This window comes from Mesorhizobium sp. B2-8-3, from assembly GCF_006440815.1.
In the GTDB taxonomy this organism is placed as follows: Bacteria; Pseudomonadota; Alphaproteobacteria; order Rhizobiales; family Rhizobiaceae; genus Mesorhizobium.
The window spans coordinates 115344-172524 of record NZ_VFTW01000009.1 but is presented as its reverse complement, the minus strand read 5'-3'; the positions used below and the strand labels follow the sequence as shown (position 1 = coordinate 172524).

General features: G+C 64.9%; 49 protein-coding genes and 1 pseudogene (2 of these 50 only partly in view). 23 read left to right on the top strand and 27 right to left on the bottom strand.

Annotation, left to right across the window (positions count from 1 at the left end; genetic code table 11):
• The 8 genes from FJ418_RS16295 to FJ418_RS16260 form a co-directional block, all read right to left on the bottom strand.
• Nucleotides 1-471, bottom strand: the 5' portion of a protein-coding gene (locus FJ418_RS16295; RefSeq protein WP_140651256.1) for an SDR family oxidoreductase. The gene continues 336 nt to the left of window position 1, outside the view; 471 of the gene's 807 nt are visible here — the first part of the coding sequence; the start codon lies at nt 469-471; its stop codon lies beyond the left edge, outside the window.
• A gap of 11 nt (nt 472-482) precedes the next feature.
• Entirely contained in the window at nt 483-1340 is an 858-nt protein-coding gene (locus FJ418_RS16290) for a sugar phosphate isomerase/epimerase family protein (protein WP_210239863.1), read from the bottom strand.
• A gap of 10 nt (nt 1341-1350) precedes the next feature.
• On the bottom strand, nt 1351-2148 hold the full coding sequence (locus FJ418_RS16285) for an SDR family oxidoreductase (protein ID WP_181166957.1): 798 nt from the start codon (nt 2146-2148) through the stop codon (nt 1351-1353).
• Between the two features lie 73 nt (nt 2149-2221).
• Entirely contained in the window at nt 2222-3199 is a 978-nt protein-coding gene (locus FJ418_RS16280; RefSeq protein ID WP_140706662.1) for a sugar ABC transporter substrate-binding protein, read from the bottom strand.
• 89 nt (nt 3200-3288) lie between these two features.
• Complete coding sequence (locus tag FJ418_RS16275; protein ID WP_140867233.1) at nt 3289-4272, bottom strand: ABC transporter permease; 984 nt, start codon at nt 4270-4272, stop codon at nt 3289-3291.
• Between the two features lie 4 nt (nt 4273-4276).
• Nucleotides 4277-5242, bottom strand: coding sequence for an ABC transporter permease (locus FJ418_RS16270; RefSeq protein WP_226892199.1), 966 nt, complete (start codon nt 5240-5242; stop codon nt 4277-4279).
• 35 nt (nt 5243-5277) lie between these two features.
• Complete coding sequence (locus FJ418_RS16265; protein ID WP_140867230.1) at nt 5278-6780, bottom strand: sugar ABC transporter ATP-binding protein; 1503 nt, start codon at nt 6778-6780, stop codon at nt 5278-5280.
• 220 nt (nt 6781-7000) lie between these two features.
• Nucleotides 7001-8497 carry an aldehyde dehydrogenase family protein gene (locus FJ418_RS16260; RefSeq protein ID WP_140867227.1) on the bottom strand — a complete coding sequence of 499 codons (1497 nt, stop codon included), beginning with the start codon at nt 8495-8497 and terminating at the stop codon, nt 7001-7003.
• Nucleotides 8498-8819: 322 nt separating this feature from the next.
• On the opposite strand from FJ418_RS16260, the gene fghA reads away from it, so the two are divergent.
• The 3 genes from fghA (at nt 8820) to FJ418_RS16245 (ending at nt 11605) form a co-directional block, all read left to right on the top strand.
• Entirely contained in the window at nt 8820-9653 is an 834-nt protein-coding gene (gene fghA / locus FJ418_RS16255; protein ID WP_140867224.1) for an S-formylglutathione hydrolase, read from the top strand.
• 166 nt (nt 9654-9819) lie between these two features.
• Nucleotides 9820-10272 (top strand): DUF2231 domain-containing protein, encoded by a 453-nt coding sequence (locus FJ418_RS16250; RefSeq protein WP_140867221.1) that lies wholly within the window; start codon nt 9820-9822, stop codon nt 10270-10272.
• A gap of 40 nt (nt 10273-10312) precedes the next feature.
• Nucleotides 10313-11605, top strand: coding sequence for a sorbosone dehydrogenase family protein (locus tag FJ418_RS16245; RefSeq protein WP_181166960.1), 1293 nt, complete (start codon nt 10313-10315; stop codon nt 11603-11605).
• Nucleotides 11606-11614: 9 nt separating this feature from the next.
• Here the strand turns inward: FJ418_RS16245 and FJ418_RS16240 are convergent, their stop codons facing one another.
• On the bottom strand, nt 11615-12484 hold the full coding sequence (locus FJ418_RS16240; RefSeq protein WP_140867215.1) for a LysR substrate-binding domain-containing protein: 870 nt from the start codon (nt 12482-12484) through the stop codon (nt 11615-11617).
• 150 nt (nt 12485-12634) lie between these two features.
• Between FJ418_RS16240 and FJ418_RS16235 the strand changes: the two genes are divergently transcribed.
• The 10 genes from FJ418_RS16235 to FJ418_RS16190 all read left to right on the top strand — a co-directional run bounded on the left by FJ418_RS16235 (nt 12635) and on the right by FJ418_RS16190 (nt 24407).
• The gene (locus FJ418_RS16235) at nt 12635-13837 is read left to right on the top strand and encodes a 2-aminoethylphosphonate--pyruvate transaminase (protein ID WP_140867212.1); all 1203 of its coding nucleotides are present in this window, start codon (nt 12635-12637) and stop codon (nt 13835-13837) included.
• A 20-nt stretch (nt 13838-13857) separates the two neighbouring features.
• Nucleotides 13858-15114 (top strand): phosphonoacetate hydrolase, encoded by a 1257-nt coding sequence (phnA, locus tag FJ418_RS16230; RefSeq protein ID WP_140867209.1) that lies wholly within the window; start codon nt 13858-13860, stop codon nt 15112-15114.
• A 243-nt stretch (nt 15115-15357) separates the two neighbouring features.
• Nucleotides 15358-16812, top strand: a complete 1455-nt coding sequence (phnY, locus tag FJ418_RS16225; RefSeq protein WP_140867206.1) for a phosphonoacetaldehyde dehydrogenase — start codon at nt 15358-15360, stop codon at nt 16810-16812.
• 5 nt (nt 16813-16817) lie between these two features.
• The gene (locus tag FJ418_RS16220; RefSeq protein WP_140867203.1) at nt 16818-17936 is read left to right on the top strand and encodes a TIGR03364 family FAD-dependent oxidoreductase; all 1119 of its coding nucleotides are present in this window, start codon (nt 16818-16820) and stop codon (nt 17934-17936) included.
• Nucleotides 17933-19279, top strand: coding sequence for an aspartate aminotransferase family protein (locus tag FJ418_RS16215; RefSeq protein ID WP_140867200.1), 1347 nt, complete (start codon nt 17933-17935; stop codon nt 19277-19279). Before FJ418_RS16220 ends, FJ418_RS16215 begins: the two co-directional genes overlap by 4 nt.
• 5 nt (nt 19280-19284) lie before the next feature.
• Nucleotides 19285-20295 (top strand): NAD(P)-dependent oxidoreductase, encoded by a 1011-nt coding sequence (locus tag FJ418_RS16210; protein ID WP_140867197.1) that lies wholly within the window; start codon nt 19285-19287, stop codon nt 20293-20295.
• A gap of 256 nt (nt 20296-20551) precedes the next feature.
• Nucleotides 20552-21583, top strand: coding sequence for a 2-aminoethylphosphonate ABC transporter substrate-binding protein (locus tag FJ418_RS16205; protein WP_140828660.1), 1032 nt, complete (start codon nt 20552-20554; stop codon nt 21581-21583).
• A gap of 31 nt (nt 21584-21614) precedes the next feature.
• Complete coding sequence (locus tag FJ418_RS16200) at nt 21615-22760, top strand: ATP-binding cassette domain-containing protein (protein ID WP_140867194.1); 1146 nt, start codon at nt 21615-21617, stop codon at nt 22758-22760.
• Nucleotides 22753-23610 (top strand): 2-aminoethylphosphonate ABC transporter permease subunit, encoded by an 858-nt coding sequence (locus tag FJ418_RS16195; RefSeq protein ID WP_140867191.1) that lies wholly within the window; start codon nt 22753-22755, stop codon nt 23608-23610. The genes FJ418_RS16200 and FJ418_RS16195 overlap by 8 nt, the downstream gene beginning before the upstream one ends.
• Before the next feature lie 2 nt (nt 23611-23612).
• A complete protein-coding gene (locus FJ418_RS16190) occupies nt 23613-24407 on the top strand; it encodes an ABC transporter permease subunit (protein ID WP_140867189.1) in 795 nt (264 codons plus the stop codon).
• 83 nt (nt 24408-24490) lie between these two features.
• Here the strand turns inward: FJ418_RS16190 and FJ418_RS16185 are convergent, their stop codons facing one another.
• Entirely contained in the window at nt 24491-25696 is a 1206-nt protein-coding gene (locus FJ418_RS16185) for an ROK family transcriptional regulator (protein ID WP_140867185.1), read from the bottom strand.
• Between the two features lie 312 nt (nt 25697-26008).
• Here FJ418_RS16185 and FJ418_RS16180 point away from each other — a divergent pair, with 312 nt between their 5' ends.
• The 4 genes from FJ418_RS16180 to otsB all read left to right on the top strand — a co-directional run bounded on the left by FJ418_RS16180 (nt 26009) and on the right by otsB (nt 32091).
• Nucleotides 26009-27067, top strand: coding sequence for a glycosyltransferase family 4 protein (locus FJ418_RS16180; protein ID WP_140867182.1), 1059 nt, complete (start codon nt 26009-26011; stop codon nt 27065-27067).
• Nucleotides 27068-27208: 141 nt separating this feature from the next.
• Nucleotides 27209-29371, top strand: a complete 2163-nt coding sequence (locus FJ418_RS16175) for an amylo-alpha-1,6-glucosidase (protein WP_140640140.1) — start codon at nt 27209-27211, stop codon at nt 29369-29371.
• A 150-nt stretch (nt 29372-29521) separates the two neighbouring features.
• A complete protein-coding gene (locus tag FJ418_RS16170; protein ID WP_140867178.1) occupies nt 29522-31312 on the top strand; it encodes a trehalose-6-phosphate synthase in 1791 nt (596 codons plus the stop codon).
• The gene (gene otsB / locus FJ418_RS16165) at nt 31309-32091 is read left to right on the top strand and encodes a trehalose-phosphatase (RefSeq protein WP_140867176.1); all 783 of its coding nucleotides are present in this window, start codon (nt 31309-31311) and stop codon (nt 32089-32091) included. The genes FJ418_RS16170 and otsB overlap by 4 nt, the downstream gene beginning before the upstream one ends.
• A gap of 12 nt (nt 32092-32103) precedes the next feature.
• On the opposite strand, the gene FJ418_RS16160 is transcribed toward otsB, so the two are convergent.
• The 9 genes from FJ418_RS16160 to FJ418_RS16120 form a co-directional block, all read right to left on the bottom strand.
• Complete coding sequence (locus FJ418_RS16160) at nt 32104-32841, bottom strand: ATP-binding cassette domain-containing protein (RefSeq protein WP_140867173.1); 738 nt, start codon at nt 32839-32841, stop codon at nt 32104-32106.
• Between the two features lie 9 nt (nt 32842-32850).
• The gene (locus tag FJ418_RS16155) at nt 32851-34050 is read right to left on the bottom strand and encodes an alanine racemase (protein ID WP_140867170.1); all 1200 of its coding nucleotides are present in this window, start codon (nt 34048-34050) and stop codon (nt 32851-32853) included.
• Between the two features lie 13 nt (nt 34051-34063).
• Nucleotides 34064-35035, bottom strand: coding sequence for an ABC transporter permease (locus tag FJ418_RS16150; RefSeq protein ID WP_140656577.1), 972 nt, complete (start codon nt 35033-35035; stop codon nt 34064-34066).
• A gap of 43 nt (nt 35036-35078) precedes the next feature.
• Nucleotides 35079-36119 carry a substrate-binding domain-containing protein gene (locus tag FJ418_RS16145; RefSeq protein ID WP_226892200.1) on the bottom strand — a complete coding sequence of 347 codons (1041 nt, stop codon included), beginning with the start codon at nt 36117-36119 and terminating at the stop codon, nt 35079-35081.
• Between the two features lie 85 nt (nt 36120-36204).
• Nucleotides 36205-37266 carry a substrate-binding domain-containing protein gene (locus FJ418_RS16140; RefSeq protein WP_140867167.1) on the bottom strand — a complete coding sequence of 354 codons (1062 nt, stop codon included), beginning with the start codon at nt 37264-37266 and terminating at the stop codon, nt 36205-36207.
• Nucleotides 37267-37301: 35 nt separating this feature from the next.
• Nucleotides 37302-38555 carry a M20/M25/M40 family metallo-hydrolase gene (locus FJ418_RS16135; protein ID WP_140867164.1) on the bottom strand — a complete coding sequence of 418 codons (1254 nt, stop codon included), beginning with the start codon at nt 38553-38555 and terminating at the stop codon, nt 37302-37304.
• Nucleotides 38552-39766 carry an ROK family transcriptional regulator gene (locus FJ418_RS16130; RefSeq protein ID WP_140867162.1) on the bottom strand — a complete coding sequence of 405 codons (1215 nt, stop codon included), beginning with the start codon at nt 39764-39766 and terminating at the stop codon, nt 38552-38554. Before FJ418_RS16130 ends, FJ418_RS16135 begins: the two co-directional genes overlap by 4 nt.
• Nucleotides 39767-39963: 197 nt before the next feature.
• Nucleotides 39964-43122 carry an efflux RND transporter permease subunit gene (locus tag FJ418_RS16125; protein WP_140867159.1) on the bottom strand — a complete coding sequence of 1053 codons (3159 nt, stop codon included), beginning with the start codon at nt 43120-43122 and terminating at the stop codon, nt 39964-39966.
• Nucleotides 43122-44282 (bottom strand): efflux RND transporter periplasmic adaptor subunit, encoded by a 1161-nt coding sequence (locus tag FJ418_RS16120; protein ID WP_246683063.1) that lies wholly within the window; start codon nt 44280-44282, stop codon nt 43122-43124. Before FJ418_RS16120 ends, FJ418_RS16125 begins: the two co-directional genes overlap by 1 nt.
• Nucleotides 44283-44637: 355 nt before the next feature.
• On the opposite strand from FJ418_RS16120, the pseudogene FJ418_RS16115 reads away from it, so the two are divergent.
• Nucleotides 44638-44787 (top strand): annotated as a pseudogene (locus FJ418_RS16115) (GntR family transcriptional regulator); the annotation flags it as partial.
• Nucleotides 44788-44802: 15 nt separating this feature from the next.
• Here the strand turns inward: FJ418_RS16115 and FJ418_RS16110 are convergent.
• On the bottom strand, nt 44803-45834 hold the full coding sequence (locus FJ418_RS16110) for a hydroxyacid dehydrogenase (RefSeq protein WP_140867154.1): 1032 nt from the start codon (nt 45832-45834) through the stop codon (nt 44803-44805).
• A 144-nt stretch (nt 45835-45978) separates the two neighbouring features.
• On the opposite strand from FJ418_RS16110, the gene FJ418_RS16105 reads away from it, so the two are divergent.
• The 5 genes from FJ418_RS16105 (at nt 45979) to FJ418_RS16085 (ending at nt 50845) form a co-directional block, all read left to right on the top strand.
• Nucleotides 45979-47055 carry a LacI family DNA-binding transcriptional regulator gene (locus FJ418_RS16105; RefSeq protein ID WP_140656637.1) on the top strand — a complete coding sequence of 359 codons (1077 nt, stop codon included), beginning with the start codon at nt 45979-45981 and terminating at the stop codon, nt 47053-47055.
• A 60-nt stretch (nt 47056-47115) separates the two neighbouring features.
• Nucleotides 47116-48105, top strand: coding sequence for a substrate-binding domain-containing protein (locus FJ418_RS16100; protein ID WP_140867151.1), 990 nt, complete (start codon nt 47116-47118; stop codon nt 48103-48105).
• A 124-nt stretch (nt 48106-48229) separates the two neighbouring features.
• Nucleotides 48230-49216, top strand: a complete 987-nt coding sequence (locus FJ418_RS16095) for an ABC transporter permease (protein WP_140867149.1) — start codon at nt 48230-48232, stop codon at nt 49214-49216.
• Complete coding sequence (locus tag FJ418_RS16090) at nt 49213-49989, top strand: ATP-binding cassette domain-containing protein (protein ID WP_140867146.1); 777 nt, start codon at nt 49213-49215, stop codon at nt 49987-49989. The genes FJ418_RS16095 and FJ418_RS16090 overlap by 4 nt, the downstream gene beginning before the upstream one ends.
• Nucleotides 49973-50845: a sugar phosphate isomerase/epimerase family protein gene (locus FJ418_RS16085; protein WP_246677266.1), complete on the top strand. Its 873-nt coding sequence runs from the start codon at nt 49973-49975 to the stop codon at nt 50843-50845. The genes FJ418_RS16090 and FJ418_RS16085 overlap by 17 nt, the downstream gene beginning before the upstream one ends.
• Nucleotides 50846-51012: 167 nt before the next feature.
• On the opposite strand, the gene FJ418_RS16080 is transcribed toward FJ418_RS16085, so the two are convergent.
• The 7 genes in view from FJ418_RS16080 to FJ418_RS16050 are tightly spaced (at most 39 nt apart) and all read right to left on the bottom strand, a layout consistent with a single transcriptional unit that may run on beyond the window.
• Entirely contained in the window at nt 51013-52458 is a 1446-nt protein-coding gene (locus FJ418_RS16080) for an aldehyde dehydrogenase (RefSeq protein WP_140867144.1), read from the bottom strand.
• A 39-nt stretch (nt 52459-52497) separates the two neighbouring features.
• Nucleotides 52498-53283, bottom strand: coding sequence for a coniferyl-alcohol dehydrogenase (locus FJ418_RS16075; RefSeq protein WP_140856222.1), 786 nt, complete (start codon nt 53281-53283; stop codon nt 52498-52500).
• A 2-nt stretch (nt 53284-53285) separates the two neighbouring features.
• Nucleotides 53286-54347 carry a branched-chain amino acid ABC transporter permease gene (locus tag FJ418_RS16070; RefSeq protein ID WP_140855840.1) on the bottom strand — a complete coding sequence of 354 codons (1062 nt, stop codon included), beginning with the start codon at nt 54345-54347 and terminating at the stop codon, nt 53286-53288.
• Nucleotides 54344-55240 carry a branched-chain amino acid ABC transporter permease gene (locus FJ418_RS16065; protein ID WP_140855839.1) on the bottom strand — a complete coding sequence of 299 codons (897 nt, stop codon included), beginning with the start codon at nt 55238-55240 and terminating at the stop codon, nt 54344-54346. Before FJ418_RS16065 ends, FJ418_RS16070 begins: the two co-directional genes overlap by 4 nt.
• A complete protein-coding gene (locus FJ418_RS16060) occupies nt 55237-55965 on the bottom strand; it encodes an ABC transporter ATP-binding protein (RefSeq protein WP_140783631.1) in 729 nt (242 codons plus the stop codon). Before FJ418_RS16060 ends, FJ418_RS16065 begins: the two co-directional genes overlap by 4 nt.
• Nucleotides 55962-56693 carry an ABC transporter ATP-binding protein gene (locus FJ418_RS16055; RefSeq protein ID WP_140856220.1) on the bottom strand — a complete coding sequence of 244 codons (732 nt, stop codon included), beginning with the start codon at nt 56691-56693 and terminating at the stop codon, nt 55962-55964. The genes FJ418_RS16060 and FJ418_RS16055 overlap by 4 nt, the downstream gene beginning before the upstream one ends.
• Nucleotides 56694-56721: 28 nt before the next feature.
• Nucleotides 56722-57181: the 3' portion of an ABC transporter substrate-binding protein gene (locus tag FJ418_RS16050; RefSeq protein ID WP_140855837.1), read on the bottom strand. 857 nt of this gene lie beyond the right edge of the window; only the last 460 of its 1317 coding nucleotides appear in the window; the start codon falls outside the window, past its right edge — the gene reads right to left on this strand; the stop codon is at nt 56722-56724.

Genomic DNA, 57181 nt, shown 5'->3' with positions numbered 1-57181 from the left:
GTAGTCGATCGGAACGCCTTCCGGTTGGCGCGCAAGGTCCGAGCCGTTGTTGACGATCGCGCCGTGTCCCTGCTTGCGCATGACCGGCAGGACGACGCGCGTCGTGCGGACATAGCTCATGAAGTTGAGCGAGAAGGTCTTGTCCCACTCGGCGTCGGTCAGTTGGTCGAAGGTCCGCACCGCGCCGGCGCCGACATTGTTGACGAGGACGTCGACAGTGCCGCCGAAATGGGCGATGGCGGCCGTCACCTTTTTCTCGATATCATCTGCCGAGGAAAGGTCGGCCTTGAACGTCGCGGCCGTGCCGCCGGCAGCCGTGACCGCGGCCGACGTCTCGGCGAGGGCCGCTTCGTCGATGTCGAAAAGCGCCACGCGGCTTGCCTCGCGGCCGAACGCTATCGCCGTTTCGCGGCCGATGCCCTTCGCCGCCCCGGTGATCAGCACCACCTTGCCCTTGAGATTGGTTTCCATTTTGATCCTCCCTATCTTGCGGCGAATTGCGCCATGGTTGTTTCGAACGAGCGTCGCGCCGCCTCTTCGAGCGGCAGCACGCGATGCCTCTTTGAAATCACTTCGACCGAGTAGAAGCCGTCGAAGCCGGTCTTGCGGATCGCGTCGATGAAGGCGGGGGGATTGAGCACGCCCTCGCCACAGAGCCGGCGTTCGTAGATCGTGTCTTCCCAAAGCGTGCCGACGACCTTCTCATCCGCGTCGTCGAGCTCGACCGAGACGACATATTGTTTCGGCACGGCGGCGACGGCTTCGTAAGGGATGCCGCCGCGGCCGACATGCCAGATGTCGAGCAACAGGCCGCCGTTGGCCTTCGCCGCGCCTTCGACGATGGCGCGCGCGGTTTCCAGGGTGCGCACGTTGGAGAACGGCATCACCTCCAGCGCGATCCTGGTTCCGTAACGGGCGGCGTCGTCGCAGATCGCGGCGAAGCTGTCCGTGACCTGCCCAAGGTCGATCGTGTCGGCATCGAATTCCGGCGCGATCTTGACGTCGCGGGCGCCGAGCGCCTCCGCCGCCTCGAAGAGCTCGCGCCGAACCTTGTCCGATGCGGCGCGCAGGGCGCCGGACGCGAACCAGTGGGTGATGAACTCCAGCTCGACATGCGGCATGCCATTGGCGTCGAGGATGCGGCGCATCTCCTTCAGGCCGATCTTCTCGCGCGTCGCCTGCAGATCAGCATGGATCAGGCCGACGCCCTTGTATCCGGCCCTGGCCGCCGCCTCGACACGCCGGGCGAACGGAAAGGGGCTGATCTCGTTCGGCGCGAACGGATAGACGTCGCCGGAGATGGTCCAGTAGGCGGCGACGAGTTCAATGGGTTTGCTCATCATGTTCTCCTCAGACCGAGGCGCCTTCCGACCCGGTGCGGAAATCGAAGCTGGTCGTCAGGCCGCCGTCGGCGATGATCTCGGCGCCATTGAGCGCAGTGGAGGCGTCGGAAAGCAGGAAGAGGCCGGCGCGGGCGACCTCGGCCGGATCGAGGATGCGGCCGGCCGGCTGGCGGTTGGCGCGCGCGGCGAGGAAGCGGTCCGGATCGTTGGCGGATTTCATGTGCCGCTCGAAGAGGCCGGCGAGCATCGGCCCGGGGCTCAGCACGTTCGCGCGTATTCCCTGGCGCGCATGGTCCATCGCAACTGTGCGGGTAAGCTGGCGGACCGCGCCCTTCGAGGCGGCGTAGACGGCAAGCTGCTGCTCGGCGAAGGTCGCGTCGATGCTGGCGACCGCCACGATCGGGCCGCCGCCGCGCGCGGTCATCAACGGCAGCATGGCGCGAAAGGCGAGCGCCGTGCCGATGAAATTGACCGACATGGTCCTTTCCATCGCCGCTTTGTCGAATTCGAGGATGGTGCCGACAGTCAGCATGGCCGCCGACGTCACGAGGCCAAGCGTTCCAGGATTTTCCCTGGCGATCATGTCCGTGATGCCGGCCCAGGTCGCCTCGTCGGTAACGTCGCCCCGGACATGCGAATAGCGTTCGCTTGCAAGGCTCTCGGGCGCCGGCGCGAGATCGACGCCGATCGTGCGCACGCCGCTTTCGGTCAGCAGCCGGGCAATGTTAGTACCAAGACCAGAAGCCGTTCCGGAGACCACGACAAGGTCCGGCAAGGCGTTGCTAAAGACTGGCTCCGTGGCCATGGGGTATTCCTCTTTTCTGACGTCGGGAAGGGTGAGGCACGGCGGCGGGCCGCCGTGCCTCGGATGCGGATAATCAGCGGCCGAGCGCGGCGTTGCAGTCGGCGACGTTGGCCTTGGTGATGATCTCGTGCGGCAGGAAGATCTGCTTCTCCACCTTCTTGCCGTCGAGGAGATCGGCGACAGCCTGCGCGGCATATTTGCCGTCGTCGATCGGCGACTGCAGGACGGTGGCGTATTGCGTACCGTCCTTGATCTGGTTGACGCCCTCGATCGAGCAGTTGGAGCCGACCAGGACCAGGCTTGCCGGATCGATGCCGGCGCGCTTGGCGGCGACGATCACGCCTGACATCATGTTGTCGGCCTGCGCATAGACGCCCTTCACGCTTGAGCCGAGTTGGGTGAAGAGGGCGGCGGCGGCATCCGTCGCCTTGGTCTGGTCCCAGTTGCCGTTCTGCTTGCCGGCCACCTGAATGCCGCTTGCCTTCTTGCCCAGGACATCCTCGAAGCCCTGCGAGCGCTGGATCTGAGGCGGTGTTCCGGGAACGCCCTCGACGATGAAGACCTTGCCGTCGCTGCCGAGCTTCTTGTCGGAGAAACCCTTGATCATGGCTTCGCCGGCGGACTCGCCGTTGCCGATGTCCGACGGGCCGGTGAAGACGTCCCAGAATTGCGAATATTTCTCGTCCGGCCGCGAGTTGGTGATCACCAGCGGGATGCCGGCCTGCTTGATCTTGCGTAGCGACGGCACGATGGCGCTCGCATCCGCGGGCCAAAGCACGATCGCGTCCGGCTTCTGGGCGATTGCCTGGTCGACCTGCGAGGCCTGCTCGGCGGCGTCGTAGTTGTTGATCTTGACCTCGAGATCGATGCCCGCGGCGGCCGCGACCTCCTTGAAGGCGCGCTGGTGGAGCGCGCAATATTCGCATTCCTCGGTGACCGTCAGCAGGATCACCTTCGCGCCCTTGGCCGCGGCGAAGGCCATTCCCGGCGCCATCAGCCCTCCGACGACCGTGGTCGCCAGCAAAAGTTTGGTGAGTTTTGCGAAGTTCATTTTGGTTACTCCTCCCGTTTCAAGGTTGCACGTTCCCCCGCACCGCCGATCGGCTCGGCGGCGTTGCAAGGATACGTCGGTTGTTTCCGCTAGGCGGAATGCACAGCCCGCGACATTGCGAGCCGTTCGCTCATCCATGCGCCCAACTGACCGTCGAGCAGCACGATCCCCATCAGCACGAGGCCGTTGGCGAAGAGAATCCCCGTCGCCCCCATGCCGATCAGACTCAGTCCATTGTTCATCACCGTCAGGATCAGCGATCCGAGCAGGACATGCGCGGGTGTGCCGGAGCCGCCGCTGAGGGCGACGCCGCCGACGATCGCGGCCGAGACGGCCTGCAGCATCAGCGTGCTGCCGGTGGTCGCCGCGGCGCTGGCGAGGCTCATCGACAGCAGGCTTCCCGCGAGCGCGGCCGTGGCGGCGGAAAGCACGAAGACGATCACCAGCGAGCGGCCGACCCTGGCGCCGCTCGCCGCCGCGACCTGGGGCTTGCTGCCGACGACGCGGATGTCGCGTCCCATCAGCGTGTAGTGCATGAACAGGCCGACGAGCAGGAAAGCGGCAAGCGTCACGACGCTGCGCCAGGAAAGGACGGTCAGCAGCGGATCGTCCAGGGCCATGCCGAGGTCGAAATTGTCGGTACTGATGACCTTGCCGCCGGCGAGCCAGAAGGCGAAGCCGGAGAGCGCCATCATCGAGCCGACCGAGACGACGAGCGACGACACCTTGAAGCGGCTGATCACGAAGGCATTGACCAAGCCGACAAGCACGGCGAACGCCAGCGCGGCGAACATGCCATGGACGAGATTGCCGGCGCCGATGACGAGCGTGATCAGGCCGCCCACGGCGACCATCGAGCCGACGCTCAGATCGAACTCGCCGGCAATCATCGTCAACGACAGGCCGAGCGCGACCATGCCGAGCAGCGCGAAGGACTGCATGAGGGCATAGAGATTGCGGCCGCTGATAAAAGCCGGATTCCAGATCGCGAAGGCGGCGACGAGAGCGGCGAGAAGGACAAGGCGCAGCAGCGTCGCGCCGGAGATCATCTTCGACTTGCGGATCGCGGCCATGGTCTTACCTCCTGAAGCCGAGCGCCAGCGCGCCGAGGATCACCGAGCCGATCACCACCAGGCCCTTGACGATGAGCTGGATCTCCAGCGACAGGCCCTTGAGCAAAAGGATGTTGGAGATCATTGCCAGGAACACGGCGCCGATCGCCGCGTCGAGGATCCGGCCCTGGCCGCCCTTGATCGCCACGCCACCGACCAGCACGGCGGCGATCGCGTCGAAGTCCAGCCCCGCGCCGAGCTTGAGGTTGCCCTGCGCCGCCTGCGAGCCATAGAGCGCGCCGGCAAAGGCCGCAGCCATGGCGGCGAACATATAGGCAAGCACAAGCGTGCGGCCGACGCGCAGGCCTGTGAAGCTGGCCGCCTTCGGGTTCAGCCCGATCAGGCGAAGCTCCCGGCCGAAGCGGGTCCGCTCGACGATGAAGCTCAGCACGATCGCCGCCAACAGGAAGAGCAGGATCTGATTGGGCAGGCCGAGGGTCCGTCCGACCCCGAGCCAGCTCGCGTCTCCCTGGCCCACGACCGTCAGGCCGCCGGAATAGAACGAGCCGGCGCCGGTGATGATCGAAGCCATCGCTATCGTGGTGATGATCGGATTGGTGCGGAACAGGCCGACGGCGATACCCTGGGCCAACCCGAACAGCCCGCCGATCAGGACCACCAGGATCACGCTCGCGAACAGGCCGAAATGCAGGAAGGATGCAAAAAGAATGGTGGAGACGGCGGCCGTCGCGCCCATCGACAACATGAAGAGATTGCCGGAAAGCGTGATAAGCGCCATGCCGACCGCGGCGATGCCGACCGCGGACGTGGAGTACATGATCGCCGACACATTGGCGCCCGAGGAAAAGCCGGGAATGGTGAATGTTGCCCACAGGGCGAACAGCACCGTGGCTGCCCACACCGCGGTGGACTGGATGCGCTCCGGCCGCATCAGGCTGGCGCCGAGCGCCGCCGCGTCGAATCCGACCAAGGCCCTGCCTCCGCTGCTTATATTGCCGTTGATGCTCATGCCGCCCTCCCGATGTCCGGACCGCGAACGACATCGCCCAGGATGGAATCCATGGTCGTCTCCTCGACCGGCAGGTCACGAACGATCTCGCCGCGGAAGACTGTGATCACGCGCTGCGACAGCTCCCGGATCTCTTCCAGGTCCGTCGAAAAGAACAGGACGACCAACCCCTCGCGGGCGAGCGCCTGGATTTCGCGGTAGATCTCGGTGCGGGCGCCGACATCGACACCGCGTGTCGGCTCGTTGAGCACCAGGATCCTGGGCGAGAGCGCGACCGACTTGGCGATAGCCACTTTCTGCTGGTTGCCGCCCGAAAGCGTCGACGCCGCAGCCGGCAGCCGGCGGACGTCGATCTGGAACCGGCGGGCAAGCTCGCTCGCCTGCCTGCGCGCATCGGCAAGCGTCAGGACGCCGAAGCGGTTGAGGCGGTCAAGGATCGCCGCTGTGAGGTTGACCTCGATGGGGGCTCCGAGGAAGAGGCTCTTGCCGGCGCGGTCCTCCGAGACATATGCGATACCGGCACGGCTCGCCGCCGCAATCGAAGTGACCTCGACCGAAGAGCCGTCGACCCTGATCGTGCCGGCATAACGCCGCTCCAGGCCTGCCAGCGTTTCGACCAGCGCATTGGCGCCGGAGCCCAGCTGACCGATGACGCCGACGATCTCGCCGGCGCGGAAGGCAAGATCGACGGGGCGGTATTTTCCCGCGACGCCAAGTCCCGCAAGCTCGATCACCGTCGCCGCCTCGGGCCCGGCCCGGTCGCGCGTTGCATGCCCCGAGGTTACCTCGCGACCGATCATCTCGGCGACGAGCTCGTCATTGGTCCATTGCGCGGTCGGTTTCGTCAGGATGCGCTGTCCGTTCCGGAACACGGTCGTGCGATCGGTGAGGGCGAAGATCTCCGGCAGGCGATGGCTGATATAGACGACGGCCGTTCCCTTGGCGCGCAGCCAGCGCACCGTGGCGAAGACCCGCTGGATCTCGGCGTCGGAAAGGCTCGCGGTCGGTTCGTCGAGGATGAGCACGCGCGCTCCGCGCATCACGGCGCGGCAGATTTCGAGGAGCTGCTGCTCGGCAATCGACAGGTTTCCGGCCTCGAGGTTGAGCGGCACATCCGACAGCCCGAGCTGATCCAGGGTCTCGCGTGCACGCGCCCTGTAGCGGGCGCGGATATAAAGCTGGGAGATATCGGGGTCGCCCAGAAGCACATTGTCCAGCACGGACAGATGCGGAATGATCGACAGTTCCTGATAGACGACGGAAACAAGTTTCGGATTGGTGAGCTCACCGGGCCGCAGCAAATGCCCGCCGACGCGGACCTCGCCTTCGTCCGCAGGCATGAGGCCGGCGATGATACGCACCAACGTGCTCTTGCCGGCGCCGTTCTCGCCGCAAAGAGCATGGATCTCGCCGGCGTGAAGATCGAAGTCGATGCCCTTCAGCGCATGGACCCCGCCGAACGACTTGCGCAAGTTCGTGACCGTGAGAACGGCTTGCATAGCTCGTGAAACCTCCCAACACCGCGCCTCCGAGCGGTGCCAAAAGGCTTAAACGACAAGTTCGCCGGGGGTCGCGGGTAAATGGTCCACATTGGACTTTCTGTCCTGCCGGCGCATCGTTACCGCGCGGGCTATGTGCAGCACTCCTTCTCGGAGCACCGATGAATCTGATCCGCGCCGATCTGCGCGAGCTGGCGAGCAGGTCTACGGAGCGTCTTCTTTAGTCGGTCTGGATCCAGACCGCCTTGGTCTCCAGATACTCGTGCAGATGCTCGACGCCGCCCTCGCGCCCGTAGCCGGACATCTTCATGCCGCCGAACGGCACGGCCGGGTCGATGGCGTGATACATGTTGACCCAGACCGAGCCGGCCTTGACGCGGCGCGCGAGCTTGTGCGCGGTGCCGAGATTGGTGGTGAATATGCCGGCCGCGAGACCGTAAGGCGTCGCATTGGCGCGCGCGACGACCTCATCCAGCGTGTCGAAGGGCATGGCCGAGATGACCGGCCCGAAGATCTCTTCCCGCGCGATGGTCATCTTGTCCGACACCGCGCCGAAGACGGTCGGCGCGATGAAGTTGCCGCCGTCATAGAGCTCGCCCGTCAGCCTTGAGCCGCCGGCGACCAGCCTGGCGCCTTCGTCGTTGCCGGCCTTGATGTAGCCTTCCACCTTGCCGGCCTGCCTCGCATTGATCAGCGGCCCGATCTCGGTTTCCGCCTCGATGCCGTGGCCGATGCGCAGCCTGCCGGCGAACTCGGCGACCCGGCGCACGAATTCGTCATGGATCTCGCGCGCCACGAACAGGCGCGAGCCGGCAATGCAGATCTGGCCGGAATGCACGAACACCGCCATCGCCGCGACCGGCACGGCCTTGTCGATATCGGCGTCGCGGCAGACGATGATCGGCGACTTGCCGCCAAGCTCCAGCGAGACCCGCTTGAGGTTGGCGACGCCGGCGCGGGCGATGGCCTGGCCGGTCAGCGTCGAGCCGGTGAAGACGATCTTGTTGACGTCGGGATGTTCGGCAAGCCGCGCGCCGGCCTCGGCGCCGGTTCCGGTGACGATGTTGACGACACCGTCGGGCACGCCGGCTTCCTGCATCAGCTTCGCGATCAGAAGCGGCGTCAGCGATGCATCCTCCGACGGCTTCAGCACGATGGTGCAGCCGGTGGCCAGGGCCGGCGCGATCTTCCAGATCGAGGCGGCGGTCGGGGCATTCCAGGGGATGATCGCGCCGACGACGCCGACCGGTTCGCGCCGGGTGAAGGTGACGATCTCGCCGGGGATCGAATTGTCGATCGCTTCGCCATGCAGGGCGGTCGCCATGCCGCCATAGAAGCGCAGCATGCCGATGACCCGGCGCCGGTTGGCCAGCGTGCGGGTGATCGGCAACCCCATGTCGAGTGTGTCGGAGACGCTGAGCTCTTCCCAGTGCTTCTCGAACAGGTCGGCGATCCGCAAAAGCACGCATTGCCGCTCGTAAGGCGAGAATTTCGACCAGGGGCCTTCGAAGGCCGCGCGCGCCGCGGCCACCGCCGCGTCGATGTCGGCGGCCGACCCGCGCGGCACGGTTGCCAGCACTTCGCCCGTCGCCGGGTTCAGCGCCTGCATCTCCTCACCGGATTGCGCCGCGACCCATTTGCCGCCAATGAACATCGGCCGGAATTCGCCATGGTAGAGCGTGGTGGCCTTCGCCCTCGGGTCGAAGTTCAGGGTCATCGTCTCCTCCTCACGAATTCCGACGCGACTATTACTCCGGCTGCCGGCGACCTCAAACAAGGAAAGCTAAAAGGGCGTTCAGATAATCGGACAACGCGCGCATTCTCCGTCGGCAATGCATCGACAATGGAGAGCTTTGCGGCGAAGCCGATCTGGCCCCAGTCGGTATTGGGCGGCTGCCGGTGGCACAGGCCTGTGTCGGTCCGGCAGGCTAACCGGCGCCGGCCTCTTCCATCGCCCGACAGTTTTGCAAGGTGCAAGGTTGCGCCAGGCCGGGCCGGCGGTTATGCCGGTCGATATTTCCAGACGAAAGGCAGAACCGATGAAGGTCGTTTCCACCTCCAAATCGCATGGCGGCATCCAGGGCGTCTATTCCCACGCTTCCGAGGTCTGCGCCTGCGACATGACCTTCGCCGTCTTCGTGCCGCCCCAGGCCAAGGACGGGCCGCTCCCGGTCCTGTGGTACCTGTCGGGCCTCACCTGCACGCATGCCAACGTCATGGACAAGGGCGAGTACCGGCGGATGGCATCCGAGCTTGGGCTCGTCATCGTGTGTCCCGACACCAGCCCGCGTGGACCTGATGTTCCCGACGAGAAGGACAATTGGCAGTTCGGCTGCGGCGCCGGCTTCTACCTCGATGCGACGCGGGAACCTTATGCGAAAAACTATCGCATGTATTCCTACATCACCGAGGAACTGCCGGCGCTGATTGCCGCCAACTTCCCGGTCGACATGGCACGCCAGGCCATCTTCGGCCATTCGATGGGCGGACATGGCGCGCTGACGATCGCGCTCAAGAATCCGCAACGCTACCGGAGCTGCTCGGCTTTCGCGCCGATCGTGCAACCGTCGACGGCCGGCTGGTCGCGGCCGGCCTTCGAAAAATATCTCGGGCCGGGCGAGAAGAGCTGGCGCGCCTATGATGCCACGCTGCTGATCGAGGACGGCAAGCGCTATCCTGAGTTTCTCGTCGACCAGGGCACGACCGACGGCTTTCTTGAGGATGGTCTTCGGCCATGGCTGCTCGACGAGGCGTGCAAGAAGGCAGGGATCGACCTCACCCTGCGCATGCAGGACGGCTACGACCATTCCTACAATTTCATCTCGACTTTCATGGACGATCACCTGAAGTGGCATGCCGCGCGGCTTGCGTGATTGTCATCCGTAAAATGCGCGCCCGGCCGCCCTGGAACGGTCTATTCCGCGTCAGCCATGGCTGACAATCGGGCATTCACCTTCTGGTGAGCGCGAGAATTTCCGGCGGAACATTCGTCTTTTCGCGCTGTTACATCCAAGCAGCAGCGCGGAAAGGAGCTTCCGCATGGACAACCCGCAATCCACGGCAAGCATAGTTGGCCATCCCATCCATCCCATGCTCGTCACCATCCCGATCGCCTTTTTCGTCGGGACGTTGCTCACCGATATCGTCTATTGGCAGACAGCCGAAATGACCTGGGCCAATTTTTCGGCCTGGCTTGTAACCGTGGGTGTCATCGTCGGTATTCTGGCCGCCATCGCGGGGCTTACCGACTTTCTTGGCGACCGCAAGATACGCGCTCAGCCGACGGCATGGCTGCATATGGCCGGCAATCTCGTCGCGCTTGTTTTGTCCTTCTTCAACATGCTCATCCACACCCGCGATGCCTGGACGTCCGTCGTGCCAACCGGGCTGATCCTGTCGGCGCTGGTGGTGATCATCCTGATCTTCACCGGCTGGCTCGGCTGGGGGCTGGTCTATCGCCATCATGTAGGAGTGGCCGATGAGACGGTCTGACAGCGCGATCAAATGGACGACCGCGGCGCTTTGCTGCGCAATGGCCGCGGGCGTTGCCGGCTGCAGCGACGACAACACCGACCCGAACACGCAGATCGGCCCGAATCCGAAACTGCCGGAGATAAACCAGTACCTGTTCCCGCCGATGCATCTGGCCTCGGTGGTCGGGTGGAAAAACGACGAAAAGCCGACCGTCGCGCAGGGCCTGCAGATCGAGGCGATGGCTAAGGGACTTCAGCATCCGCGCTCGCTTTACGTGCTGCCAAATGGCGACATATTGGTGGTGGAATCGACGGCGCCGACCGAAGCATCGGTCAAGCGGCCCAAGGACATCGTCATGGGCTGGGTCGAGAACTGGGTCACTTCCGGCGGCGACACCGGGCCGAGCAACCGCATCACACTGTTGCGCGACACCAATGGCGACGGCAAGCCGGACTACCAGGGCGTGTTCCTCGACCATCTCAACTCGCCCTTCGGCGTGGCGCTGGTCGGCAACGACCTTTATGTCGCCAATACGGACGCGATCGTGCGCTATCCCTATCAGCCGGGCGACACAAAGATCACGGCGCCGGGCAAGGTGCTAACGCAACTGCCGGGCGGGCCGATCGATCACCACTGGACGAAGAGCCTGGTGGCGAGTCCCGACGGTGCGCTGCTCTATGTCGGCGTCGGCTCGAACTCCAACATTACCGAGAACGGCATCCAGGCCGAGAAGGACCGCGCCGCGATCTGGGAGGTCGACCGCGCCACCGGCCGCTGGCGCATTTTCGCCAGCGGGTTGCGCAACCCCAACGGGCTGTCGTTCGAACCTGAAAGCAAGGCGCTTTGGACGGTGGTCAACGAGCGCGACGAACTCGGGCCCAACCTCGTGCCGGATTATATGACGTCGGTGAAGGACGGCGCCTTTTATGGCTGGCCATACAGCTATTACGGCCAGCACGTCGATCCGCGCGTGATGCCGCAGCGGCCGGACATGGTGGCGAAGGCCATCCCACCGGACTACGCGCTGAGCTCGCATGTCGCGCCGCTCGGGCTTGCCTTCTACACCGCAAGCAACCTGCCGCAATCCTATCGCGGCGGTGCCTTTGTCGGCGAGCATGGCAGTTGGGACCGCTCCCGCTTCAACGGCTACAAGGTCGTCTTCGTGCCGTTCAGCGGCGGGCATCCTAACGGCATGGCGCAGGACGTCGTCACCGGCTTCCTCAACGACAAGGGCGAGGCGAGGGGCCGCCCGGTCGGCGTTGCCGTCGACAAATCCGGCGCCCTGCTGATTGCCGACGATGTCGGCAACACGGTGTGGCGGGTCACCGCCGCGGCGCCCGGATCCACGTAGGAACCAGGCTCAATCCCCCGACATCGAGCGGGCCATGTCGAGGAAGGCGCGCACGAGCTTGCCGCCGCTGCGCTCGCGCAGGCAGATCAGCGCTTCGTCCATCAGCGTCTCCGGCGCGTCGATTGTGATCGGCACCAGCCGCGAGTCGTGGCCGAACTCGGCCGCCGAGACGAAACCGACGCCGGCTCCGGAGGCGACGATCTCGCGCACGGCCTCACGGCCTTCCGCTTCGATGGCGGGCTTCAGCTCGACATTCGAAGCCGCTGCGAGATCTTCCAGCTTCTTGCGCGTTTTCGAACCGCGCTCGCGCATCACGAGCGGTTCCCGCGCGAGTTGTCCGAGCGTCAGCGATTTCCTGTCCGACAACGGGTGTTCGGCGGAGACGAAGGCGGTGATCGGCGTCGAGTTGAGTTTGAGCATCTCGAAATCGCGTCCCGCCGGCATTTCGCCGAGAACGCCGATATCGGCTTCATAGCTGTAAAGGCTGCTGATCACGGTTTCCGTGTTACCGGAGCGCACGGACACCTGGACGCCGGGGTAGCGGGCGCGAAAGGCGCCAAGGATATGCAGCAGATGGTGCGCCGCGTCGGCAACGATGCGCAACGTGCCGGAGCGCAACGCGCGCGATTCGGTCAAAAGTTCGAGCGCCTGCTGCTCGGTCTCGAACATGCGGTGGGTGATCTCGAGCAGCCTCTGGCCCTGAGTGGTCAGCGTGACCTGCTTCTTGTTCCGGTTGAACAGGAGCACGTCATATTCTTCCTCCAGCTTGCGCACCTGGTCGGAAATCGCCGGCTGGGTCAGGAAAAGCGCCTCCGCCGCACGCGAGAAGCCGCCGGAAATGGCCACCTGATGAAATGCTCTGAGCTGGACATAACGCATCCGCGTGGTTCCCGTACTGGCGCCTGAGCGTCAGGCTGTTATCATCAATCAGATCGATACATCAATACAAAATAACGATTTTACAAATATGTCCTACCCGCCGAGAATGACTGTCATATTCCGATGACAGGATCGAAGTGGGAGGGCAGCATGCTCGCTGAGATGAAACTTGCGGCGGCCAAGCCGCTGGATGGGCCGGCACTCGGCGAACCTTATCTGCTGACGCCCGGCCCGCTCACCACGGCTTACGCGGTCAAGCAGGCGATGCTGCGCGACTGGGGCTCCTGGGACGGCGATTTCCGCGCCATGACCGCCGAGCTTCGCCGCCGCCTGCTGGCGCTCACCGGCGACAGCCGTGACGAGTTCGATTGTGTGCCGATGCAGGGCAGCGGATCGTTCTGCGTCGAAGCCATGCTCGGTTCGTTCGTTCCCAGGGATGGCAAGGTGCTGGTTTTGGCCAACGGCGCCTACGGTCTGCGCGCGGCGCAAACCATGCAGTATATCGGCCGCGCCTACACGCTGATCGATAAGGGCGACTATCTGCCGCCGCGCGGCGAAGAGGTCGCGGCGGCTCTCGAGGCCGACCCCGCCATCACCCATGTCATCGCCATCCATTGCGAAACCAGTTCCGGCATCCTCAACCCGGTCGCCGAGATATCGGAGGCTGTCTATGCCAACGGCCGCAAGCTGCTGGTCGATTCAATGAGCGCGTTCGGCGCCATCCCGCTCGACGTCAATGAGATCCGATACGAGGCGATGGTGTCGTCGGCCAACAAATGCATCGAGGGCGTGCCGGGTTTCGGCTTCGTCATCGCCCGCAAGAGCGAACTGGAGGCAGCCAAGGGGCGCAGCCATTCGCTGTCGCTCGACGTCCATGCGCAATGGGCGAACATGAACAAGACCGGGCAGTGGCGCTACACGCCGCCGACGCATGTCGTCGCGGCCTTCCTCGAGGCGCTGCGCCTGCACGAGGCGGAAGGCGGCGTCGCCGGCCGCGGCGCGCGCTATACGGTGAACCGCGACGTCATGGTGGCCGGCATGCGCGCGCTCGGTTTCGAGACGTTGCTCAAGGATCGCTGGCTGTCGCCGATCATCGTCACCTTCTTCAGCCCTGCGCATCCGAACTTCGCCTTCGACAGGTTCTACGAACTGATGAAGGACAAGGGCTTCATCATCTATCCGGGCAAGCTCACGGTCGTGGACTCCTTCCGCATCGGCTGCATCGGCCAGATGGACGAGCATGTCATGCGCCGTGTGGTCGAAGCAGCCTCCCAGTCGCTGAACGAAATGGGCGTCGACACCGCCGCCCCGTCCCCCGCCGCTATCGCCGAGCGCGCCAAGCTCGCCGCCTGAAGGTCTTTTGAGGATTTCCGATGAACCAGATGTCTCCCGTCAACGTCACGGCCAACGGCCGTTCCTATGCCTGGCCGCGCGTGCCGGCCATCGCCATCTGCCTCGACGGCTGCGAGCCGGCCTATCTCGACGAGGCTATTCATGCCGGACTGATGCCAGCGCTCGAAAAGATCAAGAAGAAGGGCACGGTGCGCTTCGCCCATTCGGTGATCCCGAGCTTCACCAACCCCAACAATCTGTCGATCGCCACCGGCCGGCCGCCAGCTGTGCACGGCATCTGCGGCAACTACCTCTACAACCCGGAGACGGGCGAGGAGGTGATGATGAACGACCCGAAGTTCCTGCGCGCGCCGACGGTGTTCCAGGCCTTCTACGATGCAGGCGCCAAGGTGGCGGTGGTGACGGCCAAGGACAAGCTCAGGGCGCTGCTCGGCAAGGGACTGAAGTTCGACGACGGCCGGGCGATGTGCTTCTCGGCCGAGAGGTCCGACACCACGACGAAAATCGAGCACGGCATCGACAACGCGTCGAAGCATTTCGGCCTGCCAGTGCCCGAGGTCTATTCCGCGGAGCTTTCGGAATTCGTCTTCGCCGCCGGCGTGCAACTCCTGAAGGAGTTCCGGCCGGACGTGATGTATCTCACCACCACCGACTACGTGCAGCACAAATACGCGCCGGGCGTGCCCCAAGCCAACGCCTTCTACGAGATGTTCGACAAATACCTGGCGCAGCTGGATGCGCTGGGCGCGGCGATCGTCGTCACCGCCGACCACGGCATGAAGCCGAAGCACCATGCCGACGGCTCGCCCAACGTGGTCTATGTGCAAGACCTTCTCGACGAATGGCTGGGCAAGGACGCCGCCCGTGTCATCCTGCCGATCACCGACCCCTATGTCGTGCATCATGGGGCGCTGGGCTCCTTCGCCACCGCCTACCTTCCCAAAGGCGCGGACCGCGAGGCGGTGATGGAAAAGCTGCGCAAGGTCGAGGATATCATCCTGGTGCTCGGCCGCGAGGAAGGCTGCGCCCGCTTCGAACTGCCCGAGGACCGCATGGGCGACATCATCCTGATCTCGGGCGAGAACAAGACGATCGGCACGTCCGAACACCGGCACAATCTGGCCGCGCTCGACGAGCCGCTGCGCTCGCATGGCGGGCTGACCGAGCAGGAGGTGCCCTTCATCGTCAACCGCGTGCTGCCGGACCTGCCGAACGAGCCGGTTCTGCGCAACTTCGATGCCTTCTACCACGCGACGATGGCGGCCGCGCTAGGTTGAAGTTGAGCGTGGCGGTCGACCCCCACTCCGCCGAGCTTCGCTCGGCACCTCTCCCCCGATCGACGGGGGAGAGGAAAGGCGCCCAGTCGATTAGGCGGCGCTTTGGGCTGGAGGGTTTGGACTGCCAAGGATCAAGCGCCGACGCCGATTAATTTCCTCTCCCCCGTCGATCGGGGGAGAGGTGGCCCGAAAGGCCGGAGTGGGGGGTCGACCCCGCGACGTATCCAAGACTGGAACCAACCCATGACCCAACTCGATCCCGCCATCAAAGTCCGCCACGAACCGATGCGCATCGCCGGCGAGAAGGTCGACGCCGAGCAGAGGCTGGAGGTGCGCTTCCCCTGGAACGATACCGTCATCGGCACGGTGCCCGCGGGCGCGGCGGAGCATGCCAGGCGCGCCTTCGAGATCGCGGCTGCCTACCAGCCGAAGCTGACGCGCTACGAGCGGCAGAAGATCCTGCTCAGGACCGCCGAGCTGCTCAATGCCCGCAAGGACGAGCTGTCGGACCTCATCACGCTGGAGCTCGGCATCTCCAAGCAGGATTCGCTCTACGAGGTCGGTCGCGCGTTCGACGTTTTTACCCTCAGCGGTCAGTTGGCCATCCAGGACGACGGGCAGATATTTTCCTGCGATCTCACCCCGCATGGCAAGCAGCGCAAGATCTTCACCATCCGCGAGCCGCTCAACGCGATCTCGGCGATCACCCCGTTCAACCATCCGCTCAACATGGTGTCGCACAAGGTGGCGCCGGCGATCGCCACCAACAATTGCGTGGTGGTCAAGCCGACCGAGCTGACGCCGATCACCGCGCTGATGCTGGCCGACATCCTCTACGAGGCCGGGCTGCCGCCCGAAATGCTTTCGGTCGTCACGGGCTGGCCCGCCGATATCGGCGACGAGATGATCGCCAACCCCAACATCGACCTCATCACCTTCACCGGCGGCGTGCCGGTCGGCAAGATGATCGCGTCGAAGGCCGGCTACAAGCGCCAGGTGCTGGAGCTCGGCGGCAACGATCCGCTGATCATCCTCAACGATCTTTCGGACGAGGATCTGGCGAAGGCCGCCGATCTGGCTGTCGCGGGCGCCACCAAGAATTCCGGCCAGCGCTGCACGGCAGTGAAGCGCATCCTGGTGCAGGAAAAGGTGGCCGACCGTTTCGTGCCGATGGTGTTGGATCGTGCCAAGGCGATCCGCTTCGGCGATCCGCGCGACCCGGCAACGCAGCTCGGCACGGTGGTGCACGAAAAGGCTGCGGCGCTGTTCGAAAGCCGTGTCCACATGGCGGCCGAGCAAGGCGCCGAAGTGCTCTACAATCCAGGCCGCAAGGGCGCGCTGCTGCCGCCGATCGTCCTCGACCGCGTGCCGCACCAGTCCGAGCTGGTGATGGAGGAAACTTTTGGGCCGATCGTGCCGATCGTGCGCGCGCCGGACGATGACGAAGCGCTGATCGCGCTATCGAATTCGACTGCTTTCGGCCTGTCGTCGGGCGTCTGCACCAACGACTTCCGCCGCATGCAGAAATACATAACCGGCCTCAAGGTCGGCACCGTCAACATCTGGGAAGTGCCGGGATACCGCATCGAGATGAGCCCGTTCGGCGGCATCAAGGATTCGGGCAACGGCTACAAGGAAGGCGTCATCGAGGCGATGAAGAGCTACACCAACGTCAAGACCTTCTCCTTGCCTTGGTAAGCGTCGTGAAGGACAGTTTCGACCTTGCCGTGGTCGGCTCCGGCATTCTTGGGCTGGCTCATGCTCTCGCGGCGGCGTGCCGCGGCTTGCGCGTCGTCGTCATCGATCGCGACCGCCAGGCCAACGGCGCCTCGATCCGCAATTTCGGCCTGGTCGTCGTCACGGGACAGGAGTCGGGCCCGTCGCGCCGGCTGGCGGAACGCAGCCGCGAGATCTGGCTCGAGCTGTCGAATGAGGCGGGCATTGAGATCCTGCACCGTGGCAAGCTGATCGTGGCGCAGCGGCCGGAAGCATTGGCCCTGCTCGAGACGTTCAAGTCTGGCGAGCATGGCAGCGCGTGCGGGCTTCTGACCGCGCGAGAAGTGGTCGCGCAGCAGGCTGGCCTTGACGAGAAAGCAACCATCGGCGGGCTCTACAGCCCGTTCGAGTTGCGCGTGGAGTCACGCGAGGCGCTGCCGCGGCTGGCATCGTTCCTGGCTGAGAAGCATGGCGTCGTGTTCCGCACCGGCGTGTCGGTGACCGAGATCGCGCCGCCCTTCGTCGAAACCAGCGCGGGACGTGTCCATGCGCAAAAGGTCGTCGTCTGTCCCGGCGACGATTTTTCGTCGCTCTATCCGGAACTGATCGGCAAGCACGGCGTGCAGCGCTGCAAGCTGCAGATGCTGCGGCTGGCTGCCCCCGGTTTCCGGCTCCAGTCGGCGCTGATGTCCGATCTCAGCCTGTTGCGCTATGGCGGTTTCGCCGGCCTTCCTGAGGCCGCCGTGCTGCGAAGCAAGCTGGGCGAGCAGCGCGGAGCCGCGCTGGCCAACGGCGTTCACCTGATCGTCGTGCAGCGCGCTGACGGTTCGCTGGTCGTCGGCGACTCCCATCATTATGGGCTCACGCTCGATCCGTTCGGATCGGAAGCCGTCGACCAATTGATCCTCGATGAATTCAAGACATTGTTCGGCACGGTGCCGAACGTGCTTGCGCGCTGGACGGGATATTACGCTTCAGCGAAGAATGCCGTGTTGCGCGACACCCCGCATGAAGACGTGCGGCTGGTGATCGTCACCAGCGGCACCGGCGCCAGCACCGGCTTCGGGCTTGGCGAGGAGACCATAACGGAGTTGTTCGGCCAATGACGCTCATCCATACCGAAGGCGAATCCAACAAGGCCGCCGCCCGACAGGAATGGAGCGCGAGGCAGAGCCACGCGCCTTCGCAGGAGCTTTTGCGTCGCGACGCCGACGCCTTCCTGCACCAGAGTCTTTCCAGCCCCTGCGTCTCGGCCATCGCCAAGGCCGAAGGCATCTGGATCGAGGACACGGCGGGACGCCGTTACATGGATTTCCACGGCAACAGCGTCCACCATATCGGCTACGGCCATCCGCGACTCAAGGAAGCGATCGCCAAGCAGATGGATGAATTGCCGTTCTCGCCGCGCCGCTTCACTTGCGAGCCGGCGGTCGAGCTTGCCGAGACGCTCGGCAAGCTGGCGCCGGGGGACCTCGGCAAGGTGCTGTTCACGACCGGCGGGTCGGACGCGATCGAGGTCTCGCTGAAGCTGGCGCGCGCCGCCACCGGCCGGTTCAAGACGCTGTCGTTCTGGGACGCGTTTCATGGCGCCGGCTTCGGTGCTTCCAGCGTCGGCGGCGAGGCGACATTCCGCTCCGGCATCGCCGGGCCGCTTTTGCCCGGCGCCGAGCATGTCGCGCCCTGGGCGCCCAATAATTGCCCGTACGGCACCAATTCGCTGGAAGACTCGGCGCGCGCGTGCGCCAGCATGATCGCTTACGTGTTGGGGCGCGAGGGCGACTTCGCTGCCTTCATCGCCGAGCCGATGCGCGCGACGCCGCTGGTGCCGGCGCCTGGCTTCTGGAAGGCAGTGCGCGAGGCCTGCGACCGGCACGGCACGCTGTTGATCTTCGACGAAATCCCGACCGGCCTTGGCAAGACCGGAAAATTCTTCGCCTCCGAGCATGACGGCGTGACGCCCGACATCATCGTGCTCGGCAAGTCGCTCGGCGGCGGCATCCTGCCGATCGCCTCGGTGATCGCGCGGCGCGATCTCGACGTCGCCGGCGACTATGCGATCGGCCACTATACGCATGAGAAGAACCCGGTGACGGCGCGCGCCGCGCTCACCACCATCGCCATTGTCCGCGAGGAAGGCCTGGTCGAGCGCTCGGCCGAACTTGGCGCCCATGCGCTGGCGCGTATGAACGACCTCATGCGGCGCTCGCCTTTCGTCGGCGACGTCAGGGGCAGGGGGCTGATGTTCGGCGTCGAGATGGTCGAGGACAAGGCAAGCCGTGCCCCGGCGCGGGCCCTTGCCGAGCGGATCTATTATCGCTGCCTCGACCAGGGGCTGAGCTTCAAGATCAGCCAGGGCAATGTGCTGACGCTGTCGCCGCCGCTGGTGATTGCGCGCGCCGATCTCGACCGGGCGCTCGACATCGTCGAGGCCGCCGTGCTGGCGGCGTGAACCCGATGAAGGCTGTCCGCACCGACAGGGAACTCGAATGCCCGGGGATCGACGCGGGCCTGAGGGCGCGCGGTGTCGAACTGGTGACGTTGCCGGACGGAATTCCGGAAGCCGAGCTGATGGCGGCGGTCGCCGACGCCGATCTCATCCTGATGTGCTACACGCCGGTCACCGCGCGCGTCATCGAGGCCGCGCGAAATCTCAAGGGCATCGTCAAATACGGCGTCGGCATCGATGCCATCGACATCCAGGCGGCGATGCGGCGCGGCATTCCCGTCGTCAATGTTCCCGAATATGCGGAAGAGACGGTTGCCGAAGGGGCCTTCGCGTTGATGATCGCGCTGGCGAAGCGGCTGCCGGCGATCACGGCCGCTGTCTCGCGCGACGGCTGGATCTGGCCCGAGCAGCGCTGGCTCGGATGCGACATCTCCGGATCGACGCTTGGCCTGGTCGGCTGCGGCAAGATCGGCCGCAGCATGGCGCGCATGGCGGGGCAGGGGTTTCGGGCGCGGGTGCTCGGATACGATCCGGGCATCGACGCTGCGACGATGCAAGATGCAGGGATCGAGAAGATCGACGATTTGCATGCCATGCTCGGCGCCTGCGATTTCGTGTCGATCCACTGCGTCCTGAACGAGCAGACACGCGGCCTGATCGGCGGCCGAGAACTCGCCTGTATGAAGCCTTCGGCCATCCTCATCAACGTCTCGCGCGGGGCGCTGATCGACGAGGCAGCGCTTGTCGAAGCGACCGTTGCCGGACGCATCGCCGCAGCCGGGCTCGACGTCTACTCGCTGGAGCCGCTGGCCAGGTCCGGTCATCCGATGAGCGCGCTTTTCGATCGCGACAATGTGATCCTGTTTCCGCACCTCACCTTCTTCACGCATGAGGCGATGCGCCGGCTTGAGGATGACACTTTGGCCCGCTGTTTCGAGCTGCTCGAAGGTCGGCCGGTAACGATCCGCTCGCGCGACCCGCGCTTGCGCGCGCAGACGACGGGCGTCGAATTTCGCTGAAGAATCCGTCATTTCCGTGAGGTATTGCAACCAGGAGTGCAGGAGAACACGCCTGCAACGGCCATGCGACAGTTCCGTGACAAATATCAGCAGAGACTTTCCTGTCATAAAATAAATAGATTTTACTTATCGATCGGCGACCCTCAAAGTTGACACAACGACGACATGCACCAGCGCTACTGAGCCCTTGGCGGGCCGACCAATGCCATCACGAGTGCGTCGCAGATTGTGCCTTTCAATCAAAGGGGAACTGACCATGAAATCGCGAAATCTCACCGTAGCTCTGGCCTTTACCGCGGCACTGTTGGGCTCGTCGGCGCTCGTCGCGCCGGCCTTCGCCGACGGCGTCGTCACCATCTACTCGGCCGATGGCCTGCATGACGGCAATGGCAGCTGGTACGAGACCGAATTCGCCGCCTTCACCAAGGCCACCGGCATCACCGTGCAGTATATCGAGGGCGGTTCGGGCGGCGTCGTCGAACGCGTGGCCAAGGAGAAGTCGAACCCGCAGGCCGACGTTCTCGTCACGCTGCCGCCTTTCATCCAGCGTGCCGCGGCCGACGGCTTGCTGCAGGATTTCAAGCCCGAAGGCTCCGACCAGATCGATGGCGGCACCGACAAGTACCGGCCGCTGGTCAACAACTACATGAACTTCATCTACAACAGCGCCGTGCTGTCGGAAGCGCCGAAGAGCTACAACGACCTGCTCGATCCGAAATTCAAGGGCAAGATCCAGTATTCGACGCCCGGCCAGGCCGGCGACGGCACCGCTGTCATGCTTGAGATCATCCACGCCTTCGGCGGCGAGGATGCGGGCTTCGAATTCATGAAGAAGCTGCAGGACAACAATGTCGGCCCGTCCGCCTCGACCGGCAAGCTGACCGCGTTGGTCAACAAGGGCGAACTGCATGTGGCCAATGGCGACCTACAGATGAACATGTCGCAGATGGCCGACAATCCGAACATCAAGGTGTTCTGGCCCGCGGGTCCGGACGGCACCCGCTCCACCTTCGCGCTGCCCTATGAAATCGGCCTGGTCACCGGCGCGCCCAACAGCGACAACGGCAAGAAGCTGATCGAGTTCCTGCTGTCCAAGGAAGCGCAGTCGACGGTAAGCTCGGTCGCGCTCGGCATGCCGGCCCGCAAGGACGTGAAGCCGGACGACACCAATTTCGCCAAGGCGCAGGAGGCGATGAAGGGCGTGACCATCTGGGCGCCGAACTGGGACGATGCGCTCACCAAGCTGCCCGACTACGTCAAGAAGTGGAACGAAGCGACGGGAAGTTGATCTCCTGGTGGGCAAATCCGGAGGAGCAGCCATGTCGGTGCCCGCTTTCACGGGAAGCAATGTCATGGACGTCGACGCCGCGAAAATTCGCGGCGCCGGCTCCAATGTCCACTTCGACAAGGTCAGTGTCGCCTATGGCGGGCATGTCGTGCTGCATCCGCTGACGCTCGACATCGCGCCTGGCGAGATCCTGGCGATGATCGGGCCCTCCGGCTCCGGCAAGACGACGGCGCTCCGGGCCGTCGCCGGCTTCGTCCGGCCGGCCAGCGGCCGCATCCGCATCGGCGCCACCGACGTGACCGATCTCCCGCCCTATGAGCGCGGGCTCGGCATGGTGGTGCAGAATTACGCGTTGTTTCCGCATATGCGGGTCGAAGACAACGTCGCCTTTGGTCTGAGAGCCCAAGGCGCCGACAAGGCGCTGGTTGCCGAGCGCGTCAAGGACTCGCTTGCGACCGTCGGCATGTCGGGCTTTTCCAAACGCTATCCGCGCGAGCTTTCCGGCGGCCAGCAGCAGCGTGTCGCCATCGCGCGGGCGCTTGCGGTCAGGCCGCGCGTGCTCCTGCTCGACGAGCCGCTTTCGGCACTCGACGCGCAGATCAGGCGCAACATGGTCGAGGAGATCGCCAAGCTGCATCGCGACCTGCCTGGACTGACGATCCTCTATGTCACCCACGACCAGACCGAAGCGCTGACGCTTGCCGACAAGATCGCCATAATGCGCGACGGCCGGGTGTCCTCGCACGGGCCGACGGGGGAGCTTTACCGCCGACCGCCGAACCGCTTCACGGCCGAGTTCCTCGGCCGCGCGAATCTTTTGCCGGTGACCGTCGCGGAAGGCGCCGGGCCGAAGGGGTTGGCCAAGGCGAAGCTCGGCGATGCCGTGCTTGCGGGCGCCGCGCGCGGCGAAAAGCCCGGCGACAAGACCTTGCTCTGCATCAGGCCACAGCATCTGAGCCTCACCGGCGACGAGGAACACACCAACCGGATCGTCGGCACGCTGAAGGAAGTGCACTGGCAGGGCGAACTCACCCATCTGGTGCTCGATGTCGACGGCACGCCGGTGCGCGTCTCGGCGACCAGGCTGCCGGTGAGCCTGCCGGAGCGCGGCTCGGCGATGCCGCTGTTCTTCGCGCCCGGCGACACCTCGCTCGTTCCGGAAGACGTCCGTGGCTGACGCGGCCGTCCTTCCCGCGCAGATAACCAGAAAGGTGCCCGGCCGGCTCTGGATCGTGCCGCCGGCGGCGCTGCTAGCGCTGCTGTTCTTCTATCCGCTGATGCTGATCGTCCAGCAGGCTTTTACCGACGACAGCGGCATGGCCAATGTCGCCGAATTCGTGCGTGTGCTGCATGCGCGCTTCTTCCTCAACGCGCTCATCAACACCATCACCATTTCGGTCGCCGCGACCGCCGGATGCCTTATCGTCGGGCTGGTGCTGGGGCTGATCCTCGCCTTCGTGCCGTTTCCCGGCAGCGGCGTGATCGCCCGGCTGATCGACACCTTCATCGCCTTGCCGACCTTCCTGGTGACGCTTGCCTTCACCTTCCTCTACGGCTCGGCCGGCATGCTCAACGCCGGGCTGATGGAATTGTTCTCGCTGCAGGGGCCGCCCGTCAACTTCCTCTACTCGACCTGGGGCGTGATCCTGGCCGAGGTCACCGTCTACTCGCCCTTCGTGCTGCGTCCGCTGCTCGCCGCGTTTTCGCTGGTCGATCGCGGCCAGATCGAAGCGGCGAGCGTGCTTGGCGCGCGGCCGTTCCGCATCGTTCGCCAGGTCATTCTGCCCGCCGCCGTTCCGGCGCTGATTGCCGGCGGCAGCCTCTGCCTTTTGTTGACGGTCAACGAATTCGGCATCGTGCTGTTCATCGGCGCCAAGGGCGTCATCACTTTGCCGCTGCTCATCTACAGCAAGGCCATCCAGGAATCGGCCTACCAGGTCGCCTGCATCATCGCCGTCATCAACATCGCGCTGTCGCTCGGGCTGTTCGGCCTCTACCGGTTCGCCGCCGGCCGGCTGGGAGCATAAAGATGCTGGTCTGGTCGCGCCCCGGTCGCATGCTGATCTGGACAGTCTTCGCGCTGTTGTTCGGCGTCTTGTTCCTGGCTCCGCTCGCCGTCATCCTGCTCTCCAGCCTGGCCGACCAGTGGAACGGCGTGCTGCCGATCGGACTGACGGTCGAACACTATAGCGATGTCATGCAGGGCGCCGCGTGGAAAGCGATGCAGGCCAGTCTGATCACCGGCTGTCTTGCCAGCGCGCTGGCCCTGGCCAGCGGCACTTGGGCGGCGCTCGCGCTGCGTGTCCAGGACGCCACGCTGGCGAGAGTGCTCGGGCTTTTGTTCTTCATCCCAAGCGCGGTGCCTTCGGTGTCCGTGGGTCTCGGCCTGCTGGTTGCCTTCAGCCATCCGCCGCTGCTGCTCAACGGTACGATCGCCATCGTCATGATCGCGCATTTCGTGCTGATCTCGGCCTTCACCTTCGGCAATGTCTCGGCCGGGCTGGCGCGGCTTTCGCCGGACTTCGAGCAAGTGGCGTCGAGCCTCGGGGCGCGTCCTGCGTACCGACTCTGGCATGTCACACTGCCATTGCTCACGCCTTACCTGGTCGCCGCCTTCGGCTTGAGCTTCGCGCTGTCGATGGGCGAGCTCGGCGCGACGGTGATGGTTTATCCGCCGGGCTGGGTGACGCTGCCGGTATCGATCTTCAGCCTGACCGATCGCGGCGACGTCTTCGCGGGCGCGGCGCTGACCATGGTGCTCGTCGCCGTGACGCTGTTGCTGCTGCTCGGGCTTGAGCGGCTGACCGGACGCCAGACGCGATAGTGCCTTGTTTCGACGCAATTCCGGACGGAAGGCTACGGCGAAGCCGCCGAGCCTGACCGCGTCATACTTTTCCTGGAATTGCTTTAGCCCACCGGCTTCTGCAGCACGTCGAACTGCGGATTGGTTTCCGAAAAGATCGGCAAGGCCGCGGCGCCGAGGACGGAGGTGTCCTTTCCCGCGGCGCCCACCACGACGCGTGGCGCGACGCGGGCTCTGGTCGAGCTCACAGAGAGATGGAGCGGTTCGAGCCGGCCGGCCAGCGCCTCGATCACAGGCAGCGGCATGAAGCCGCCGAGCACGACGGTCTCGGGATCGAGCGCCATTTCCAGGATATCGATCGCCTGCCGCAGCGGATCGACCGCCTCGGCGAGCCAGGCTTCGAACCGGCTGTCACCTTTTGCCAAAAGCTCTTCCAGCAAGTCGGGAGAGGCATGGTCGGGATCCGGCAGGTCGAGCTTGTCATAGGCAGCGCGCAGCGAGACGTAGCGCTCGAGGCAGCCGCGCTTGCCGCAATCGCAGGGCAGGCCGCCTGGCTTGACGATGATGTGGCCGATCTCGCCGGCATTGTGGCGAGAGCCCTTGTAGAGATGGCCGTCGAGGAAAAGGCCGGCGCCGAGGCCCGTCCCGATGAAGAGATAGACAAAGCTGCCGAGCTTGCGTGCAACGCCATAAAGCCGCTCGCCGATGGCCGCCGCCGTGGCGTCGTTCTCGACGGTGACGGTGATGCCTGTGAGCCGTTCCAGTTCGTCGGCGACCGGAAAGTCGTGCCAGCCGGGAAGGGCCGTCGGGCCGACCGAAGTCATGCCTTCGACGCCGAACGGCCCGGGCATCGCCATGCCGGCGCCAAGCAGTCTTGTCCGGTCCAGTCGGCACGTTGCGATCAGGTCGCTTGAGATCGCGGCAAGCAGGGGCATGGCCTCAGTGGGAGTCGGCCGGTCGACATGTCTCTCGATGCGCGCGCGCACGGCGCCGGAAAGATCTGTGACGACGCCAACGGCTAGCTGGTGGTCGAGCTGCAGGCCGATCGAATAACCGCCATCCGGGTTGATGGAGTAGGGAACGGCAGGCTGGCCGCGCGCGCCTTTCAGCGTTGCTTCCGGACGCAGCAGCCCGGCCGCTTCCAATTCCTCGACGATGTTGGAGATGGTCTGCGACGACAGGGCCGTCAGCCTGGCGATCGCGGCTCGCGACAGCGCGCCGTTGACGCGGATCGCTTCGATCACAACGCGCCGATTGTGCGATTTCGCCTGCTCGAGATTTGTGCCGGAGATGGCTTTTTTGATGGTCATGCGGTCGTTACCAGTCACGGAAACTGTAGATTGCTACTTTAGAAAATCAAGTTGATTTAATTATATCGACGACCAGTAGCTGGTCAAAAGCCTGGGCCAGCCCGCAGGCTCGCAGCCGAAATATCGGAATTTGGTGGTGGTGAACATGCTGGCGCGGCGTGGTCGTAAGTCCTGAGCCTAGATTGTTTTACGCAATTCCGGACGGAAAACCGCTTCGCACTTTTCCTGGAATTGCTTTGACCCGCGACCAATTGGGCAGGAACGATCTCGCGGCTGACGCATTTTGCTTCGCGTCAGCAGTTGAGGGACCCGATGCGCATAGCCCATGTCGCGCCGCTCTATGAATCCGTGCCGCCGAAACTTTATGGCGGCACCGAGCGGATCGTCTTCTACATCACCGAAGCGCTGGTCGGGCTCGGGCATGACGTCACGCTGTTCGCGAGCGGCGACAGCGAGACATCGGCGCGACTGGTGCCGGGTCGCGACCAGGCGATCCGCCTCGATCCGCGGCCGAAGAAATCGGAAATCGCCGCGCATCTGGCGATGCTCGCCGATGTGCGCGAGCGCGCCGGCGAGTTCGACGTCATCCATTTCCATCTCAGCCACTTCCTGCATTTTCCGTTTTTCGAAGAGATTGCGGGTCGCACGGTGACGACGCCGCATGGCCGGCTCGACTATGTCGACCTGGCGCCGGCGTACCAACGTTTTCCGCGTTTCCCGATGATCTCGATTTCACAAAGCCAGAAGCGCGGTTTGCCCGATGCGAATTGGCTCGCCACGATCCATCACGGATTGCCGCTCGATGCCTATCAGCCGACTTATCAGCCGCAAGCGGAAGAGCCGTATCTGGCCTTCCTCGGACGCCTGTCCCGCGACAAGCGGCCGGACCGCGCCATCGAGATCGCGCGGCGGTCCGGGTTGAAGTTGAAGCTGGCGGCCAAGATCGGCGACGACGACCGCGCTTATTTTCGTGACAACATCGAGGCGCTCATCGATGGCGACCGCATCGACTATGTCGGCGAGATCACGGAAGACGAGAAGGCCGAATTCCTGGGCAACGCGGCAGGCCTGCTGTTCCCAATCGACTGGCCGGAACCGTTCGGCCTCGTCGCGATCGAGGCCATGGCCTGCGGCACACCGGTGATCGCCTGGAACAACGGTGCCCTGCCGGAGATCGTCGACAATGGCGTCACCGGCTTCGTCGTGGCCAATGTCGACGATGCGGTCGCATCGATGCCCGCGCTTCTCGAACTCGACCGGCGGCAAGTGAGGGCAGTCTTCGAGAAAAGGTTCTCGGCGACAAGAATGGCGCGCGACTACCTTTCTGCTTATATGCGTCTGACCGGCATGCCGGAGGCCAAGGCCTCCTGACCTTGGATGATTTCAGGCCTGTTCGACCTGAAGTCTGAATCCGGCCTCTAAATCAAAGAGATAGAGCATGATGTCGTCCGAAAACCGCTTCACACTTTTCGGCATCATGCTCTAGGGTGGGGCAACCGAAAGAGGTGACGAATGACGGAGCTCGACGAGCGCAAGCTCGATCCTGCCGTGGCCCTTTCCTCGCTCGACGAGACGGCGCCGCGAGAACCGCACCGACTTTTTGCTCTCAAGCAGGGCGACTGCTTCGCCGTCGCCGACGCCTATGGCGACATCAGGGGCGCCGGCGACGGCTTCTTCCGCGATGACACGCGCGTGCTGTCCGAATTCCGGCTGACCATCGGCGGCAGGCCGATGTCGCTGCTCGGCGCATCGCTCAGCCAGGACAATGTGCTGTTCACGTCCAACCTGACCAACCTGCCTATTCAAAGCGCTGCCGGCCGCGATATGCCGCAGGGCGCGATCCATATCGAGCGCGTCAGGCTGATCTGGCAGGACAGGCTGTTCGAGCGCATCACGCTTTCCAACTACAGCCGCGAGCATTCCACCATCACCGCCTCGCTGCATTTCGCCGCCGACTTTCGCGACATGTTCGAGGTGCGCGGCTCCACCCGGGTGAAGCGGGGCACCACGCATATCGCCAAGACCGACAAGACCTCGGTCCTGCTCGGCTATGATGGCCTGGACGGTTTGCCGCGACTTTCGGCAATCTCCTTTTCGCAGGCGCCAGACCAGTTGAGCGACAACCGCGCCGATTTCCTCATCGCCGTGACCAAGCGCAGTCAAAAGGTGCTTTACGTCGAGGTCGGCCCCGCGGTCGCCGACGCGCCCGATCGCGACCGCTTCCGCGCCGCGGCGGCGCGCGCGCGGTTCGGCATGCGCGCCAAGCGCAGGCACGGCGCCACGGTGCACAGCTCGGGGCGCGTGTTCAACGATTGGGTCGAGCGCGCCCGCGCCGATGTGGCGCTGCTTACCACCGAGCTTTCGACCGGGCCTTATCCCTATGCCGGCATCCCGTGGTTTTCTACCGCGTTCGGCCGCGACGGCGTGATCTCGAGCCTGCAGATGCTTTGGCTCAATCCCGGACTGGCGCGCGGCGTGCTGGCTTTTCTGGCCGAGCATCAGGCGACGGAGACTTCGCCCTTCAGCGATTCCCAGCCCGGCAAGATCATGCATGAGACACGCAAGGGCGAGATGGCGGCGCTGCGCGAGCTTCCCTTCGGCCGCTATTACGGCGGTGTCGACACCACGCCGCTCTATATCCATCTGGCTTCCGCCTATGCCGACCGCACCGGCGACATGGCCTTCATCGACAAGCTTTGGCCCTCGCTGAAGGCTGCCGCCGAATGGACGGAGGAGGCGAGCCGCGCCACCGGCTTCGTCACCTACCAGCGCGCCGCCGAGTCCGGCCTCGCCAACCAGGGGTGGAAGGACAGCTTCGATTCGGTCTTCCACGCCGACGGCCGCATCCCCAAGGGGCCGATCGCACTGGTCGAGGTGCAAGGCTATGTCTTTGCCGCCTTCCGCGGCCTGGCGGCGCTGGCGCGCCGCCGCGGCGAATTCGCGGATGCCGAGCACTGGGAAAACCGCGCCGAGGAAATGCGGGTCGCCGTGGAACGCGATTTCTGGCTGGACGACCTGAATTTCTACGCCTTGGCCATCGATGGCGAGGGCCAGCCCTGCAAGGTTCGAACGACAAATGCCGGGCACCTGCTTTTCGTCGGGCTGCCGCAGCCCGAGCGCGCCAGGCTGGTCGCCGACCAGTTGCTGTCGGCCGCCTTCCATTCCGGCTGGGGACTGCGGACGCTCGCCGACGACGCGGTGTTCTTCAACCCGATGTCCTACCACAACGGCTCGATCTGGCCGCACGATACCGCGCTTTGCGGCGTGGGCCTGGCGCGCTACGGCGAACGCGACAGCGTGGTGCGGCTGATGAGCGGTACTTTCGAATCGGCCGTGCATTTCAATATGCGGCTGCCTGAATTGTTCTGCGGCTTCGCCCGGGCGCCGGGCGAAGCGCCAATCGCCTATCCGGTGGCCTGCCTGCCGCAGGCCTGGTCGGCAGGCTCCACCTTCATGCTGATGCAGGCCTGTCTGGGCCTGGAAATCGATGGCTGGGAAGGCGAATTGCATGTCACGCGCCCAAGGCTGCCGATCGGTATCGACACTCTCATGCTCCGGCATCTGAGCGTCGGGGACAAGGTCGTCGACTTGACCTTCCAGCGGGTAGGCGACCGTGTCGCCGCCTTCCTTTCCGATCGTCATGAAGGCCAGGTGCCGCTTATCGTGCGGACTTAGAAGAAGGCGTCGCAAGCCCGCGTTCAACAATCGAAAAATGTCGGAACCCCTGGCCGGTTCGTGCGTTGCACAGCTGGACCGGTCTGCCGTCCGCAGCCGGCAAGAACGAAAAACAAAAGAGCGGACAGCCGGAGGCAGCCTGGCATTTCAATGACACAATATAGCGTTCTGTTACTGGTCCTCATTCTGGCAAGCCTTGGACTTTCCGCATTCGCGATTTTCATTTCGATATCCCGATACCGCCGCAATCACCCAAGGGCCGCGGCTTCGCCGGCTTCCGGCGACGACTTTGCCACCGAGGCCGCGCGCAAGGTGCTGCGCGAGTTCGAGAAGAACGGGCAGTCGGTCGACGCGGCGCTGGTTACATGGTCGCCGGAGACGTTGCGCAAGATCCTCGCGGATGAGTTGCCGGATGCGCAGGTCATCATCGTCTCCAATCGCGAGCCTTATATCCACAACGAAACCAGGGACGGCGACGTCGAGCTTGTCGTGCCGGCGAGCGGGCTGGTCTCGGCGCTGGAACCGATCACGCGCGCTTGCGCCGGCACCTGGATCGCCTATGGCGGCGGCAGCGCGGACCGGACGGTGGTGGACAGGAACGACCGTATGCAAGTGCCGCCCGGCAATCCTTCCTACACGCTGCGCCGCGTCTGGCTGAGCGACGACGAATATCAAGGCTATTATCTTGGCTTCGCCAATGAGGGGCTGTGGCCGCTCTGCCACATCGCGTTCACGCGTCCGATCTTCCGCGAATCGGACTGGGAGGCCTATGAGGCCGTCAACCGCAAATTCGCCGAGACGGTGGTTGCCGAGGCGCGCAACGAGCGGCCGATCGTGCTGGTCCAGGACTATCACTTCGCGCTTCTGCCGCGCATGATCCGCGAGCGCCTGCCGGAGGCGATCGTCATCACCTTCTGGCACATACCGTGGCCGAACTCGGAAGTGTTCAGCATCTGCCCGTGGCGCGAGCGCATCCTCGACGGCCTGCTCGGCAGCTCGATCGTGGGCTTCCACACCCAGTTCCACGCCAACAACTTCACCGAAAGCGTCGACCGTTTCATGGAAAGCCGGATCGAGCGAGCCGACGCTGCCATTTCCTATGGCGGCCAGGTGACGCTGGTGCATTCCTATCCGATCTCGATCGAGTGGCCGGTCGAGCTGCTGAAAACTCTTCCGAGCGTCGAGGAGTGCAGGGCGCGCGTGCGCAAGCGGTTCAGAATTCCAGCGGGCGCCAAGCTTTGCGTCGGCGTCGAGCGTCTCGATTACACCAAAGGCATCCTTGATCGCTTCCATGCGCTTGAGGAACTTTTCATCCGTCATCCGGAAACGGTCGGCAACGTGGTATTCCTGCAGATCGCTGCACCAAGCCGGGGCACGCTGCCTGCCTACAAGCAGCTTCACGACGAATGCCTGCGCTATGCCGACGAGCTCAACCAGCGCTACGGCAGCAAATCCTATCAGCCGGTCGTCATGGTGGCCGAGCACCATGCGCAAGCCGCGGTCTATGAGCTTTATCGCGCCGCCGACATCTGCCTCGTCACCAGTCTGCATGACGGCATGAATCTCGTCGCCAAGGAGTTCGTGGCGTCGCGCGACGACGAGCAGGGCGTGCTGCTGCTCAGCACCTTCGCCGGCGCCTCGCGCGAATTGCTGGAGGCGCTGATCGTCAATCCTTACGACGCGGCGATGATGAGCGAGACGATGCTGCAGGCGCTGACCATGGGAACGGACGAGCAGCACGAGCGCATGCGGCGCATGCGCGACATCGTGCGCGACAACAATGTCTACCGCTGGGCCGGCAGCATGCTGCTCGACGCGGCGCGGCTGAGAAAGCGTGGCGACCTCGACCGGGTCACCGCCTTATACGACCGGCCGACCGGCCCCACCGGGGACAATGTCGTCTCCATGTTCGAACGCAAACAGGCAGTCGGATTCCGATGACAATTCAAGCAGACCTTACCCCGCCGCTGCCCGAGGGCCGGTGGGCGCTTTTCCTCGATATCGACGGCACCTTGCTGGAGCATGCGGCGCATCCCGACGCCGTCGCGGTCAGCGAGGAGTTGCGCATTCTCCTGGAGATGATCGAGCGGCGGCTCAACGGTGCGCTCGCCTTCATCACAGGGCGCTCGATAGCAGCCGTCGACCATCTGTTCGACCCGTTGAAACTGCGAATCGCCGGCCTCTACGGGCTGGAACACAGGCTCGCGCCGGACGGAAAGATCGAAGCCGCCGACGAGCCGGCGGATATGGCGGCGCTCGCCGACGAGATCGAACTCGAGCTGGCAAGCAAGGCCGTCTATGTCGAGCGCAAGGGGCCGGTGCTCGCCATCCACACGAGAGCCGCCCCGCAGCTTCTGGCGCGGGCGACGGAATTGGTCGAGGCAGCACTTGCGCGCTTGCCGCAAGGCTACCGCGTGATCGCCGGCAATGCCGGCGTCGAGCTGATGCCGCTCGAAGCGGCCAAGGGCGCCGCGATCCGGCGTTTCATGCAGCTCGATCCATTCACCGGCAGGCGCCCGGTGTTCCTCGGCGACGATACGTCCGACGAGAACGGCTTCGACACGGTCAACGCCGCGGGTGGGATCTCGATCCGCGTCAAGCCGCAAGGCGAGACCGCGGCGCGCTTCGCCATCGAAGATGTCGCGAGCGCCATTGCCTGGCTCGAAGCCAATTTCGGGAAGCCGGCCACGCCAGCGGCCAGCCGCAATCTCGTCGCCTAAGCCGGCTAAGCGCTATTGCTGCTGCAGGCCGGTGATCATGGCGATGATCTCGTTCTTGTCGGTCTTCTTCGTCTCGCGCACGCCGATCTGCTTGCCGCGCCTCAAGACGCAGACGCGGTCCGACAGCTTGAACACCTGGTCGAGGCTGTGGCTGATGATCAGGATGCCGACATTGCGCTGCTTCAGCGACAGAACGATTTCTTCCACCTTGGCGGTCTCAGCGACGCCGAGCGCGGCTGTCGGCTCGTCGAGCAGGATCAGCTTGCTTGCCCAGTGCGTCGCCCTGGCGATCGCGACGCCCTGGCGCTGGCCGCCGGAGAGGTCGCGGATGGTGGCATGCGCGGAAGGGATGCGTACGTCGAGCTCCTTCACCAGCTTTTCCGTCTCGGCGATCATGCGGCGGCGGTCGAGCAGGCCGAAGCGGTTCAGCGGCTCGCGGCCGAGGAACATGTTCATGTAGACGGTCTGCTGGTCGGCTAAAGCGAGATCCTGATAGACCACCTCGATGCCGTGCGCGCGCCCCATGGTGGCGTTCGACATCGTCACCGGCTTGCCCTCGATGGCTATCGTGCCGGAGGAAGGCGGATGCACGCCCGAGACGATCTTGACCAGCGTCGACTTGCCGGCTCCGTTGTCGCCGACAAGCGCCACGATCTCGCCCGGAAAGACTTCGAGCGAGAAGCTCTCGATCGCGGTGATGCCGCCGAAATTCTTGCGGATATCCTGAAGCTGCAGAATGGGCGCGTTCATTGTCGTCTCCTAGACAGGCCAGGCATAGGGTTCGCCAAAGCCGTTCTCGATGGTTTCGACCTTCGGAGCGCCCTTCGAGATACCTGAGACGCCGACGACATAGGCGCGGGTGACGAAGGCCTGGCCGCGGAAACCGAAGATGGCGCTGTCGCCGGGTTTGGGGGCGTTCGCGCCGGAGGCGTCGATCATGGCGTAGTAGTCGATCGCCGAGGGCGGCGGCACCTCGACGCTTTTGAGCGCCGAGGCTGTGGTGGTTGGCTCGGCCGAGACGATCGCCTTGACGTCATAGTCCGGGAAGATCGGGTCGATATAGAAGCCGCCGCCGAAGCAGTAGGCCTTGCCGCCCGACAGATGCGAGACCTCGGTGAGGTAGAGCACGGCAGGCAATTCCGGCAGGTCTTCCATGACATGCAGCGCCGTGGTGCCGTGCAGGCCGTTGCCGGGCTCGCACTGCGTGGCGCCGGCTTCGGCCAGCGCGGCCAGCACGACGCTCGACGTCGTGCCAGGCGCATTGATTTCGATCTCCCTGCGCCCCGCCTTGGCGAGCGCCTCGGCGGCCTTGCTCAGCGTTGCAAGATTGGGCGTCGGCAACACTTTTCGCGCGGCATGATCGAAGAGCAGGGCAGGGAAGGTGGTGATACCGGCAAAGCGGCCGCCCGGAACGGCATCGAGCCGGTCGGCGACGCCGACGACCTCGCCGGCGTCGAAGCCGCCTTCATGGCCGCGGTAGAAAATGTCGCCTTCGGCCGCGATGCGGGCGAGCAGGTCCTGGACATGGCCGGCGGCCTTGGCGCCCCTGCCTGCTTCCTCGGCCTTGGTGTCGTTGAAGACGGTCCAGTAATCCGGCTGGAAGGTGCTCGCCGCCGCCTCCGCTTCGAATTTCGCGATCTGCTGCAAATGGCCGAGATGGCCGAGCTTCATCCCGGCCTTGTGCGTGGCGCGCGCGCAGGCCATGTCGACCGCCACGGCGCGTTCGATGCCGCCGCGCATCACCGCCTTGCAGAATGAGCTCGAACGCCCGACCTGCTTGGTCATGGCGAAAATCTTCAGGCCGAGCCGGTCGGCTTCCTGCTTGAGGACCGCCGCATTGTGCTCGACCGTGTCGAGATCGAGCACATAGGCGTTGGCCGGCAGCTTGCCTTGCTGATGAAGGCCGATCGCCGCCTCGATGAAAGCGGGATTGCGGCGGCGCAGAACGTCGAGAAACATGGAAAAGGTTCCTTCAGCGGGATTTGTCGCGCAGCGACACGGCGACGGCGGTGAGGATGATCAGGCCGCGCACGATCATCTGGTCGGAGACCGAGAGGCCCATCAGGATCAGGCCGTTGTTCAGCATGCCCATCATCAGCGAGCCGACAAGCGCGCCGACGATCGAGCCCTTGCCGCCGTTGAGCAGCGTGCCGCCGACGATGACGGCAGCGATCACTGTCATCAGATCGGTCTCGCCGAGCGTGTATTTCGCCGCTTGCAGGCGCCCGGCGTAGAGCAGTCCGGCAAGCCCCGCGAGCCCTCCGCTGATGGTGAGCACGGCGAGCCTGATCTTGGGCACGCTGATGCCCGAGACGCTCGCCGCGCGGGCGTTGTCGCCGGTCGCTAGCACATGGGCGCCGAAACGCGTCTCACGGTAGACGAGGTGGCCGATGGCGATGGCAATGACCGTCCACCAGATCAGCGACGGCACGCCGAGCAGCGACCCCGAGCCGAAGAAACCGGTGAAGGTCTCGTTGGTGACCGAGATCGAACGAAGATCGGTCATCGAGCGCGAGACACCGGCGAACAGGCCCATCGTCGCCAGCGTCACCAGGAAGGACGGCAGCCTTACATAGGCGACCAGCGCGCCGTTGATGAGGCCGATAAGGATACCGGCACCCAGGCCAGCGACTATGCCCGCCGCCATCCCATAGGAGGCGATGGTGACGGCGGCGGCGAGCGCCGCCACCGCGACGATCGAGCCGATCGAAAGGTCGATCTCGCCGGCCGACATGACGAAGACGAGGCCTATCGCCATGATCGTCACCGGCGCCGTCTGCAGCACGATGTTGGAGAGGTTGCGGACGGTGAGGAAGCCGCTGTCCCGCAGCATGATAGCGAAGAACAGGAAGATCGCCAGGAAGCCGAGATAGACGACATATTGCTGCAGATTGAAGCGGCTAGCGAGGCTGCCCACCTCGGTACTGGTGTTGGCACTGGACATGTTCGATCTCCGATGATGCGTGCTTCGCAGCCTGCCACCGCGTTTACTTCATGGCGTCCGCGATGGTCGCGGGCACATCCTTGTTGAGCGACTTCTTCCAGCCTTCCTTCACCGTCTCCTTGGTGACGGCAATGGAATCGACGGCATAGAAAGGCTCGGCCTTCAGGCCGACCAGGGAACCAGCCGAGGCACGCGCCAGCGTCACGCCGATCGAGTAGGCCTCGTCGGCGACAAGGGCCGCGATGTTGCCGCCCTTGACCATATCGAGCGCGGCCGGTTCGTTGAGGTCGAGCGTGACGATCTTGGTGTGCTTGTTGCCGGCGGCGCGCAATGCGGAGAGCACGCTGAGAGCCGGCTCGGCCCAGGTGACATAGATGCCGTCGAGGTCCGGATGCTGGGTGATCATCGCCTGCGCGATGTCCTCGCTGCGCGCCGGGTCGGCCATCCCGGCCTCGGCGGCGATCTTCATGTCGGGATAATCCTGTTCGATCGTCTTCTTGAAGGCGCCGTCGCGCTGGTTGGTGACGTAGAAGTCGGCGTCATGGAAGATGTAGCCAACCTTGCCCTTCTTGCCGAGCGCCTCGGCCATGGCGATGCCGGCCTTGTTGCCCATCTGGAAGAGGTCGTCCGAAACGATGGCGACGTAATCCGTGCCCTGCTTGTAGCCGGCCGGGCAATTGTCGACGAAGCCGAGCTTGACGCCGGCCTGTCGGGCCGGGTCGTAGACCGAGGCGGCGGTCGCCGGATCGACCGGCAGCGACAGGATGATCGACGGTTTCTTGGCCATCACCGTCTCGACATCGGCTTTCTGGCGCGCGGCGTCGAAGCCGGCGTCGGTCTGCGCCACCACTTCGACGCCGAGACGCTTGAACTCGTCGCGCGCGCCGGCGTTGACGGCATTGGTGTACTCGCTCATCTCGTGCCAGACGAGAGCTGCGGTGAACTTGCCGTCCTTGATCTGCTGCTCCTGCGCCTCTGTCAGCGTCAGCGAGGCCGCCGGAACCGGCTTCTCGCCGTTCGGGCCGGTGGTGACGCCTTCGGCGGCGAAGGCGTGAGCGGCGAACAGGTTCGCCAATACAGTCATGATACTCAATGCTTTGCGCATATCGGTTCCCCTTTTTGTTCAGGAAGAGAGCTCCGGCCCGGTAAGCCGAGCCGGAGCGTGGGCTTCACTTGGCCGCGTCGAGCACCGACTGCGGTGCATCGCGGTTCAACGAATCCTTCCAGCCCTGGGAGACATTTTCCTTGGTTACGGTCAGCGCCGGCGCCACGACGAAGGCGGGCGTCTGCTGGCCGAGCAGGGACTTCATGCCGGAGGCGGCCATGGCGCGGCCGAGTTCATAGGCCTTATCGGCGACGAGTGCCGCGACATTGCCGCCTTTGACCATGTCGAGGGCGACCGGCTCGGCAAGATCGAGCGTGACGATCTTGGTGTGCGTGTTGCCGGCGCCGCGCAGCGCCGAAAGCACGCCGTCGGCGGGCTCGGCCCAGGTTACATAGATGCCGTCGAGATCGGGATGCTGCAGCAGCATTGCATTGGCCAGTTCCTCGGCACGGGCCGGGTCGGAAATGCCCTGTTCGGCGACGATCTTGATGTCGGGATAATCCTTCTCGATGGTCTTCTTGAAGGACTGGTCGCGCTGGTTGGTGACGTAATAATTGGCGTCGTGGAAGATATAGCCGACCTTGCCCTTGCCGCCGATGGCCTTGGCCATGGCATCGGCCGCCTGCTTGCCCATCTGGTAGAGATCGTCGGTGACGATCGAGGCGTAGTCGGTGCCTTGCTTGTAATCCTTGGGCAGGTTGGACAGGAACACCAGCTTGACGCCATCCTTGACCGCCTGGCGGAAGGCTTCGGCGGAAGTGACAGGGTCTAGCGGCAACGCCAGGATGACGTTCGGCTTGGCGGCGAGCGCGGTCTCGATGTCGCTGCGCTGGCGGGCGGCGTCGAACTGCGCGTCGGTCTTGACCGCGATCGAGATGCCGGCCCGGGCGAACTCGTCCGTGGCGCCCGCGGTCACCGCGTTGGTGAAGTCGGAAGAGGTGTGCCACAGAAGGGCTGCCTTGTAGCCCTTGTCCTTCAGCGCCGCGATGTCGGCATCGCTCAGCGTCAGGCTGGAACTCGGGGTGGCGGTCTCGCCCTGCGGTCCGACCGTCTGCGCGTGAGCAGTGCCGGCGGCGAGCATCAATCCGCCGGCCAGGGCGGCGGCAATCCATTTCTTCATCAGCATGTTTTTAGTCTCCCATTTTCTGCTTCGTTGGTCTTTCAGTCGGCCACGCCACAATAGCGGGCCATGAAGGCTGCGAAGCCGACGATGCCGGCGAGGTATTCCTCGATATCGACGTGCTCCTCGAAAGTGTGGCAGTTGCGGATGTCGCCCGGCGCGCAATAGACGGCGGGAATGCCCAGCCGATTGACGAAGAACGAGAATTCCGACCAGAAGGGCGCGCCCTCGATCATGCCGCGTCCGCCCAGGGCGCCTGCCATCGAGTCCGAAAGCAGGGCGACTTCGGCGCGCGTCTCGTCGATCTCGGCGGCGGTGCCGCCCAGCCTGTGGTCGCGACCGGCCGGATAGGCGAACTCGACGGTGATCTCCGGATCGGTGATCGCGCCGCGCACCGCGGCCTCTATCTCGGCGGCGGCCGTGTCGAGGTCCTCGCCCGGCAGGAGCTTGCGGATCAGCGACAGCGTGCATCGCTCGGGCACGGCGATATAGCCGCCGCCGGTGAGGCCGGTGATCAGCAGGAAGCCGCGCCCGGTGAGCTTGTGCTCGGCGCGGGCAGCCACCGCGTCCGAATGCTTCCAGAGCGCCGTCATTGCGGCATGCGCGGCACGCAGCGCATCCTTGCCGAGCTCCGGCACGCCGAAATAGGCCGACTTGCCGGTGATCGTGATGTCGGTGATGAAGAAGCCGATCTGCGCGGCGTAGACGGCAAGCCGCGTCGGCTCGACATAGCAGGTGAAGTCGGGCGCCGCGACCTCGCCGGCCTCGATGCGCTCGACGAAATGCTTGATGCCGGCGGAGACGCCGGTGCCGGGCTGGCCGCTTTCCTCATCGCCGACGAAGGCGAAGGCGACATCGCCCTTGAGGCGAATGCCGGCCTTGTCCAGCAGCGTGAGCGCCGCCAGCGAGGCGGTGATGCCGGCCTTGAGATCGCCCGAGCCGCGGCCCCAGACCGCGTTGTCGACGATGGGCGCGCCGAACGGGTCCTCGCGCTCGGTGCCGGCCCAATGCTCGCGCCAGCCGTCGACATGGACGGTGTCGGTATGGCCGATGAACAGCAGGCGCTTGCCCTGGCCAGTTCCCTTGCGCTCGCCCCAGATGTTCGGCCTGCCGGGCAGGAAATCAGCGCGGCTCAAGCCGCTCAGTCCCAGCTCGCGCATTTTCGCTTCGAGGAAGTCGACGAAATTCGCTTCATTGCCGGTGATGCTGTCGCGGCCGATCGCGCCCCTGAACAGCGCCAGCGCCTGGTCGGAATCGAGAGCGGCGCGCAGCCGGGTTGTGATGTCGCTGGTCACAGCACGACCTCCTTCAGGGCAGCCGCCTGGGCGGTGGGAAGTGAAATCCGGCCGTCCGGCGCGTCGACGCCGAAGAGCGTGTTGTGCAGCTGGCCAAGGCCGATCGCGGCGGCGCCGATCAGCGCCGCCCGCGCGCCCAGCTCGCCCGCCTCGACGGTGACAGGGTAGGGGAAGCAGAGCGGTATCAAGGCTTTGACGCGTGAGAGGATTTCCGGCCTGAGGCCGATCGAGCCGCCCAGTATTACCTTTTCCGGATTGGCGACGGCGGCGATCGCGGCGATGCCTTGCGCCAGATAGCGCACCGTCTCGTCGAGCACTGTGAGCGCTGCCTTGTCGCCTGTTGCGGCATTCTCGAAGATCGCGGGGACCGCGACCTGGGTGCCGGTCAGGGATCTGTAGCGCTCGGTCATTGCATGCGTCGCCACCGCCCGCTCGAAAGCGCCGGTGCGCAGCGATTCCGCGGCGAACGGATCGGCGCCGATCGGCATGAAACCGATTTCGCCCGCCGCATGGGTGGCGCCGCGCACCAGATGGCCGCCCAGCATCAGGCCGCTGCCGACGCCGGTGCCAAGCGCGATATAGGCGAGATTGTCGATACCCTGGCCCTGGCCCAGCCAATTCTCGCCAAGCACGGCGAGATTGACGTCGTTCTCGATCATCACCGCGACGCCGAGCGCCTTCTCGAAAGCGTCAAGCACATTCATGGCGTCGAAGCCGGCGATGTTCGGCGCGAGCAGGATGCGGCCGGTCGCGGGGTCCGGCGCGCCCGGCGCGCCGATGACGGCAAGGCGGATTTTCTTGCGGGGAATCCGCTCCCTGGCCGCGGCCTGGAAGGCGAGCGCCGCGATCTGGTCGATGATGAACTGGCCGCCGCGCGGATCGGTCGGCGTCGCCGCTTCGGCGAAGATCTGGCAGGCGAGGTCGGTCAGCGCCACGCGCACCTTGGTGCCGCCCAGGTCGACAGCGATAATGTAGGCGGCGTCGTGGACGAGCTCATAAGTGACGGCGGTGCGCCCGACATGGCCGCTGGTGCGTCCGGTCTCCTGTACCCAGCCTTCCTGCTCGAGGCCACGTACGATTTCCGAAATCGTCTGCTTCGAAAGGCCGGTGAGCTTGGAAATCGAGGCCCGCGATATCGGCCCGCCTTGGACGATCGCCTCCATGACGGAGCGTTGCGAGAACTGGCGGGAAATACGCGGCAGATCGCTCACGGCGGGCCTCGGATTAATTCGTTCTGTAACCGAACTTATTATTCAAGCATTTGCTTGTCAACGACCTTGTTGCGTCGCCTGGGAACGGCGATCGGATGTGGATGCTGGCGGAGCTCCGCCGACAATTCAGCCGGACAACCGCTATTGCGATCAATGGTTTACGAAAGAACGTTGCTGGCTTCTGGGGATGCCTGCCGCTACTCGGCCGCCAGCTTGCGTCGGGCAAGGTTGATCTCGTCCAGCGGGAGTTCCGGCTCGTCATGGCTTTCTTCGTGACTGCGGAACGAACTCAGCCAATGCGAAAGATCGTCGAGGTAGAGATAGATCACCGGTGTGGTGAAGAGCGTCAGCGCCTGGCTGACGAGCAGTCCGCCGAACATCGTGTAGCCGAGGGGCTGGCGGATCTCCGCCCCGGTGCCATTCTCCAGCATCAGCGGCAGCGCGCCGAGCATCGAGACCATGGTGGTCATCATGATGGGGCGGAACCTGAGCAGGCAGGCCTGGCGGATCGACTCCAGCGAACTGAGATGCTGGTCCCGTTCCGCCGCGATGGCGAAGTCGACCATCATGATACCGTTCTTCTTCACGATGCCGATGAGCAGGATGACGCCGATCAGGCCGATCAGGTTGAACTCCATGTGGAAGACGAGCAACGTTCCCAGCGCGCCAAGCCCGGCCGAGGGCAGGGTGGACAGAATGGTCAGCGGGTGGATGTAGCTTTCGTAGAGGATGCCGAGGATCAAATAGACCACGACCAATGCGCCGAGGATGAGCACCGGCACGGATGACAGCGACTGCCGGAAGGCTTGGGCCGTGCCCGTGTAGCTGGTCTGGATGGTGGCGGGCAGCCGCATCTCGGCGGCGGTCCTGTCGATCGCGGCGGTGGCCTGTCCCAGCGCTACATTGGGCGCCAGGTTGAAGCTGATCGTCACCGACGGGAACTGGCCTTCATGGTTGATGACCAGCGGCTGCACCGGCTTCGTCGTCCACTTGGCGATGGCCGAGAGCGGCACCTGCGAACCGCTCGATGTCGTCAGATAGATCTGGTCGAGCGCCTTGAGGTTGCCGCGCAGCGACGGCAGCACCTCCATGATCACGTCATAGGTTGAAAGCTGGGTGAAATATTGGGCGATCTGGCGCTGGCCGAAAGCGTCGTTGAGCGTGTTGTCGACGTCGTTGGCCGTCAGGCCGTAGCGGGCAGCCTGGTCGCGATCGACCTGCAGCGTGAGCGTGGTGCCGGAACTCATCTGGTCGGTCGAGACGTCCCGCAATTCGGGCAGTCGCTGCAAGGCCGTCAACAGCTTGGGCGCCCAGCTGTCCAGCGTGTCGAGGTCGCTGCTTTCCAGCACATACTGGTATTGCGACGCGGACAGCTTGCCGCCGACACGCACGTCCTGCGAGGCCTGCATGAACAGGCGCGCGCCCTGAACGGCCGCGAGCTTCGGCTGCAACCGGCGGATGATCTGGTCGGCCGAAGCGTCGCGCTCGTCGCGCGGCTTCAACTGGATGAACATGCGGCCGGTGTTCTGCGTGTTGCCGCTGCCGCCCGTCGATGCCGCGAAATGCGCAACCGCCGGATCCTTGGAGACGATCCCGGCAAATTGCGCCATATAGGACTGCATCTGGCCGGCGGAGACATCCTGGCCGGCGATCACCTGGCCGAAAATCAGGCCGGTATCCTGCTGCGGAAAGAAGCCGCTCGGGACAAGGGTGAAGAAATAGCCGGTCAGCGCCACGCAGCCCAGGAACACCAGAAGGGTGATGAAACGATGCGCAAGCGCCCGGTCGAGGCCGCGCTCATAGGCGCGCAGCATCCCGTCGAAGACGCTTTCGCTCCAGCGGTAGAGCCTGCCGTGGTGTTCCTCTGCCGCCGGCTTGATGAAGCGTGAGGCGAGCATCGGGGTAAGCGTCAGCGAAACGCAGGCCGAAACCAGAATGGTCATGGCCAGCGTCACCGCGAACTCCTTGAACAGGCGACCGATGATGCCGCTCATCAGGAGCAATGGGATCAGCACCGCCACCAGCGAGATCGAGATCGACATGATGGTGAAGCCGATCTCGCTGGCGCCGCGGATTGCTGCCTGCATCGGCTTCTCGCCATGCTCGATGTAGCGGACGATGTTCTCCAGCATCACGATGGCGTCGTCGACGACGAAGCCTATGGAGATGGTCAAGGCCATCAGCGACAGATTGTCGATCGAATAGCCGGCGGACCACATCAGGCCGCAGGCGCCGAGCAGCGCCAGCGGGACGGTGAAGGCTGGGATGGCCGTCGCCCAGACATTGCGCAGGAACAGGAAGATCACCATCACGACCAGCCCGATGGTGAGCATCAGCGTGAACTGCACGTCCGCTACCGAAGCGCGGATGGTCTGGGTGCGATCCGAAAGCACCTGCAGTTTGAGTGAGGCCGGCATCGAGGCGGTCAGCATCGGCAGCTCCGCCTTGATCTTGTCGACCGTGTCGATGATGTTGGCGCCTGGTTCCTTGAAGATGACGAGGACGACGCCGCGCGTCGTGTCGGCCCAGCCGGCCTGGGTGTAGTCCTGCGCGTCGAGCACCGCCCGGCCGACATCCTTGACCCGCACCGGCGCGCCGTCGCGATAGGCGATGATGGCCTTGTTCCAATCGCCGGCAGCGGTCATCTGGTCGTTGGAGAACATGGTGAAGGAGCGCACCTCGCCCTGGATGTTGCCTTTGGGCAGGTCCACGGTGCCGATCGAGAGCGGGGTGCGCACCGCTTCCAGCGACAGGCCCCTTGCCGCCAGTTTGGCCGGATCGAGCTGGACCCGGATCGACGGCGTCTGCTGGCCGCCGACCAGCACCTGGCCGACGCCGTCGACATGGCTGATCACCTGCGCAAGCTTGGTGTAGACGTCGTCGCTCAACGTCGTCAGCGGCAAGTCCGTCGAGCTCGCCCCGATCAGCATGATCGGCGAGTCGGTCGGATTGACCTCCCTATAGGTGGGCGGATTGGGGAGGTTCTTCGGCAATTGTCCGCCGGCGGCGTTGATGGCCGACTGCACCAGCCCGGCGGCCGATGCGATGTCGACGTTGAGAGCGAATTGCAGCGTGACCTGGCTGGAACCTGACAGGCTGCTCGACGTCATTTCGGCAATGCCGGGGATCTGCGCGAACTGCGTCTCGAGCGGCTGGGTCACCGACGACGCCATGGTGATCGGGTCGGCGCCCGGCAGGCTGGTTGACACCTGGATCGTCGGGAAGTCGACGTTGGGCATCGGCGCGACCGGCAGGTTGAGATAGGCGACGACGCCGACGAACAGCACGCCGATCATCAGGAGCGAGGTAGCGACCGGGTAGCGGATGAAAGGCGTGGAAACACCGATCGCGGCCATCAGCTTGCACCTCCGGGCTGCGCGGTGCCAGCCTGCGTCTGGCCGGCACCGGGTGGGGGCGTGGCGTCGACACTTGCGCCGTCAACCACGCGGTATTGGCCGGCGATCACGACACGCTGCCCTTGGCTCAGACCATCGGTCACGACCGTCTCGCCGCCATCCGAAGGACCTGTCTTGACGGTCTGCCGATGGACCTTGCCGTCGTCGCCGACGACATAGGCGAAGAGCCCGTCAGGGCCATGCTGGACGGCTTCGTCCGGCACCACGATCGCGCCTGACATCGTGCCGATGCGCATGCGCGTGTTGACCGAAAGACCCGGCCACAAAGCATTGTCCTGGTTGGCGAATGTCGCCTTGAGCGAAATCGTGCCGGAGGCCTGGTCGACCTGGTTCTGGACCGCTTCCAGCTTACCGCTGGCCAGCACCGTCTTCATATCCGCGCCAAGCGTGTCGATCGGCATGGGGCCGGCCGTGAAGACCTTGTTGATGGTCGCGACCTCGTCCTGCGGCTGCGTGAACGACACGTAGATGGGCTGAAGCTGCACGAGAGTGAAAAGCCCGGGGCTCTGGCCGGCCTGCACGATGTTGCCCGGATCGATGGTGCGGAAGCTCGTCTTACCGGACAGCGGCGCCGTGATCCTGGTGAAGTCGAGGTTGAGCTGCGCCGCCTCGATGGCCGCCTTGTCGCCCTCGATCGTGGCGGCGGTGGTCGTGACCACCGCCTGCTGGTTGTCGACATCCTGCTGGGTTTCGAAGGTCTTTTGCAGGAGCGTGGAGAGGCGTTTGAGGACCACTTGCGCATTCTTGAGCGTCGCCTCGTCCTCCGCCTCCTTGGCCTCTGCCTGGTCGAGTGCGGCCTGATAGGGGCGAGGGTCGATCTCGGCAAGCAAGTCGCCTTGCTTGACCATCTGCCCCTGCTCGACCGGGACCTGGTCGACGACACCGGCGACACGGCTCGAGATGCTGACGCTGTTCAGCGGCGTCACCGTGCCGAGCCCGTAGAGATAAAGTGGGAAATCGGCCCTCCGCACCGTGGCGACAGTGACCGGAACCTTGGGCGCGGGCTGCGCCGACGCCGCGCTCGCGGCAGCCTTTGCCTGGGCATGGTTGCGCCATAGGCCATAGCCGCCGCCAAGCAGAATGAGTACGGCCAAAAGCACGATGCTCCGAGAGCGATGCTGCCGTTTGCGACTGGCTTGCTGCGTTGATGAAATGCTCATGATGCCGTCCACCTGCGGGCCAGAATACCTAGCCTTTTCAGGATGGTTGGAGGTTGGGATCGACCTCGTCGATCGGCGGGACAGTAGTCCTGTCGACGCTGCGCTGTCAGCTTACAGATCGGTCATGTTGCGCTGCGGCATTCAACGATGCGTGAGGCCGCCTTGACCGGACCATCGCGGCAAAATCAAATTTTGTTCATAGCCGGCGCTCGATCCGGAGCGACAATCAACTGCTCAAGCGGGAAACAGGAAAGCCGCGCCCGGATCGAAAAACACCGGGCGACGAGACGATGCAAACCGCCGCGAGCCGGCGATCGCCGAAATGCACGCGATCATGGATGCTATCCGCTTACGCAAGCCGGAAGCGACGGAGGCCGCGGCCCGGCGGCATGTGGAGACGGCTTGGCAAATCGCCTGCGACGCGCTTCGGCTCGGCACGCTTTAGGCGGCTTGTTTCAGCTCAATTCCGGTCGACGGGCTTGGAGCGCATGCGCGAAACCGTCTCGCGCTCGGCGCGCTTGGAGCGCAGTGGCGGCAAGCCGCGGTCGATGAGGTCCATGTCCTCAAGCACCATGTCGCCCATCCGCTTGAAGGCGATGTCGAGCGCGCCGGCGCGGTGCGCCGAGCGCAGGAAGCCGGGGAGGGCGCGGACAGGATGGTCCTGCGCCAGCGGCTCCTCCGGGAAGACGTCGCTTGCGGCAACGATATGGCCGCTCTTCACCGCCGCCATGAGTGCCGCGAAATCGACGACGCCGGCGCGGCTGAGCAGGATGAAGGCCGAGCCCTTTCGCATTTTGGCAAATGCGTCCGCGCCGAGGAAACCCTGGTTCTCGCTGGTGACCGAAGCGACGACGAAGACGAAATCGCTTTGCGACAGCACCGCATCCAGCGAGGCCGGCTCGACGCCATTGTCGATCAGGATCGACGGCGGCAGCCACGGATCGTAGACCTTGGTGCGGGTGCGGAAACCGGTCAGCAACCGGTTGAGCGCGCGGCCGAGATCGCCGAAGCCGATGATGCCGACATCGGCGCCGGAGAGAAGCCGCGCGGTCTGGTTGCCGTCGCCGCCCCAGAGCTCCTTGCCTTGCCGGAAGGCGAGATCGGCGTCGACGATGTTTCTGGCGAGATTCAGCGCCATGGCAAGGCCGAGCTCCGCGACCGGCTCGGCAAAGACCAGGCCCGTGGTGACGACATGGATGCCGCGCGCAAACAGCGTCTCATAGGGCATGTTGTTGAGCAGGTTCGTCTCGACATTGAAGATGCAGCGCAGCGTCTTCAGCTTCTCCAGCGTCTCAGCTGAAATCGGCGGCTGGCCGATGATAAAGCGCGCCTCGGCCAGAGTATCGGCGGGCAAGGCGGCAACGCCTTCCGGGGTGGTCTCGACAATGCGATAGTGTTTGCGCAGGCGCGCCAGCTGTGGCGGCGTGAAGATGAGCTCCAATGTGCGCGGTTCGGGCGCGCTGATGACCAGCGGCAAGGCTTTGTCGGGCATGTTTTTCCTCCGGGCGCGATTGGATCGCGTCAATCACGCATTCAAGTCTTACTCCCGATGAAACGATTTACAAGAACGAAAAATCGATTTATCGATTACAGTAGCGAGGCAGAAAATCGGCTGCCTCCCCTCGGGAGGAGGTCAATGGCACAACACCAAATCCGGCAGCGGCGTCCGTCGATCCACGACGTGGCAAGTCATGCCGGCGTGTCCGCGGCCACTGTCTCCAAGGTGCTGGCCGGCGTCACCACGGTCAAGCCGGAAAACGCGCAGCGTGTGTTCGACGCCGTCGAGCGTCTGGGTTACCGCGTCGATCCACTAGCCTCCGACATGCGTCGCGCCAAGCGCCGCATCATCGGCGCCATAATGCCCGAGTTCGAGAGCGAGTTCTTCGGCCAGATGGTCACCGAGCTCGAAGGCCTTGCCGAACAGCGCGGCTACACGTTGGTCGCCGCATCGAGCCGTGAATCGGAGGCGCGCGAGAAGGAAATCCTTGCCCGCATGCATGACTGGCGTGTTGCCGGCGTCGTGCTGGCGCCGGTGCGCAACGAGCATGGTCCGGCGGCCGCTTTCATGAAAGCCCACGGCATGACCGGGGTGCTGATCGACCGCGTCTTATCCGACGACGCCTTCGATACAGTATCGGCCGACAGCGCCTCCGCCAGCGCCGAGGTGGCGCGGATGCTGGTCGGCAAGGGCCACAGCCATATCCTCGTCATCGGCCTTGCCGAGCAGGCGGCGACCGTGCGCGCCCGTCTCGAGGGTTTTCGCGCGCAAGCGCTGGCGCTCAACCCATCGGTGCGCATCGACGTCATCACCTCGGAAGTCAGCGTCGAGCCGTTGAGGGCTTCGCTGCGAGATTACTTTGCCAGGGGAGAGCGGCCGACCGCCGTCTATTCGCTGCTCTTGAAGGGCACGCTCGTCGCGCTGTCCGAGTTCCGCCGGCGTGACTGGCATTGCCCGAACGACATCTCGCTGGTCGGCTTCGACGATGCGGAATGGATGCAGGTGACATGGCCGGCGATCGCCGCAGTGGTGCAGCCGGTGCGCCAGATCGCCAGCGAGGCGATGAACCTTTTGTTTCGCAGGGTCGAGGGCGCAGTGGGACCACCCACGGCGCGGCTCGAGCCCTGCCAGGTGTTGATGCGGGAATCCGTTGGCTCGCCAGGCAGCGGTCCGCATTCCGGGGGAGGAGACCGACAACAGCCCCCATTGTCGTGAACGGAAGTATGCGCCGGCCCTGGCCGAGGCATCCGGCGCCAAGGATCAACGGAGGATCGAATGACATCGCATTTCTTGAAGATAAATCGATTTACCCTTGCCATGGGTGTCGCGCTTGCGTTTTGCGCCGTCGGGACCGCCAAGGCCGAGGATGGCGAATATGGCGTGCTGATGAAGACGCTGGCCAATCCGTTCTGGGGCGCGATGGCGCAGGGCGTCGCGGACGGCGCCAAGGAAGCCGGCGTGAAATATTTCCAGCAGGCGGCCGAGAGCGACCAGGCGGCCGAGCCGCAACTCAACCTTTGCAACACGATGCTCGAGCGCAAGCCGGTGGCGATGATCACCGCCGCGATCAACTCGACCAACCTTCTGCCTTGCCTGAAGTCGGCGCAGGACGCCGGCATCAAGATCGTCGACCTCGACAACAATCTCGACCAGGCGGTGCTGGACAAGGAAGGCGTCAAGGTGACCTTCCATATCGGCTCCGACAACATCGCCGCCGGCGCGCAGGGCGCCGAATACCTCGCCAACAAGCTCGGCAAGGATGCCAAAGGTCCGGTGCTGGTGATCGAAGGCCTCTCCGGCAACATCACCGGCGAGAAGCGCGCCAAGGGCTTTGCCGACAAGCTGAAGGAACTGGCGCCAGGGCTCGAAATCGTCGCCTCGCTGCCGGGCGACTGGGATCGCGGCAAGGCCGCCTCGATCGCCACCGACACGCTGACGGCGCATCCGGATCTCGTCGCCATCTTCTGCGCCAATGACGGCATGGCGCTGGGCGCCGTGGAATCCGTCTACGCCGCCGGCAAGGGCCCGCAGGTGACGATCATCGGCGTCGACGGCAATTCGGACGCGGTGAAGTCGATTAAGGAAGGCCGCCTCAATGCCTCGGTTGCGCAGCTTCCCTATCTGGTCGGCAAGCAGGCGGTCGAGAACGTCAAGAAGGCGCTGGCCGGCGAGAAGGTCGAGGACAGCATCGCCGTGCCCACGCTGGTGCTGACCAAGGACGTGATCGACGCCGGCAAGGAGCCGATGCTGCAATATGTGAAGTGAGGAAGGAAGGGAGTAGGGGAGTAAGGCAGTAGGGGAGTAGGGGAGCGCGGTTTGCGCTTCGCCCATCTTTCCCTACTCCCCTACTAACCTACTCCCCTACTCCCTTACCCGAAGGGTAGAAAACATGGCTTCTGAACAGCCCGGCTTCTGGGCTCGGGTGCAGCGCGCATCCGTCGAAAGGCTCCACATCAGACTTGAGTCGCTGGTGGTGCTTCTGGCGCTGAGCACGGCGATGGCGCTGCTGTCGCCCTATTTCCTGTCGCTCAGCAATTTCCTCAACATCCTGCTCGCGACCTCGACGATCGGCGTGCTGGCGATCGCCGCCACTTTCGTCATCGGCTCGGGCGGGCTCGATCTGTCGCTCGGCTCGGTGATGGGTCTTGCGGGCGTGGCCGGCGCCTTTGTCGCCGTCAATCTCGGCTGGCCGTCGGTGCTGGCGGTGATCGCCTGTATCCTTGCCGGCGGCATTGCCGGCTATATCAACGGGCAATTGGTGACCCGCGCCTTCGTGCCGGCGTTCATCGTCACGCTTGGGATGCTTGGCCTTGCGCGCGGCCTGGCGCTGGTGATCTCTCAGGGCAGGGCGATCTACGGCTTGCCGCCGGAGATCGTCTATATCGGGCAGGGCAGGCCGTTCGGCATTCCCATGCCGGTGATCATACTGGTGCTGACGGCGATCGTCGCGCATGCGGTGCTTGCCTATACCCGCTTCGGCCGCCACACGCTGGCGCTGGGCGACAGCGAGGGCGCGGCGCGCGCCGCAGGCATACGCGTCGAGCACCACCGCCGCATCATCTATACGCTGTCCGGCGCGCTGGCCGGGCTTGCCGGCTTGCTGTTCACCGCCCGCGTCAATGCCGGCGACCCGACCGCCGGTATCAATTACGAGCTCACCGCGATCACGGCGGCGATCATCGGCGGCACCAATCTGTTCGGCGGCCGCGCCTCGATCCTCGGCACGATGATCGGCGCGCTGATCATGGGCGTGCTGCAGAACGGGCTGACGCTGCTTGCCGTGCAATCCTACTACCAGCAGATGGCGATCGGCGCGGTGCTGATCCTCGCCGTCTTCATCGACCAGTACCAGGTGCGGAAGGAGTCGCGCGTATGACACTGCTTTCGCTTCGCGGCATCCGCAAGAGCTTCGGCGCGGTCGATGTGCTGCACGGCGTCGACCTTTCGGTCGCGGCCGGGGAGGTGGTTGGGCTGGTCGGCGACAATGGCGCCGGCAAGTCGACGCTGATGAAGACGATCACCGGCATCTATCGCGCCGACAGCGGCTCGATCGAATTCGACGGCAAGGACATCCTGGCGCTGGACCCGGGTCAGCGCCGCCGTCTCGGCATCGAAATGATCTACCAGGACCTTTCGCTGGCCAAGCAACAGGACGTGGCCTCCAACATCTTCCTTGGACGCGAGCCGACGAAGCGACTGTTCGGCCTGTTCCCCGGCTTCGTCGACAAAGGCGAGATGGACCGCCAGGCCGCGAAAATGATTGAGCGGCTGGGCGCGCATCTGCCGTCAATAAACCGGTCGGTCGGTTCGTTCTCCGGCGGTCAGCAGCAGACGGTGGCGATCGCGCGTGCGCTCACCTTCAATCCGAAGCTTGTCATCATGGATGAGCCGACGGCGGCGCTGGCCGTGCGCGAGGTGCAGAGCGTGCTCGACCTCATCCGGCGGCTGAAGTCGGAAGGCATCGCCGTCATCCTGATCTCACACCGGCTGAACGACGTGCTGTCGGTCACCGATCGCATCGTCGTGCTGCGCCACGGCAGGGCGGATGCCGATCTCGTCACCGCCAACACCAACATGAACGAAGTCGTTAGCCGCATCGTCGGCGGCGGCGATACGGCCGCAGCGGCGGCGCATGAGCAACGAGGCTGACATGAACACCTTCGGACTGCACACTTTCGCCATCGCGCCGGTCTGGGACCTCGCCCGCATCGAGCCGCAGATGGACCGGCTCAAGGAATACGGCATCGGCCTGATGGAGATCCCTTTGCTTCGGCCTGAGGAGATCGACACCAAGCGGACGCGTAGCTTTGCCAATCACTACGGTGTTGAACTGGTCCCCTCGCTCGGCCTGCCGCGCGCGCTCGATGTGGTCGAACGGCCGGCCGAGGCGCTGGATTTCCTCGAGCCGGCTTTCCGGGTCTGCAACGAGGTCGGCGCCGAGGCGCTCGGCGGGGTCACCTACGGCACGATCGGCAAGACCACCGGCCGCGCCCCGACGCAGCGCGAGATCGACGGCATGTGCCGTTTCCTCGAACGCGCGGCGAAGGCGGCGAAGTCGCGCGGCTTGAAGCTCGGCATCGAGCCCTGCAACCGCTACGAGACGCATCTGATCAACCGCGGCGTCGACGCGGCGCGGATCATCGAGCGCGTCGGCGCCGACAACATCTTCATCCATCTCGACACCTACCACATGCATATCGAGGAGGAGAGCTTCGCTTCCGGTTTCGAGGCGGCGGCGCCTTATCTCGGCTATGTGCATGTGTCGGAGGCAAATCGCGGCGTGCCGGGTCGCGGCATGCTCAACTGGGCGGCCTGCATGAAGGCAATCGCCGACATCGGCTATCAGGGCGCGATCACGCTCGAAAGCATGAACCATGTCGATGTCGACATCGCCGGCGGGCTCGCGGTGTGGCGGCCGGTGGCGGAAGATCCGCGCGACGTCATCGAGGTCGGCCTGCCGTTCCTGCGCGAGGAGGCGAAGAAGGCCGGATTGACGCTGGGGTGAGCTCATTTCTTCCTTCCCTCTTTGTGGGGGAAAGGTGCCCTCGCGAAGCGAGGTCGGATGAGGGGTGTCCAGGGAAAGCTGGCGCCTCACTCCGCTGGAACACCCCTCATCCGTCCCGGCGCTGCGCGCCGATCCACCTTCTCCCACAAGAAGGAGAGAAGGAAGAATCAGAACGGGTAGTGCTGTCCGGGATCCTCGATCGTCACCCAGCGCAGGTCGGTGAATTCGGCGATCGAGGCCTTGCCGCCGAAGCGGCCGTAACCCGAGCCCTTGACGCCGCCGAACGGCATCTGCGCCTCGTCGCCGACGGTCGGGCCGTTGATGTGGCAGATGCCGGCCTGGATGCGCGCCGCGACGGCGAGCGCGCGGCGGATGTCGCGGCTGAAGACGGCCGACGACAGGCCGTATTCGGTGTCGTTGGCGACGCGCACCGCCTCGTCCTCGCCTTTCACGCGAATGACCGGCTTCACCGGACCGAAGGATTCTTCCGCATAGACGCGCATGGCGGGCGTCACGTGATCGAGAAGTGTGGCTTCCACGACCGTGCCGGTGCGCTTGCCGCCAGCCGCCAATTTCGCGCCCTTCGCGGTCGCATCGGCGATCAGTTCTTCCATCTTGTCAGCGGCCTGGCTGCTGATCAGCGAGCCGAGCACGACATGGCCGCGCGGGTCGCCGGCCGGCAATTGCGAAGCGCGGGCGGCGAGCTTGGAGACGAATTCGTCGGCGATCTTTTCGTCGACGATCAGCCGCTCGGTCGACATGCAGATCTGGCCCTGATGCATGAAGGCGCCGAAGGTCGCGGCATTGACCGCTGCGTCGATATCGGCGTCGTCGAGCACGACCAGCGGCGCCTTGCCGCCGAGCTCGAGCAGGGCCGGCTTAAGATGCCGCCCGGAGAGCTCGGCGATGATGCGGCCGACCTTGGTCGAGCCGGTGAAGTTGACGCGCTTCACCGCCGGGTGTGCGATCAGCGCCTCGACGATTGCCGCCGCGTCCTTCGGGTCGTTGGTGACGACATTGACCACGCCCTTGGGCAGGCCAGCCTCGACCAGCACTTGGCCGATCAGGCGGTGTGTGCCGGGGCATATTTCGGAGGCTTTCAGCACGACCGTGTTGCCGCAGGCGAGCGGCATGGCGAGCGCGCGCGTGCCGAGGATGACCGGCGCGTTCCACGGCGCGATGCCGAGGCACACGCCCGCCGGCTGGCGGATCGCCATGGCAAGCGTGCCGGGCTTGTCAGACGGAATAACCTCGCCGGAAATCTGCGTGGTCATCGCCGCCGCCTCGCGCAGCATGTTCGACGCCAGCATGACGTTGAAGCCGGCCCAGGGGCCAGTGGCGCCAGTCTCCTCCATCATCAGTTTCGTGAACTCGCCGACCTTGGCGGCCATGACGTCGGCTGCCTTGGAAAGCAGCGCCCGGCGTTCGCCAGGCCCGGTCTTCGACCAGGCATCGAAGGCAGCGGCCGCGGCATCGGCGGCCGCGTTGGCGTCGGCGACGCTTGCGGCAGCGGCGCGCGTCGCGAGCTTGCCGGTGAATGGGTCCAGGCGCTCATAGGAGGCTTTGCCGGTCGCCGCCCGCTCGTCGCCGTCAATCAGAAGTCCGATGTCCATGGGTCTCTCCTCGCTCGCGATCGGGCGTTGCAGATTGTCTCAGAAGCCGAGCACTTCGGCGTTTATTGATGCTTCGAGGCCGCCGTCGACCGGCACGTTGGCGCCGTTGATCCAGCGCGCGCCGTCCGAGCACAGGAACAGCACCACAGGCGCGATGTCGCCCGATGTGCCGGCGCGGCCGACCCGCGCAATATCGCTGTCGACGCGGGCATCGCCAAGCACGCTGCGGAATTGCTTGAGGATCGGCGTCTCCACCGGGCCGGGACTGACCGCGTTGACGCGGATGCCACGGCTCTTGAACAGGTCCTGATGCGCGGCGCGGAAGGTCCACAGGAGCAAAAGCTCCTTCGAGACAGGATAGCCTTCCTCGTTCTTCACGGCGTGGTCGGCGATCACCTTGGCGACGTCGGGAAAGCCTTCGACGCTGACCATCGAGGCGGCGCGGTTCAGATTGGCGCGCCAGCCATAACCGGCGATGGAGGCGACGTTGACGATGGCGCCGCCTTCGCGAAGCCTTGGCGCCAGCGCCTCGGAAAGCGCGCGCAGGCCGTAGAAATTGACGGCAAGCGTCGGCGCGGCGCCGGTGTTGCCGGAGAGGCCGGCGATGTTGCAGAGCGCGTCGAGGCGCTGCGGCAGCCGCGCGACGAGATCGTCGACGCCGGCCTTGGACGAGATGTCGGCCTGGACGAAGACGCCCTGGTGGCCGGCCGGCTCGCGCATGTCGACGCCGATCACGTCGGCGCCGAGTTGGCCGGCGAGTTCCGCGGTGCGCGCACCGATGCCCGAGGCGACGCCAGTGATGAGGATCGTCTTGCCTAACAGGATGCTCATGCCTTCTCCCGAGAATCGGTGGTCTGCAGCGGCGAAGCAATCTCGCCGGTCGGATTTGATGCCCCCGCGGGAAGCCTGACGCGGTAGCCGACCGACAGCAGGCGCCAGCCAAACCGCTCCTCGAGCGTGCCCCAGAGGCCTCGCGGCAAGAGCAGCGAGAAGACGAGCGCCGTAGCGCCGAGCCCGATCAGGTACCAGACGCCGGTGCCGCCGAACCAGGTTTCGATGAGGAAGAAGAGCAGCGCGCCGAGGATGGCGCCTTCGAAGGTGCCGATGCCGCCGACCAGCACCATGAAGATCATGTAGGCCGTCCACTGCACGCTGAAATAGGTCTTTGGCTGGAAGGTGATCGCGGTCGCCAGCCACAGCGCGCCGGCAACGCCGATGCCGAAGGCGGCGAGCACGAAGAGCAGCCGCTTGGTGCCGGTGACGCGCACGCCGACGGAGGCTGCCGCATCCTCATTGTCGCGGATGGCGCGGATGGCCGCACCGGTGCTGCCGCGCAGCAGGCCGAAGAGGATCGCGAGCAGCGCCGTCATCGATGCCAGCGCCAGCCAGTAGATGGTCAGCCTGCGTGTCGATGCATCGTAGACGTTGAGCGAGATCAGCGACGTGCCGGTCTCGCCCTGGATCAGCCGATCGAGATTGACGAGCAGGTGAGTAAGGGCGGCGATCACCCACATGCCGATGGCGAACTCGCCATTCTTCAAGCGCAGCATGAACAGCGAGATCGGCCAGGACACCGCGCCGACAATGACCGCCGAGATGAAGAGCGAGACGAACGGATTGAGCCCGGCATTGGCGAGCCGGATGGCGAAATAGGCGCCGAGCCCGAAGAACACCTGCTGGCCGACCGACACCAGTCCGCCGAAGCCGGCGAGCGCGTTCCACATGGCGGCGAGGATCACATAGATGAACAAAGCGGTCATGCGGTCGACGGCGCCGGCGGACAGGAACTGCGGCGCGATGGCGAGCAGCAGGATGACGGCCGCCACGCCGATGCCGGCAAAGCGCGAGGCGGCGGTGCCGCGCTCGATGACAGGGGAGGCGGCGCTCATGATGCCTTCCCCATGGAGATGCGCAGCAAGCCGCGCAGGCCGAGACCTGAGGTGTAGAGGCGGATGAACAGAACGATCAGGAAAGCGACATGGCCGCCGATGAGAAAACCTTGCGGATGTATCTTGGCGCCGAGCGTCTGGGCGAGCGCCAGGACGATGCCGCCGATCAGCGTTCCCCAGAGCGAACCGGCGCCGCCGATGACGGCCGCCTCGAAGGCGAACAGAAGTTGCGTGGCGCCGGCATAGGGATCGAAGGTGGCGCGCATGCCGAGGAAGGCGCCGGCGAGACCGACGGTGACCATGGCGATCGCCGCGGCGATGGCGTTGGCGCGGCGCGCATCGACGCCGACCAGCCCCGCCGTATCCGGGTCTTCCGAAGTCGCACGGATCGAGCGGCCGAGCCCGGTGCGGGTCAGAAACAACTGCAGTCCGCCGAGCAGGACGACGGCGGCGACGAAGATGATGACCGCGAGCTTGCCGACATAGATGCTGCCCGGCCATTCCCAGGAATCGTAGGACAGGCTGCCTATGAAAGGCGCCAGCGAGCGCGTGTCGGCGCCGAACTGTTCGAACAGCACATTGTCGATGACGATGGCGAGACCGAAGGTGGTGAGGATCGGCAGCAGCGCGCCACCGCGCGCGCTGCGCTCGAGCAGGAAGCGCTGCAAGGCCCAGCCGATCGCGGCCATCAACGGCAGCACGATGAGCAAGCCGAGGAAGGGCGGGATGTGGAAGCGCGATGCGAGCAGCCATAGCGCAAAGGCCGACAGCACGGCGAGGCTGCCATGCGCCAGGTTGATGATGCGCATCACCGAGAACATGAAGGAGAGGCCGCAGGCGATCAGCGCGTAGTAGCCGCCAAGCAGGATGCCCTGGACGATCTGGTTCATCATGCCGGCACGCCTGTGGCGCCTTTCCGGTGCAGGCCGAAATAGGCTTTGGTCACCTCGTCGCGCGAAACGGTCTTGCTGTCGCCGGCGAGCGCGATCCGGCCCTCCAGCATGCAGATGACCTTGCTGGAGACGGAGAGTGCGCGGTTGAGATCCTGTTCGACGAGGATGATCGTCGTGCCGGAACTGATCAGCCCCTGCAGCGAGGCGTAGACGCGGTCGACGACCAGCGGCGACAGGCCGAGCGAGACTTCGTCGAGCAGGAGGAGGTCGGGATTGCTCATCAGCGCGCGGCCGATCGCCGTCGCCTGCTGCTCGCCGCCCGAGAGATGCCCGGCCTTGGCGTGGCGGCGCGGTTTGAGGTTGGGGAAGGTTTCGAGCACGCGCTCGACGCTCCACTCGCCGGGACGACCGGCGCTGCGGCCAAGCAGGAGGTTTTCCTCGACCGTCATCTGCACGAAGAGCCGCCGGCCCTCGGGCACCAGGGCGATGCCCTTGCGGACACGTTCATGCGAAGGCACGCCGGAAAGGTCGGCGCCGCCGAAGACCACGCGGCCGGAGGCTGCCTGATGCGCGCCGGCAATTGCCCTGAGCAATGTCGTCTTGCCCGCGCCGTTGGCGCCGACCAGCGCCAGCGTCTCGCCGCGTTCGACGCCGAAGCTGACGCCGCGCACTGCTTGAAGCAGGCCATGCCGGACAACGAGATCCTCGACCGACAGCAGGCTCATTTCGGGCCTCCGCCGAGATAGGCGCTGATCACCTGCGGATCGGCCATCACCGCCTGCGGCTCGCCGTCGGCGATGACCTTCCCGGCATCCATGCAGATCAGCCGCTCGGCCACCTGCAACAGGATGTGGACGATGTGCTCGATCCAGACGATGCCGATCTTGCGGCGGCGCAATTCGCGGATGGTCTCGACGAGTTCGCTGGCCTCGCCGTCGGTCAGGCCGCCGCCGATCTCGTCGAGCAGAAGCAGCGTCGGTTTTGCGGCGAGTGCGCGCGCCAGTTCCAGCCGCTTGCGGTCGAGCAGGCCGAGCGTCTCGGCGCGCCGGTTGGCGACGCCAAGCATGCCGCACAGCCTCAGCGAGCCGAGCGCTTCGTCATAGGCCTCGTCGCGGCCGAGCCCGGCGCCGTGCGAGGCAGCGACGAAGACATTCTCGAAAGCGGTCATGCCGCCGAAGGGTTTTGGCACCTGGTGGGTGCGCACCAGGCCCAGCCGGCAGCGCCGCGTTGCCGGCAAGGCGGTCACGTCATCGCCTTTGAAGGCGATCGTTCCGGCGCTCGGCGGATAGGCGCCGGAGAGCACGCTGAGCAGCGTGGTCTTGCCGGCGCCGTTGGGGCCGACGATGCCGACCGCCTCGTCGGCGCCCATGGCGAAGTCGATGTGGTCGAGCACCACAAGCGCGCCGAAGCGCTTGTGGATGCCGGCGGCGCTGAGGATCGCACCGTTGGGCATGGCGTTCACGATGCGGTCCCTCGACAGATCAGCCGTTGTAAGGCTGGAGCTTGGCCTCGACCGGCACGTTCGGGTCGGTGGCGTTTTCGGTCACGACATAGTCGAGCGGGAATTTCGAGCCTTCCTTGGCGGCGACCCATTGCGTGCCGATGATCGGGCCGGGCGAGACATTGGGGACCGGGCCGCTTGTGAAGTCGACCTTGCCGCCCATGGTCTCGGTCTTGAGCGTGCTCAGCGCCTTGGCGACAGCCGCCTTGTCCTTGGCGTTGGCGCTTGCCTTAAGAGCTGCGAAGCCGGCATCGAGCAACGACATCGAGGCGCCGAGCTGCTGCGTCCATTGCTTGCCGCTCGCCGCCTCATAGCCATCGGCAAGCTCGGTGCCCGAAACGCCGGTCAGCGACGACTTGTAGGGGAAAGCCTTGTGCCAATAGGCGGCGCTCGAAATCTTCATGCCGAGGTCGCCGAGCGCCTCGATGTCGGACGGGAAC

What these genes read in the sequence shown, in the direction of transcription:
- FJ418_RS16080 (WP_140867144.1), bottom strand. Translation starts at nt 52,458, where the DNA reads ATGGACATCGGACTTCTGATTGACGGCGACGAGCGGGCGGCGACCGGC.
- phnA (WP_140867209.1), top strand. Translation starts at nt 13,858, where the DNA reads ATGAACCAGATGTCTCCCGTCAACGTCACGGCCAACGGCCGTTCCTAT.
- FJ418_RS16215 (WP_140867200.1), top strand. Translation starts at nt 17,933, where the DNA reads ATGACGCTCATCCATACCGAAGGCGAATCCAACAAGGCCGCCGCCCGA.
- FJ418_RS16175 (WP_140640140.1), top strand. Translation starts at nt 27,209, where the DNA reads ATGACGGAGCTCGACGAGCGCAAGCTCGATCCTGCCGTGGCCCTTTCC.
- FJ418_RS16285 (WP_181166957.1), bottom strand. Translation starts at nt 2,148, where the DNA reads ATGGCCACGGAGCCAGTCTTTAGCAACGCCTTGCCGGACCTTGTCGTG.
- FJ418_RS16155 (WP_140867170.1), bottom strand. Translation starts at nt 34,050, where the DNA reads ATGTTTCTCGACGTTCTGCGCCGCCGCAATCCCGCTTTCATCGAGGCG.
- FJ418_RS16190 (WP_140867189.1), top strand. Translation starts at nt 23,613, where the DNA reads ATGCTGGTCTGGTCGCGCCCCGGTCGCATGCTGATCTGGACAGTCTTC.
- FJ418_RS16210 (WP_140867197.1), top strand. Translation starts at nt 19,285, where the DNA reads ATGAAGGCTGTCCGCACCGACAGGGAACTCGAATGCCCGGGGATCGAC.
- FJ418_RS16235 (WP_140867212.1), top strand. Translation starts at nt 12,635, where the DNA reads ATGCTCGCTGAGATGAAACTTGCGGCGGCCAAGCCGCTGGATGGGCCG.
- FJ418_RS16055 (WP_140856220.1), bottom strand. Translation starts at nt 56,693, where the DNA reads ATGCCCAACGGTGCGATCCTCAGCGCCGCCGGCATCCACAAGCGCTTC.
- FJ418_RS16110 (WP_140867154.1), bottom strand. Translation starts at nt 45,834, where the DNA reads ATGCCCGACAAAGCCTTGCCGCTGGTCATCAGCGCGCCCGAACCGCGC.
- FJ418_RS16290 (WP_210239863.1), bottom strand. Translation starts at nt 1,340, where the DNA reads ATGAGCAAACCCATTGAACTCGTCGCCGCCTACTGGACCATCTCCGGC.
- FJ418_RS16070 (WP_140855840.1), bottom strand. Translation starts at nt 54,347, where the DNA reads ATGAGCGCCGCCTCCCCTGTCATCGAGCGCGGCACCGCCGCCTCGCGC.
- FJ418_RS16145 (WP_226892200.1), bottom strand. Translation starts at nt 36,119, where the DNA reads ATGACTGTATTGGCGAACCTGTTCGCCGCTCACGCCTTCGCCGCCGAA.
- FJ418_RS16150 (WP_140656577.1), bottom strand. Translation starts at nt 35,035, where the DNA reads ATGTCCAGTGCCAACACCAGTACCGAGGTGGGCAGCCTCGCTAGCCGC.
- otsB (WP_140867176.1), top strand. Translation starts at nt 31,309, where the DNA reads ATGACAATTCAAGCAGACCTTACCCCGCCGCTGCCCGAGGGCCGGTGG.
- FJ418_RS16185 (WP_140867185.1), bottom strand. Translation starts at nt 25,696, where the DNA reads ATGACCATCAAAAAAGCCATCTCCGGCACAAATCTCGAGCAGGCGAAA.
- FJ418_RS16200 (WP_140867194.1), top strand. Translation starts at nt 21,615, where the DNA reads ATGTCGGTGCCCGCTTTCACGGGAAGCAATGTCATGGACGTCGACGCC.
- phnY (WP_140867206.1), top strand. Translation starts at nt 15,358, where the DNA reads ATGACCCAACTCGATCCCGCCATCAAAGTCCGCCACGAACCGATGCGC.
- FJ418_RS16275 (WP_140867233.1), bottom strand. Translation starts at nt 4,272, where the DNA reads ATGGCCGCGATCCGCAAGTCGAAGATGATCTCCGGCGCGACGCTGCTG.
- FJ418_RS16095 (WP_140867149.1), top strand. Translation starts at nt 48,230, where the DNA reads ATGGCTTCTGAACAGCCCGGCTTCTGGGCTCGGGTGCAGCGCGCATCC.
- FJ418_RS16105 (WP_140656637.1), top strand. Translation starts at nt 45,979, where the DNA reads ATGGCACAACACCAAATCCGGCAGCGGCGTCCGTCGATCCACGACGTG.
- FJ418_RS16065 (WP_140855839.1), bottom strand. Translation starts at nt 55,240, where the DNA reads ATGATGAACCAGATCGTCCAGGGCATCCTGCTTGGCGGCTACTACGCG.
- FJ418_RS16160 (WP_140867173.1), bottom strand. Translation starts at nt 32,841, where the DNA reads ATGAACGCGCCCATTCTGCAGCTTCAGGATATCCGCAAGAATTTCGGC.
- FJ418_RS16245 (WP_181166960.1), top strand. Translation starts at nt 10,313, where the DNA reads ATGGCCGCGGGCGTTGCCGGCTGCAGCGACGACAACACCGACCCGAAC.
- FJ418_RS16140 (WP_140867167.1), bottom strand. Translation starts at nt 37,266, where the DNA reads ATGCTGATGAAGAAATGGATTGCCGCCGCCCTGGCCGGCGGATTGATG.
- FJ418_RS16250 (WP_140867221.1), top strand. Translation starts at nt 9,820, where the DNA reads ATGGACAACCCGCAATCCACGGCAAGCATAGTTGGCCATCCCATCCAT.
- FJ418_RS16260 (WP_140867227.1), bottom strand. Translation starts at nt 8,497, where the DNA reads ATGACCCTGAACTTCGACCCGAGGGCGAAGGCCACCACGCTCTACCAT.
- FJ418_RS16280 (WP_140706662.1), bottom strand. Translation starts at nt 3,199, where the DNA reads ATGAACTTCGCAAAACTCACCAAACTTTTGCTGGCGACCACGGTCGTC.
- FJ418_RS16100 (WP_140867151.1), top strand. Translation starts at nt 47,116, where the DNA reads ATGACATCGCATTTCTTGAAGATAAATCGATTTACCCTTGCCATGGGT.
- FJ418_RS16265 (WP_140867230.1), bottom strand. Translation starts at nt 6,780, where the DNA reads ATGCAAGCCGTTCTCACGGTCACGAACTTGCGCAAGTCGTTCGGCGGG.
- FJ418_RS16085 (WP_246677266.1), top strand. Translation starts at nt 49,973, where the DNA reads ATGAGCAACGAGGCTGACATGAACACCTTCGGACTGCACACTTTCGCC.
- FJ418_RS16240 (WP_140867215.1), bottom strand. Translation starts at nt 12,484, where the DNA reads ATGCGTTATGTCCAGCTCAGAGCATTTCATCAGGTGGCCATTTCCGGC.
- FJ418_RS16170 (WP_140867178.1), top strand. Translation starts at nt 29,522, where the DNA reads ATGACACAATATAGCGTTCTGTTACTGGTCCTCATTCTGGCAAGCCTT.
- FJ418_RS16205 (WP_140828660.1), top strand. Translation starts at nt 20,552, where the DNA reads ATGAAATCGCGAAATCTCACCGTAGCTCTGGCCTTTACCGCGGCACTG.
- FJ418_RS16090 (WP_140867146.1), top strand. Translation starts at nt 49,213, where the DNA reads ATGACACTGCTTTCGCTTCGCGGCATCCGCAAGAGCTTCGGCGCGGTC.
- FJ418_RS16125 (WP_140867159.1), bottom strand. Translation starts at nt 43,122, where the DNA reads ATGGCCGCGATCGGTGTTTCCACGCCTTTCATCCGCTACCCGGTCGCT.
- FJ418_RS16180 (WP_140867182.1), top strand. Translation starts at nt 26,009, where the DNA reads ATGCGCATAGCCCATGTCGCGCCGCTCTATGAATCCGTGCCGCCGAAA.
- FJ418_RS16060 (WP_140783631.1), bottom strand. Translation starts at nt 55,965, where the DNA reads ATGAGCCTGCTGTCGGTCGAGGATCTCGTTGTCCGGCATGGCCTGCTT.
- fghA (WP_140867224.1), top strand. Translation starts at nt 8,820, where the DNA reads ATGAAGGTCGTTTCCACCTCCAAATCGCATGGCGGCATCCAGGGCGTC.